We start from the raw sequence: 57,671 nt of genomic DNA on the forward strand, positions 1-57,671 counted from the left end.
ACAGCCATCTGGCACAACCGCCGCACCAGAACACCGATCACCCGGTCACTGACCGCCTACGACCACTGACCAGCACATCGGACTTACTCATCTAGGGCTTGACAGACCGGTAGTAGCGCAGCGCGCCCTCGTGCAGGTTCAGCGGATCGGTGTAGATCGCCGTCCGCAGATCCACGAGCTGGGCCGGGTGGACCTTCTTGCCGATCCGGTCACGGCTCTTGATCACGGTGCGGGTGAAACCCTCGGTCAGTTCGGCGTCGATCCGGTCGGTGGTGACCAGCAGATTCGCGACGGCCACCGTCGGCACCGCCGTACCGTCCTGCGCCTCCTTGTACGCGTCCGCCGGCATCACCGCTGAGCGGTAGTAACGGGTGGCCACCCGCGCCGTGGCGTGCAGCTTGTCGACGAGGGCGTCGTCCAGCGGCACCAGCTTGATGTCGAAGCGTTCCGACAACTGCTGTACGGAGGCGGTGGGCAGCCCGCCCGACCAGAAGAAGGCGTCGAGGTCGCCCGACTCCAGACGGCCGGGCATCGTGTCGATGCCCGCCGAGACCGCCGTGACGTCCTTCTTGGGATGCAGCCCGGCGGCGGACAGCAGCCCGTCGGCTATCAGCCGCACGCCCGAGCCCTCCTGGCCCACGCCCACACGCTTGCCGCGCAGGTCTCTCGCGGAGTCGATGCCCGAGTCCTTCGCCGCGATCAGCTGTACGTAGTCGTCGTAGAGCCGTGCGCAGCCGCGCAGCCGGTCGGCGCCGGGACCGTTGTCCCGCCGGTACTTCGCGACGGCGTCGGCCGTGGCGATGGTGAAGTCGGCCTTACCCGTGGCCACACGTGCGATGTTCTCCTGCGAGCCCTCGCTCGTCAGCAGCCCTATGGACACGTTGGGCAGATCCTTGGCGAGATCCTCCTTGAGAAGGTCCCCGTAGCGCTGGTAGACCCCGCTCGTCACACCCGTACTGAACTTGACGGAGCCACTCGGCTCCCGCTCCCCGAACGGCACCAGCCACCACGACAGCAACCCGGCCACCACCAGGGCGGCCACGCCTCCTACGAAGGCGGTGCGACGGCTCATACGGGGCGGAAGGGGGAACATGCGGTGATCCTGCCAGCTCACTCGCCGTGATGGCCAGGCCTTGCCAGCCCCGTCCTGAGCGCCAGGGCCGGGTACGGGAATGGCCCGGAACGACGGTTCCGGGCCATCCACCCGGCCCTCAGGCCGGTCCCGCGACAAGGGCACTGCGCCCCGGTCCACGTCCTTCGCAGGTCCGAGGACCGGGTCGACCAGCGCCTCAGACCTCCCCAGGCCCGGCGCTGGGCGCAGCCCAGAGGCTGTACCCACGACTTCCGCGGCCAAACCACCCAGAACACAGCTGACTTGATCCGGCCGGGCAGCCAAGGGGTCGCCATCAGGCGCGGTCCTCCCTCGCCCGGCTGCGCGCGCAGTGGTTGTCGCATCTCTCGGAGGACTCCTTGATGTCCCGCACGGACGCCTCGCCGTCGTGCACGCGGCCGAGCAGCCGGCAGTAGCCGAACCGGTCCATCCCCGGTGTGAAGCCCACCAGGACCTCCGCCTTCGCGTCCGGGGCGGGCGCGAAGGCGTGCGGCGTGTGCGGCGGTACGGCGGTACGGCGACGAAGTCGCCCTTCTCCAGAGTCAGTACCTCCTCGCCGACCAGCACCTGGAGCGTGATCACGCTGCCGGGGGCGTCGGCCACGGCCTCGGCGGCGCCGCCACGGTGCACCCGCCCTTCGACTCCACTGGCCGGGCCACCTCGGGCACCCCCTTACCCTTGACGGGTGACCAGTAGCAGTGACCGGGCCGGAACAGTGGACGACGTGGGCGTTGACCGGACCTACGAGGTGCGCACCTACGGGTGCCAGATGAACGTCCACGACTCGGAGCGATTGTCCGGACTGCTGGAGGACGCGGGCTACGTGCGCGCTCCCGAAGGCGCCGACGGCGACGCCGACGTCGTGGTCTTCAACACCTGCGCCGTACGCGAGAACGCCGACAACAAGCTGTACGGCAACCTCGGCCGGCTCGCCCCGATGAAGACCCGGCGTCCCGGCATGCAGATCGCCGTCGGCGGCTGCCTCGCCCAGAAGGACCGCGACACCATCGTCAAGAAGGCGCCCTGGGTCGACGTCGTCTTCGGTACGCACAACATCGGCAAGCTCCCCGTCCTGCTGGAGCGCGCCCGCGTACAGGACGAGGCGCAGATCGAGATCGCCGAGTCGCTGGAGGCGTTTCCCTCCACGCTGCCCACGCGCCGCGAGTCCGCCTACGCCGCGTGGGTCTCCATCTCCGTCGGCTGCAACAACACCTGCACTTTCTGCATCGTCCCGGCGCTGCGCGGCAAGGAGAAGGACCGCCGCCCCGGCGACATCCTCGCCGAGGTCGAGGCGCTCGTCGCCGAAGGCGTCTCCGAGATCACGCTGCTCGGCCAGAACGTCAACGCGTACGGCTCCGACATCGGCGACCGCGAGGCCTTCTCCAAGCTCCTGCGGGCCTGCGGGAAGATCGAGGGCCTGGAGCGCGTCCGCTTCACCTCGCCGCACCCGCGCGACTTCACGGACGACGTCATCGCCGCGATGGCCGAGACGCCCAATGTCATGCCGCAGCTCCACATGCCGCTCCAGTCCGGCTCGGACACCGTCCTGAAGGCGATGCGCCGCTCGTACCGGCAGGAGCGTTTCCTCGGGATCATCGACAAGGTGCGCGCGGCCATCCCGCACGCCGCCATCTCCACCGACATCATCGTGGGCTTCCCCGGCGAGACCGAGGAGGACTTCCAGCAGACGCTGCACACGGTGCGCGAGGCCCGCTTCGCGAACGCCTTCACCTTCCAGTACTCCAAGCGCCCCGGAACGCCCGCCGCCGACATGGACGGGCAGATTCCCAAGGAGGTCGTGCAGGAGCGCTACCTGCGCCTCGTCGCACTCCAGGAGGAGATCTCCTGGGACGAGAACAAGACGCAGGTCGGCCGCACCCTTGAGGTCATGGTCGCCGAAGGCGAGGGACGCAAGGACGGTGCCACCCACCGGCTCTCGGGCCGCGCGCCCGACAACCGGCTTGTGCACTTCACCGCGCCCGACCAGGAGGTGCGGCCCGGCGACGTGGTGACCGTCGACATCACGTACGCGGCTCCGCACCATCTGCTCGCCGAGGGGCCGACGACTCGGGTACGCCGTACCCGCGCCGGTGACGCGTGGGAGAGGCGCAACGCGGCCCCGCCCGAGCCCACCGGCGTGCTGCTCGGCCTGCCCTCGATCGGCGCCCCGCCGCCCCTGCCGGCGGCGACGGGCGGCTGCTCGGCGATGTGACGGCGCCGGCCGGTCGTTCCTCAGCCGTGACCTAGTCTGCGCAGCATGCTCGTATCCGCGGCCGTGTGCCCCTGCCCGCCCCTGCTCGTCCCCGCCGTGGCCGCCGGCGCCGCACCGGAACTCGACGCCGCGCGGGACGCCTGCGCCGACGCGCTGGGCGTGCTCGCCGCCGCCCGGCCCGCCCGGCTGATCGTCGTCGGGCCGTCGGCGGGTCCACAGGACCTGGAGCCGTACCCGCAGGGTGCGCACGGCTCGTTCCGGGGCTACGGGGTGGATGTCGGCGTCACGCTCGGCGGGACGCCGGCGGGGCCCGGAGACCGCGGTGGACGATCCGGCGACGAACTGCCGGCCTCGCTCGCCGTCGCCGCCTGGCTGCTCGCTCACGTCGCCTGGTCCGCCTCACCGATCCAAGGCCTCGGCGTCCGGGAACCGCTCGCCCGCGAGCGGTGTATCGAAACCGGCAGGGACCTCACGGCGCCGGACGAGCGGGTGGCACTTCTGGTGATGGGCGATGCCAGCGCGTGCCGCACCCTCAAGGCGCCCGGCTATCTCGACGAGCGCGCCGCCGCGTTCGACGCCGAGGTCGCACGGGCGCTGGCCACGGCGGACGTCACGGCGCTCGCCGCGCTGGACGAGACGCTGGCCACCGACCTGAAGGCGGCAGGCCGCTCCTGCTGGCAGGTCCTCGCGGGGGCGGCCGAGGGGACGAGCCTGAACGGCAGCCTGCTCTACGAGGACGCTCCGTACGGCGTGGGCTACCTCGTGGCGACCTGGTCGTAGGGGGCCGCCCTCCACGCTTCAGTGACGGCGACGGCCGCGAAGCCCTTCTCAGAGCTTCGCGGCCGTAGCCGTCACTGACGGGACTCGTCGCTCGCCCGGCAGCCGCAGTCGCGCGGCTGCCGCGGTTCAGCCGTGCCTCAGGAGGCCGGGGGCGGGGGAGACGAGGAGGGCGGGGTGCCGGTGTCGCCGGTGTCGCCGCCCTTGTGGGACATCCGCTCCAGAGCGCCCTTGGCCTTTCCGGTCCCGGACTCGATCTTGTCGCTGTACTTGCCCTTGGTCTTCTGGTCGACCGTCTTCGCGGCCTTGTCCAGACCCTCGCCGATCTTTCCCCCGTGCTGCTGCGCGAGGTCGGAGACCTTGTCCCTGGCAGGGGACAGCTTCGCCTTCAATGAGTCCTTGAAGCTCATGGGGCACCTTCCCTCGGCCCGTTGGGGCCATCGGCTCTCTGCCGGTTACTTGCGGGCGCCTTCGCCGGCTTCGTTGTCGGCCGCCTCGTCGACGGTCTGCTGCTTCGGGATGTCAACGCTCTCCGCGACGGTCGTACCGCCGTCGGCGTTGCTTCCGCCTCCCGCCGCAGCAACCGCATCCCGGTCGTTGTCAGGTGCCGCCTCGGCCGCCCCTGAGGTGCCGTCCGCGGTGGCTCCGGCCGCCGCTGAAGCCGACCGGGCCTCCTCGGCCGTCCGCTTGGACTTCCGACGAAGCCGTGCAAAAACGCCCATTTCTGCTCCATATCGTACTCGTGTGGGCGAAATTCCGCGTCGCCCGGAGCGTCCCGCTGCGTCGCCCGGCGGCACCGGCCCGAAAACCGGCAGGCGGAATCTCGCAACGGCCAACGACCCCGGACGAGGGCCGTCACGTAACTCGTTCGGGAAGCGGCCACAGGGTTTGCGAGACTGGGGCCGTGAGAAGCGCAGCGCCAGCACCCAGGGTCATCGCCGTCGTCGGCCCCACCGCGGCCGGCAAGTCCGACCTGGGCGTCCATCTCGCCCGGCAACTCGACGGTGAGGTCGTCAACGCCGACTCCATGCAGCTCTACCGAGGGATGGACATCGGAACCGCCAAGCTGACGACGGACGAGCGTCGCGGCGTCCCGCACCACCTCCTCGACATCTGGGACGTCACCGAGGCGGCCAATGTCGCCGAGTACCAGCGGCTGGCCAGGATCGAGATCGACCGGCTCCTCGCCGAAGGCCGTACACCCGTCCTCGTCGGCGGCTCCGGCCTCTACGTACGGGGCGCCATCGACGCCCTCGACTTCCCCGGCACCGACCCCGAGGTGCGCGCCCGCCTGGAGGACGAACTGAAGCTGCGTGGCTCCGGCGCCCTGCATGCCCGGCTGGCCGCCGCCGATCCGCCGGCCGGCCGCGCGATCCTCCCCAGCAACGGGCGCCGCATCGTCCGGGCGCTTGAGGTGTTCGAGATCACCGGGAAGCCGTTCACCGCCAGTCTGCCGGGGCATGACGCGGTGTACGAGACCGTGCAGATCGGCGTCGACGTGGAACGCCCCGAACTCGACGAGCGCATCGCGCTGCGCGTGGACCGTATGTGGGAGGCCGGCCTCGTGGACGAGGTACGCGAGTTGGAGGCGCGCGGCCTGCGCGAGGGCCGCACGGCCTCACGTGCGCTCGGTTACCAGCAGGTGCTGTCGGCCCTCGCGGGGGACTGCACCGAGGACCAGGCGCGCGGCGAGACCGTACGCGCCACCAAACGCTTCGCGCGCCGCCAGGACTCGTGGTTCCGCCGCGACCCGCGCGTGCACTGGCTGAGCGGCGCGGCCGACGACCGGGAGGAACTCCCGCACCTCGCGCTGATGTTGGTCGAACGAGCGGTCACAGCCTGATCACGTGATGGCATCGGGACGCTCAGGCCGTCAATCCGGTGCCCGGGGCCATGCCATCATCGAGCATCGATCGACCAGTGGAGTCCGAGTTGGGAGGGCGCGTGGCGATGGAGGCCGGCCCTCGCAACACGGATCAGGGGACACAGGATCCTCAGGATGAAGCCCCGCGGTTGAGTCCTGACGGACCCGACGAAGACGCGGCGACGCCCGAGGTGGAGGTCGAGCTGCGTCCGCAGCGGCGCCTGCGGATCTGGCAGCTCGCCCCCATCGTGATGCTCGCCGCCGTCGGCTCACTGATGTTCGCCTTCCCTCTCGCCTTCGGCACGGGCGACGGCGGCGCCGTCGTCGCCATGCTCGGCCTGCTGATCAGCTGCTGCGCCGCCGGCTGGGGCATGATGGCCGCCCGCCGCGTCGGCCACGCCTGGCCCGGTCTGCCGGCCCGTGGGTCGGGTGAGCGCCCGGACTGGCGGGTTCTCGCGCTGTACGTGGCCGGGGGCGCCGCCCTCGTCGCCCTCGCCGTCTGGCGGGTCGCCCGCCTCCGCTGACCGGGGCGGGCCGGGCCGCGCGCCTCCGTACGGAGGCCGCTCCGCGCCCCCCATGGCCTTCCGTGTTCGCGCTGTCGGTCCCACCTCGTACGATTGACGCGTGAGTACCTACCGGCCCGCCGCGCAGCCGCCTCCGATCCCGTTCCTCAAGGGCCACGGGACCGAGAACGACTTCGTGATCGTTCCCGACCCGGACAACGCCCTCGTTCTGTCCGCCCCCGCCGTCGCGAAGCTATGCGACCGCCGGGCCGGCATCGGTGGCGACGGGCTGCTGCGTGTCGTACGGTCCGCCGCGCATCCCGAGGCGCGGTCGATGGCAGACCGGGCCGAGTGGTTCATGGACTACCGGAACGCCGACGGATCCGTCGCCGAGATGTGCGGCAACGGGGCCCGGGTCTTCGCGCGGTATCTCCAGCGTGCCGGGCTCGTGGAGGCGGGTGACCTGGCCGTCGCCACCCGTGGCGGCGTGAAGAAGGCGCACATCGCCAAGGACTCCGAATCGGCTCCCGGAGCGATCACGATCCAGATGGGACGCGCCGTCCTTACCGAAGACGACGTCACCGTCGTTGTGGGGGACCGCGATTGGCCCGCGCGGAACGTCAACATGGGCAATCCGCACGCCGTCGCCTTCGTGGACGATCTCGACCACGCGGGGAATCTGTTCACCGCTCCGCCCGTCAGCCCCGCCTCGGTCTATCCGGACGGTGTGAACGTCGAGTTCGTCGTCGATCGCGGCCCGCGCCATGTCGCCATGCGGGTCCACGAACGCGGCTCCGGCGAGACGCGGTCCTGCGGTACGGGCGCGTGCGCCGTCGCCGTCGCGGCGGCCCGCAGGGACGGCGACGACCCCGCCGTGACCGGCGAGCCCGTCACGTACACCGTGGACCTGCCCGGCGGACGGCTTGTCATCACCGAACGTCCCGACGGTGAGATCGAGATGACGGGCCCGGCCGTCATCGTCGCCGAGGGACTGCTCGACGCGGAGTGGGCGGCGCTGCTCGCCACCCGCTGACGTCCCGCGCGCGCCGAATTCCGCAATCGCCGAAGTCCGCCCGCTGCGAGCGGCCGACACGCTCCGAAGTCCTCCGAAACCGCCCACAGGTTCCCTCGAATGGGTGATCCGCTTCACGCTGGGGGAGAGGTGGCCGGAGGCACGTGGTGGGGTCGGTAGCATCAAGCACCGGCCGGGAGGGCGCTCCTGCCCTTCCCACCGCCGGTCGACGCTGCCGGAGGTGCCCCATGAGCGCAGAGGCCACCAGCCCTGGTGCCCGGAGCCGCAGGCGCGGCCGTACCAGTATCGACCTCCGACGGCTGGGCAGGGCCGCGTTGCAGGGACCCGCGTCCAGGGACCGGCTGCCGGACGCGATCAGCCATGTCGCCGACGCCCACCGCGCGCACCACCCCGACGCCGACCTGCTCGTACTGGGCAAGGCGTATGTGCTGGCGGAGATTTCGCACCGCGGACAGTTCCGCAAGAGCGGCGAGCCGTACATCACGCATCCGCTCGCCGTCACTCTGATCCTCGCCGAACTCGGCGCCGAGACCACGACGTTGACGGCCTCGCTCCTCCACGACACCGTCGAGGACACCGACGTGACGCTCGATCAGGTCCGCGCGGAGTTCGGCGACGAGGTCTGCTATCTGGTCGACGGCGTGACGAAGCTGGAGAAGGTGGACTACGGCGCCGCCGCCGAGCCCGAGACCTTCCGCAAGATGCTGGTCGCCACCGGCAACGATGTCCGGGTGATGTCGATCAAGCTCGCCGACCGGCTGCACAACATGCGCACGCTCGGTGTGATGCGGCCGGAGAAGCAGGCCCGTATCGCCAAGGTCACCCACGACGTCCTCATCCCGCTCGCCGAACGGCTCGGCGTGCAGGCGCTCAAGACCGAGCTGGAGGACCTGGTCTTCGCGATCCTCCAGCCGGAGGAGTACGAGCGCACCCGCGCCGTCATCGCCGACAAAGGCGCCACGGGGCCAGGCCTGGACACCATCGCCGTGGACGTACGGCGGACGCTCCGCGAGGCCGACATCACCGCCGAAGTCGGCATCAGGCCACGGCACTTCGTCTCCGTGCACCGCGCCCGCCTGAAACGCGGCGAGATGCGCGGCACGGACTTCGGCCGCCTGCTCGTCCTCGTCGCGGAGGACGCCGACTGCTACGCCGTACTGGGGGAGTTGCACACCTGCTTCACACCGGTGATCTCCGAGTTCAAGGACTTCATCGCCGCCCCCAAGTACAACCTGTACCAGTCGCTGCACACGGCGGTCGCCGGCCCCGACGGGGCGGTCGTCGAAGTCCTCATCCGTACGCACCAGATGCACAAGGTCGCCGAGGCGGGTGTGGTCGCGCTGGGCAACCCGTACGCGCCCGTCGAGGGGGCCGAGCCGGCCGAGGGTGAGCGGGCCGACCCGACCAGGCCCGGCTGGCTCTCCCGCCTCCTGGAGTGGCAGGAGGCGGCCACGGACCCGGACACGTTCTGGACGACACTGCGCGCCGATCTCGCCCAGGACCGGGAGATCAGCGTCTTCCTCGCGGACGGCGGCATGTTGGGGCTGCCCGCCGGGGCGACGTGTGTGGACGCGGCGTACGCGCAGTACGGCGACGGGGCGCACGGTTGCATCGGAGCGCGCGTCAACGGCCGTCTGGCGACGCTGAGTACGGTCCTGACGGACGGCGACACGGTGCAACTCCTGCTGGCCCACGGCTCCGTGCCGGAGACCGTGACCGAGACCGACAGCGGGAGCGAGACCGGCCAGACGCACGACGCCGCTCCCGGGCCCTCCCCCGAGTGGCTGGACCACGCCCGTACGCCCGCCGCGCGGATCGCGATCGCGGGCTGGCTCGCCGCGAATCCGGAGAGCCTGAAGGTGCCCGCTGCCGCGCCTCGACCACCCGGCGCAGTCACGGCGGGACGGCGCGGCGTGGCCAATGTGGTCGTGGACGTGCCCGAGGCGACGGTGCGGCTCGCCGGCTGCTGCACGCCCGTACCGCCCGACGCCGTGACCGGCTTCACGGTCCGCGGCGGCGCCGTCACGGTGCACCGCGCGGAGTGCCCGGCCGTCGGCAGGATGACCGCGCTCGGCCGCTCGCCCGTCGCGGTGAGCTGGGGCGACGAGGCGGAGTGCCGGGTCACGCTGTACGCGGAGTCCTTCGGCCGGCCGCGGCTCCTCGCCGATCTCACCGAGGTCATCGCGACGGCGGGTGCGGCGATCGTGTCGGCCAACGTGGAGCCGCCGAGCGAGCAGCGGGTACGGCACACGTACACCCTTCAACTGCCCGACGCGGCAGGGCTGCCCGGCCTGATGCGTGCGATGCGGGACGTGCCGGGAGTGTTCGACGTACGTCGCGCGCAACACGAGACGGCCCCCTGAACAGACGCGTCGAAACGTCACGCCCCCCGTTCACGCCGGGTCCCCCCTTTCGGGTGGGCGTGAAGCGCGCCGCCCTCATACGTATGCCGCGCGCTGGTAGCGGTGGTCCATGCTGCTCACCTCCCGCCGGCTGCGCGCCGCCCTGCTGGCCACCGCCTCGGCCACCCTCGTCGCCGCGACGCTCCCCGCCCCCGCCCCAGGGCCGCTCGGTATCGGCGACCCGCTCTTCCCGCACCTGGGCAACCCCGGATACGACGTCCTCGCCTACGACATCGGCTTCACCTACCACGGCAAGAACACCAAGCCGCTCGACGCGGTCACCAGGATCGACGCCCGCGCGACCCGGCGCATGGACCGGATCAACCTCGACTTCACCCATGGAGTGGTCCGCTCCGTCGAGGTCGACGGCGCCCGCGCCGACTTCGCGACCGCCGGTGAAGACCTCGTGATCACGCCACGCGAGAGGGTCGAGGCCGGCTCACGCGTACGCGTCACCGTCACCCACACCAGCGACCCGAGAGGCGGGAAGGGCGGCTGGGTACGGACCACGGACGGCCTCGCGATGGCCAACCAGGCCGACGCCGCGCACCGCGTGTTCCCGAGCAACGACCACCCCGCCGACAAGGCCGCGTTCACCTTCCGGGTCACCGCGCCGAGCAAGCTGACGGTCGTCGCCAACGGACTGCGGGTGGCGAAGACCCGCCACGGCGCCACGACCAGCTGGACGTACCGCACGCGTCACCCCATGGCCACCGAACTGGCGCAGGTCTCCATCGGCGACTCGGCCGTGGTGCACCGGACGGGGCCGCACGGGCTGCCCGTACGCGACGTGGTCCCGGCGGCCGACCGCAAGAAGCTGGAGCCGTGGCTGGCGAAGACGCCGGGACAGCTGGAGTGGATGGAGCGGCAGGTCGGGCGGTATCCGTTCGAGACGTACGGCGTCCTGATCGCCGGCGCCGACACCGGCTTCGAACTGGAGACGCAGACGCTGTCGCTCTTCGAGCGGTCGCTGTTCACCCGGCCCGAGTACCCCGAGTGGTACGTCGATTCCGTCATGGTCCACGAGCTGGCGCACCAGTGGTTCGGCGACAGCGTCTCACCGCGCGCGTGGTCCGACCTGTGGCTCAACGAGGGGCATGCGAGCTGGTACGAGGCCATGTACGCGCAGGAGCACGCGGACAAGCCGCTGGAGAAGCGGATGCGTGAGGCGTACCGGCTGTCCGACGGCTGGCGCGCGGCGGGCGGCCCGCCGGCCGCGCCGGAGCCGCCTTCGCCCGGCGAGCAGATCAGCCTCTTCCGACCGATTGTGTACGACGGCAGCGCCCTGGTGCTCTACGCGCTGCGCCAGGAGATCGGCGAGGGGGAGTTCCGGCGGCTGGAGCGCGACTGGGTGCGCGACCACCGGGACGGGACGGCGAGCACGGCGGACTTCACACGGCTGGCGTCGGACATCGCGGGGCGTGACCTGTCCGACTTCTTCCGGGCGTGGCTGTACGGGCGCAAGACACCGGCCATGCCGGGTCACCCGGACTGGAAGTCCGAGGCGCCGAAGTAGGCGCGGGAAACCCGAATGACGGTCCCGGCCGTGACGTGCCACCATCAAGGGGTCGGCGGCGCTGCCGGGACCGGGACTCCGGGGCCGGGACAGCGGGCCCGTGACGCCGGGAATCAATCCGGGCCGTCACGCGTTGTGACCGATGTGGGTGGGCAGGATGTCCACCACCCGAATTTCCTCTTCGACGTAAGGATCCAATGACCTCCTCTTCTTCCCCTTCCCAGGACGAGCAGATCTTCGCGGACACCCGCACGGAAAGCCTTCGGGCCGATGCCCTGATGGAAGAGGACGTCGCCTGGAGCCAAGAGATCGACGGACAGCGGGACGGCGATCAGTTCGACCGCTCCGACCGCGCGGCGCTACGGCGCGTGGCGGGCCTCTCCACCGAGCTCGAAGACGTCACCGAGGTCGAGTACCGGCAGCTGCGCCTGGAGCGCGTGGTGCTCGTCGGCGTCTGGGTCTCGGGGACGGTGCGGGAAGCCGAGAATTCGCTCGCCGAGCTGGCGGCGCTGGCCGAGACGGCCGGCGCGCTGGTGCTGGACGGTGTCATTCAGCGCCGTGACAAGCCCGACCCGGCCACCTACATCGGCTCGGGTAAGGCACGTGAGCTGTACGACCTGGTGCTGGAGACCGGAGCGGACACCGTCGTGTGTGACGGTGAGCTCAGCCCCGGTCAGCTGATCCATCTTGAGGACGTCGTCAAGGTCAAGGTCGTGGACCGTACGGCCCTGATCCTCGACATCTTCGCCCAGCACGCCAAGTCCCGTGAGGGCAAGGCACAGGTCGCGCTGGCCCAGATGCAGTACATGCTGCCGAGGCTGCGCGGCTGGGGTCAGTCGCTGTCCCGGCAGATGGGTGGCGGCGGCGGTGGCGGAATGGCCACCCGTGGTCCCGGTGAGACCAAGATCGAGACGGACCGGCGCCGGATCCGCGAGAAGATGGCGAAGATGCGCCGGGAGATCGCGGAGATGAAGACCGGCCGCGAGATCAAGCGGCAGGAGCGCAGGCGCAACAAGGTGCCGTCGGTCGCGATCGCCGGGTATACGAACGCGGGGAAGTCCTCGCTGCTCAACCGCCTCACCGGCGCGGGCGTCCTGGTGGAGAACGCGCTGTTCGCCACCCTGGATCCGACCGTGCGCCGGGCCGAGACCCCGAGCGGCAGGATCTACACGCTGGCCGACACCGTCGGCTTCGTCCGGCATCTGCCGCACCACCTCGTGGAGGCGTTCCGCTCGACGATGGAGGAGGTCGGTGACTCCGATCTGATCCTGCATGTGGTCGACGGCTCGCATCCCGAGCCGGAGGAGCAACTGGCCGCCGTGCGTGAGGTGATCCGCGACGTGGGCGCGCTGGACGTCCGCGAGATCGTGGTGATCAACAAGGCGGACGCGGCGGACCCGGTGGTCCTGCAGCGGCTGCTGCGGACGCAGCGGCACGCCATCGCCGTGTCGGCACGTACGGGCGCCGGTATGGCCGAGCTGCTGGCGCTCGTCGACACCGAGCTGCCCAGGCCCGAGATCACGGTCGAGGCCCTGGTGCCGTACACGGACGGTGGTCTGGTCTCGCGGGTGCACGCCGAGGGCGAGGTGCTGTCCGAGGAGCACACCCCGGAGGGCACGCTGCTGAAGGCGCAGGTCCATGAGGAACTGGCCGCGGCGCTCGCCGTGTACGTGCCGGTTCCCGCGATCGGCTGACGGCGGCACCGCGCACCGCGCCACGTTCCCGCACAGGTACGGCGGAAGGCCCGCCCTCTCATCACGAGGGGGCGGGCCTTCCGCCGTACCGGCCTAACGCCAGCCGCGTCGCGGGCGTCTACCGGCCCGCGAACTTGTCGCTCATCATCGTGTACAGCTGCTCGGCGCCCTCACCGAGCCGGGGGCCGGCCAGCCAGCCCGAAGTGACCGGGCCGATGGAGGTGTTGGAGACCAGCACCGAGTCGCCACCGGGTCCGGCCGCGATCCAGCCGCCGCCGGAGGAGCCACCGGTCATGGAGCAGCCGATGCGCCACATCGTGGGCGTACCGGGGGCGATCGAGAGCCTGCCGGCGTTGTCGACGCACTTGTGCATGATCAGCCCGTCGTACGGCGGGGCCGCGGGATAACCCCACGCGCCCAGGCTGCCGATGCTGCTCGCCTCGGGCGCGTCGAAGTCGACGTCCAGGGCCGCGCCGACGGTCTCCTCCAGCGACTTGCCGCCGTTCTCCGGGGTGACGTGCATGACCGAGTAGTCGTACGCCGCTCCGTCGCCGCCGGTCGGGCCGCCGTCGCTGATCCACTCGTTGGAGGTCGCGACCCAGTCGGCCCAGTACTGCCCGTACGGGGCGATCTCCTGCGGCTGCGCGTTCTGCAGCGCGTCGGCGGACTTGCCCATGTTGTTGTAGGCGGGGACGAACATGATGTTCCGGTACCAGCCGCCGCCCGCGCCCGCGTGCACGCAGTGGCCCGCGGTCCACACCAGGTTGGACTTGCCCGGGTTCTTCGGGTCCTTCACGACGGTGGCCGAGCAGACCATCGAACCCTCGGGCGCGTCGAAGAAGACCTTGCCGACCGGCGCCGCGTTGTCGGTGTACGGCGTCTTCTCCGGCTCCGCCCGGACCGGCTGGGGCTCGGGGTCGGTGACGTCCTGGTCACCGGAGATGTCACCGGCGGCGAGCGTCTTCGTCGGCGACTTCGCCGTCTTCATCCGCTCGGGCTTCCACAGGTCCTCGATGACCGGGTTGACGAAGTCCGAGGCGTTGCGCAGCCACTTGTCCTTGTCCCAGTTCTTCCACTCACCGTCCTTCCACTTCTCCGGGTCGACACCGTGCTCCTTGAGCCGGTCGGCCAGATCCGCGGGAATCTCCGCACCTGCCTCGTCGGCGGCGGGAGTTGAGGCGGCGGCCTTGTCGGCCGCCTTGTCCTCGCCGGTACCGCCGCAGGCCGTGGCCGTCAGCGCGAGGGCCGCGGCGAGGCTGGTGGCAGCCAGCAGCGGACGTATGGATCGCATAAAAACCGTTCCCCCTGAAAGTACTTGACTCACTTGCCATGAACGTGTCACGCAAAAAGGTGGTCCTCAGGCGGACCACCTTGCGGTGTCCTCACCCTATGCGGCCCGTTGCCGGGCTCGCCGCTCAGGGCGTACCGGTGTGCGGTCCGACATGCCCGACATGCCCGGGACGCGGCGGACCGCACACCGAGTCCTACCGGCCGGCGTACTTCTCGCTGACCGCCTCGTAGATTCCCTTGGCCTCGTCACCGAGCCGCGGGCCGGCCAGCCAGCCGGCCGTCACCGGGCCGATCGAGGTGTTCGACACCAGGGCGGGCTTACCGTCCTGGCCGTTCGCGATCCAGCCGCCTCCGGACGAACCGCCGGTCATGGTGCACCCGATACGGTGCATCGTCGGGTCCTGGGCGTTGATGGACAGCCGGCCCGGCTTGCCGGCGCACTGGTAGAGCTTCTGGCCGTCGAACGGAGGCGCCGCGGGATAGCCGGTCGCCGTCATCGAGTCGATCTCCGGCGTGGCCGGCGCGTTGAAGTCGACCGGCAGCGCCGCGCCGACGGTCTCCTCCAGCGACTTGCCGTCACTGCCCTTCTCCGGCGTCACATGGATCACCGCGAAGTCGAACGGGGCACCCAGGCCGCCGGTCGCCGCTCCCTGCGAGATCCACTCCTCGGAGGTCTGCGCCCACTCGCCCCACCAGATGCCGTGCGGGGCGATCCGCTCCTTGGAGGCGGTCTCCAGCTCCGAGATCGGCAGGCCGCTGTTGTTGTACGAGGGGACGAAGGCGATGTTCCGGTACCAGCCGCCGCTCTTGCCCGCGTGCACGCAGTGGCCCGCCGTCCACACCATGTTGGACTTACCGGGGTTGGCGGGGTCGGTCACCACGGTCGCCGAACAGACCATCGAGCCCTCGGGTCCGTCGAAGAAGAGCTTGCCCGCCTCGGGCACGTCCCCGTCGTACGGCGCGTTCACCGCCGTCGCCTCCACCGGCTCCGGAGTCGGGTCGGTGACACCCGCGTCGCCGGAGATGTCCTCCTCCACCACCGGCTTGTCGGGCTCCTCGGCGTCCCTCATCCGGTCCGGGTCCCAGAGGTCCTCGATGATCGGGTTGACGTAGTCCCGTGCCTCACGGAGCCACTTGTCCTTGTCCCAGTTCTTCCATTCGCCGTCCTTCCACTTGTCCAGGTCGATCCCGCGCTCCTTGAGGCGGTCCTGGAGATCGGCCGGAATGGTGACCTTGTCGCCGGACGACTCGCCGGACGAACCATTGGGCTTGTCGGCCGAGTTCGTCTCCTCGGTGGGTCCGCAGGCGGTGGCCGTCAGAGCCAGGACAGCCGCGAACGAGGCGACCGCGACCGCGGAGGAGCTTCTACGCCGCGCGCTCCTCCCACGGCGAGTGGTGAACGGTGGGCGAATGGCTCGCATGTCGGGATCCCCCTGGGACTTCGGAACTGTTCTGAACTGACGGATCAACCGGGTTGAACCGGACGGATCGGCCCGGTCGCGGAGACCGGAGCCGGAAGTCGGCCCCCACTATGCCGGTGCCGTTGGGGACGGCGGACGGCAGGGCCGTGGTTCCGGCCGTCGAAGGATCTTCCGATCGGCCGTGCTCCGGGGCGCCTCCCGTCGTTGGTATCTACGGGGGACTCGGCGTCGGCGTTCACCACACGCACCGCGGCGCTCGACCCGCCGCGTCGACGTGTGACGTAACCGTTCCCGCGGGAGGACCGACAGCCGTGACCGTAACCGAACTTCCTCCATCGGCACCGCTCGTCGTCCCCGTCGGCGACGCCTCCCTCCGGTCCGGGGACCCGCGCCGTGACGACCACCGGAAAGACCACCGGTCAGTGACCGCACGCGCTCTCTGACCCGGCCCCCACACAAGGAAGTCCTCCCGTGAACTCCACGCCCACACCCGACGCACCCGAGATCGTCGGCCGCTCCACCGCTCAGGCCCCCGGACCTGGTGACCCGTACGACCCGGTGACGGCCGCGCCCGTAACGATCGGCGCGGCCACGGTGCCCCGCCAACTGCCCGCGGGCGCAGGGGCGGAGGCCGACTCCCGCACCTCGGACGCACGCGCCACGGACCCGGCCGCCTCCCCGACGGTGGCCGAGGACCTGGACCATCTCGACGACCCCGACCCGCGACGGGCCGCCGACGCCGCGACCGTGGAGAACCTGCTGCGGTGCTGGGTCAGAGAGAGCAACGCCCCCCGGCCGGACGGACACACCCTCAGGATCCCGCTCGACGCGAGCGGCACCGCCCTGCTCGTCCCCGTGCGCTACTGGTCGGCCACCGGCTGGCACCGCTTCGGCCTGCCCCTCCTGGAGAGCGCGGGACCTGACTCCGCCCCCGCCGACGCCGTCACCGTCGCCGCGCTCCTCGGCCGCGAGTCGGGTCAGAGCCAGGGCGCCGAACTGGTCGCCAGAGTCGCCGACTCGGCCCGCCGCACGGCCGACTTCCTCACCGACCGACGCAGAGCCCCCGGCACGACCGGCACCGACCTCTTCCTCACCGCCGAACAGTCCCTCCTGCTCGGCCACCCGCTCCATCCCACGCCCAAGAGCCGCGAAGGGCTCTCCGACACCGAACACCGCAACTTCTCACCCGAACTGCGCGGCTCCTTCCCCCTCCACTGGATGGCCGTCGACCGATCCGTCCTCGCCACCGACTCCGCCTGGACCGAACAGGGCCGCGCCGTGCACGCGGAGCAGCTCACCGCCCGTCTCGCCGGAGACCTGGCACTCCCCGACCACACCGTCCCGCTGCCTCTGCACCCGTGGCAGGCACGCGAGTTGACGCACCGCCCCGCCGTACGCGCGCTGCTCGACGCCGGCCTGCTCCACGACCTCGGGCCGTACGGTGCCCCCTGGCACCCCACCTCCTCCGTCCGGACGGTGCACCGGACCGGCGCACCCGCCATGCTCAAACTGTCCCTCGGCGTACGCATCACCAACTCCCGCCGGGAGAACCTCCGTAAGGAACTCCACCGCGGCGTCGAGGTCCATCGGCTGCTGCGCGGCGGCCTCGCCCAGCAGTGGCGCGCCGAGCACCCCGGCTTCGACATCGTGCGTGACCCCGCCTGGCTCGCCGTCGACGCTCCCGACGGCGAACCGGTCGCCGGACTCGACGTGATGCTGCGCCACAACCCGTTCCGCCCCGACAACGACGCCGTCTGCGTAGCCGGGCTCGTCACCCCGCGCCCCTGGCCCGGCCGCCCCGGCGTGCGTTCCCGGCTCGCCGACATCGTGACGGGCCTCGTCACCCGCACGGGCCGACCCACCGGCGCGGTCGCCGCGGAGTGGTTCCTGCGCTATCTGGACCATGTCGTACGCCCGGTGCTCTGGCTCGACGCCACAGCGGGTGTCGCCCTGGAGGCCCATCAGCAGAACACTCTGGTGGTCCTCGACCCCGACGGCTGGCCCATCGGCGGACGCTACCGCGACAACCAGGGCTACTACTTCCGTGAATCCCACCGCGACGTCCTCGACCGACGCCTTCCCGGCATCGGCAAGGTGAGCGAGACATTCGTCCCCGACGACATCACGGATGAACGCTTCGCCTACTACCTCGGCATCAACAACGTCTTCGGCCTGATCGGGGCATTCGGCTCCCAGCGACTCGCCGACGAACGCCTCTTGATCGCCGCCTTCCGCCAGTTCCTCACCCGGCACGCAGCACTCGGCTCACCCCTGCCCGGCCAACTCCTGGAGGCGACCACCCTGCGCTGCAAGGCCAACCTGCTCACGCGACTGCACGGCCTGGACGAACTCGTCGGCCCCGTCGACACCCAGTCCGTCTACGTCTCCATCGTCAACCCCCTCCGTCATTGATCCACGTGCGCCCCCGACCGAACTGCCGAGAGGAGACCATCGCCACCGTGCCTCCCACCGACGCGAGCACCAACGTGAGCGCGGGCACCGGCACCGGTCCTGGCACCGGCACCGGCACCGGCACCGGTCCAGGGCCGCGCCCGGCGGCCGGGGGCGCCGAGGACACCCTCGACCTGCGGCTGACCGAGGACCTCGTCGCGCTGTTCGGAGCCGGTGAGCCGGTGGCGACCGACACACCGCCGCCGGGCGGCGCCGGCGAGTCCGCCCTCCTCGACTGCCCCGCCAGGTGGGGAGCAGCAGGCACGTCGGCCGGTGTCTTCCAACTCGTGCCCGTACGGCTGGAGCGCGATCTGACCCTCATCAGCCGCTGGATGAACGACCCGGCCGTCGCCGCTTTCTGGGAACTCGCGGGACCCGAAGCCGTCACCGCCGACCATCTGCGCACCCAGCTGCGCGGCGACGGACGCAGCGTTCCGTGCCTGGGTGTGCTCGACGGTGTCCCGATGAGTTACTGGGAGCTTTACCGCGCCGATCTCGATCCTCTTGCCCGTCATTACCCCGCCCGTCCCCATGACACCGGACTCCATCTCCTCATCGGCGGCGTGGCCGACCGCGGACGCGGTGTCGGCACCACGCTCCTCAGAGCCGTCTCCGAACTCGTCCTCGATCACCGGCCGCACTGCGGCCGTGTCATCGCCGAACCCGATCTGCGCAACACCCCCTCCGTCGCCGCCTTCCTCAGCGCCGGCTTCCGCTTCTCCGCGGAACTCGACCTCCCCCGCAAACGAGCCGCCCTCATGATCCGCGAACGAGCCCTGCGAGACCTGCTGTGAACGACCCGCTGCTTTCCATACACCGCACGATCCCTATCGGTTCCGTCCCGAGGAGTCCCCGTGCCGACATCACCGACCACACGCGCCTCCGCCACCACCGGAAGCGGCCCCACCACCAGTAGCCCCGAAGCCGGCGACCCCGAAGCCCGCGACCCCGGCACCGACACCCCCGGCACCGACTCTCCCGGCGACCACGACACCGACGACCCCACCCGCCCCGTCCCTCTCTTCACCCCGCCCGAGCTGACCCCGCGACTCTGGGCCGGAGCCGCCACCCGCCTCCTCGCGAAACTCCTCGGCGAATTCGCGTACGAGGAGATCATCGAGCCCGTCGCAGGGGCCGGTGCCAACGGCGACGCGCCCGATCGCTACACGCTCGCGCTCGACGACGGCACGTCCCTCACCTTCACCGCCCGACGCGGCGCGTACGGCGGCTGGCGCGTCGACCCGCACTCCGTCGAGCACGCCGGACGGCCCTTCCGCGACCCCCTCCGCTTCTTCGTACTCGCCCGACGCCTCCTCGCCATCGACGGCGCCACCCTCGGCCACCTCGTCCGCGAACTCAACGCCACCCTCGTCGCCGACGCCCGGATCGCCGGCAACGCGCTCACGGCCGCCCAGCTCGCCGACCTCGACTACGCGGACCTCGAAGGCCACCAGACCGGCCACCCCTGGCTCACGCTCAACAAGGGCCGCATAGGTTTCTCCGCCACCGACTCCACCCGCTGGGCACCCGAGTCCCGGACCCCCTCCCGACTCCCCTGGATAGCGGTCAGCACCGCCCTCGCCACCTACCGGGGCGTCCCGTCCCTGTCCTCTCCCGCGCAGCTCTACGGCTTCGAACTGGACGCCGCGACCCGCGAGGCCTTCGCCCTCGTGCTCCGCTCCCGCGGCCTCGACCCGGACACGTACCTCTATCTCCCCGTACACCCCTGGCAGTGGGACGAGGTGCTGCTGCCGCTCTACGCCGCCGAGATCGCCGACGGTGCGATCGTCCCGCTCCCCACCGACGGCGACGTCAGACTGCCGCAGCAGTCCATCCGTACGTTCCTCAACACCACCCGCCCGGACCGGCACACAGTGAAACTGCCGCTGTCGATCCTCAACACCCTTGTCTGGCGCGGCTTGCCCACCGAACGCACCCTCGCCGCTCCGGCCGTCACCGCCTGGATGCGCGGGCTGTACGAGTCGGACCCCTTCCTCCGCGACGAATGCGGAGTGATTCTGCTCGGAGAAGTGGCGTCGGTGACGGTGACCCACCCGCTCTACGACCACCTTCCCGAGGTCCCTTACCAGTACAAGGAACTTCTCGGCGCGATCTGGCGTGAGCCCCTCCCCGCCCGGCTCGCCACCTGCGAGCGCGCGCGGACCCTCGCCTCCCTCCTGCACACCGATCCTCAGGGCCGCGCCTTCACCGCCGAACTGGTCGAACGGTCCGGGCTCCCCGCCGATGTCTGGCTCCGCAGACTCTTCGCCGCGCTCCTGCCGCCCCTGCTGCGCTTCCTCTACCGCTACGGCACCGTCTTCTCACCGCACGGGGAGAACGCCGTCGTCGTCTTCGACGACAGGGACGTCCCCGTCCGCCTCGCGATCAAGGATTTCGTGGACGACGTGAACATCAGCGCCGAGCCGCTGCCGGAGCACGAGGCGATGCCTCAGGAGGTCAGGGACACCCTCCTTACCGAAGAGCCGTCCTTCCTCACCCAGTTCATCCACTCCGGACTCTTCGTCGGCGTCTTCCGCTTCCTCGCACCGCTGTGCCAGGAGCAACTGGACGTACCGGAGCGGACGTTCTGGTCACTCGTACGGGCCGAAATCCTGCGCCACCACGCCCGGTTCCCCGAACTGCGGGACCGCTTCGAGACATTCGACCTGCTCACGCCCCGTATCGCACGGCTCTGTCTCAACCGCAACCGGCTGCATCTCGACGGATATCGCGACCGCGCCGACCGCCCGCATGCCGCCGTGCACGGGACGGTGCCAAATCCGCTCGCCCTCCCGGCGAGCGGTGCGAACGGTACGTGATCGCCGTTGTCAGTGGTGAGCCTTAGGGTGGTCGGGCTATGACGAAGCCATCTCTCTCCGAGCTCCTCCATGCCGCCGTCACCGCTGTCGGCGGTGTGGAACGCCCAGGCCAGGTCACCATGGCCGAGGCCGTCGCGGAGGTCATCGACGACAATTCCCATCTGCTCGTGCAGGCCGGCACCGGCACCGGAAAGTCACTCGGCTATCTGGTGCCCGCGCTGGCGCACGGCGAGCGTGTCGTGGTGGCCACCGCGACGCTGGCCCTCCAGCGGCAGCTCGTGGAGCGTGACCTTCCGCGTACGGTCGACGCGCTGAGCCCCCTGCTGGGGCGGCGGCCCGAGTACGCCATGCTCAAGGGCCGCTCGAACTACCTCTGTCTGCACCGCCTCAACGAGGGCGTGCCGCAGGAAGAGGAGGACGGCCTCTTCGACCAGTTCGAGGCGGCGGCTCCCACGAGCAAGCTCGGTCAGGACCTGCTCAGGATGCGGGACTGGGCGGACGAGACGGAGACCGGCGACCGGGACAATCTCACGCCGGGTGTCTCCGACCGGGCATGGGCGCAGATCTCGGTGTCGTCCCGTGAGTGCCTGGGCGCGACGAAGTGCGCCTACGGCGCCGAGTGCTTCGCCGAGATGGCGCGCGAGCGGGCCAAGCTCGCCGATGTCGTGATCACCAACCACGCGCTCCTGGCCATCGACGCGATCGAGGGCGCCCCCGTCGTCCCGCAGCACGAGGTCCTGATCGTCGACGAGGCCCACGAGCTGGTGTCGCGGGTCACCGGCGTGGCCACCGGCGAGCTCACGCCCGGCCAGGTCAACCGCGCGGTGCGCCGCGCGGCCAAGCTGGTCAACGAGAAGGCGGCCGACGCCCTCCAGACGGCCGCCGAGACATTCGAGCGGCTGATGGAGCTGGCGCTTCCCGGCCGGCTCGAAGAGGTCCCGGAAGACCTCGGCTACGCGCTGATGGCCCTGCGTGACGCGTCGCGCACGGTGATCTCGGCGATCGGCACCACCCGCGACAAGTCCGTGCAGGACGAGGACGCCGTCCGTAAGCAGGCTCTCGCGTCCGTCGAATCCATCCACAGCGTCGCCGAGCGGATCGCCAACGGCAGCGAGTGGGACGTGGTCTGGTACGAACGGCACGACCGGTTCGGCGCGTCGCTGCGGGTCGCTCCGCTCTCGGTGTCGGGCCTGCTGCGCGAGAAGCTCTTCAACGAGCGCTCGGTGGTCCTGACGTCGGCGACGCTCAAGCTCGGCGGCGACTTCAACGGTGTCGGCGCATCGCTGGGGCTGGCACCTGAGGGGACGGAGGGGGAGGACGTCCCGCAGTGGAAGGGCATCGATGTCGGTTCGCCCTTCGACTATCCCAAGCAGGGCATTCTCTATGTCGCGCGGCATCTCTCCCCTCCCGGCCGGGAGGGTTCGCGCGGCGACATGATGGACGAACTTGCGGAGCTGGTCGAGGCGGCGGGCGGCCGTACGCTCGGACTGTTCTCCTCCATGCGGGCCGCCCAGGCGGCTGCCGAGGAACTGCGCGGCAGACTCGACACGCCGATCCTGCTTCAAGGGGAGGAAACCCTCGGCGAGTTGATCAAGGCGTTCGCGGCCGATCCCGCGACGTGTCTGTTCGGGACGCTCTCGCTCTGGCAGGGCGTGGATGTGCCCGGACCGAGTTCACAACTGGTGGTGATGGACCGGATTCCGTTCCCGCGTCCCGACGATCCGCTGATGAGCGCGCGCCAGAAGGCGGTGGAGCAGGCCGGTGGCAACGGCTTCATGGCCGTGGCGGCCACCCATGCCGCCCTGCTGATGGCTCAGGGCGCCGGCCGGCTGGTGCGGGCCTCGGGGGACAAGGGTGTCGTGGCCGTACTGGACCCTCGGCTGGCGAACGCGCGGTACGGCAGCTATCTGCGGGCCTCGATGCCCGATTTCTGGTACACGACGGACCGCAACCAGGCCCGTCGCTCGCTGGCCGCGATCGACGCACGGGCCAAGGCGGACGGCCGGTAGCGGGCCCGCAGCCCACCGATGGGGACGTGCGGGCGGGCGGGCTCGTGGCGGACATGGTGAGGCCCCGGGACCGGCGCAGTAGGTCCCGGGGCCGGCCTGAGCCGGCGAGCCCTCACACCCGCCGCAGGACCGCCACGACCTTGCCGAGGATCGTCGCGTCGTCACCGGGAATCGGCTGGTACGACGCGTTGTGCGGGAGCAGCCACACATGGCCGTCCTCGCGCCTGAAGCGCTTGACGGTGGCTTCGCCGTCCAGCATGGCGGCCACGATGTCCCCGTTCTCGGCCACGGGCTGGCGGCGGACCGTCACCCAGTCGCCGTCGCAGATCGCCGCTTCGATCATCGAGTCTCCGACGACCTTGAGGACGAACAGCTCGCCGTCACCGACCAGTTGGCGGGGAAGCGGGAACACGTCCTCGACGGACTCCTCGGCGAGGATCGGTCCGCCCGCCGCGATGCGGCCGACCAACGGCACATACGACGCCGCGGGCTTGCCGGTCGTGTCCGTCTGCTGGGTGCTCGGCTGGTCGGAGCCCCGGACCTCGTACGCCCTCGGGCGATGCGGATCCCGGCGGAGGAATCCCTTGCGCTCCAGAGCCATCAACTGATGGGCGACGGAGGACGTGCTGGACAGACCGACGGCCTGGCCGATCTCGCGCATCGACGGCGGATATCCGCGCCGCTGCACGGAGTCGCGGATGACTTCGATGACCCGTCGCTGCCGGTCCGTGAGACCGGAACTGTCCGCCCGGATTCCGGGAGGTCGGCCGGGCAACGAACGAGTGGGCTTTACGCCCTCCGGATTCGTGGCTGCGTCATTCATGGGATGCACCGGCTCAAGTCGGCTCTGGGAGCGGTCCTGGGTGGTAATGGTGGCGCTGTCTGCGGTGGTGGTCACGTCGGCCCCTCTCGAAATGTTCTCCCTAGCTGGACAACGGTAGTTGCTTTCGAAAGGTTGCGCCAAACACACGTTCGAGTGAAAATCCCCGGAAGCGCTGACGTGGCAATTTCCGGGGTGTATGTGGCGCGTATTCGGCGCCCTCCGCGCGGGTTGTCCACGGCTCACCCGCCGGCCGTCCACGGCCCATTGCGGTAATCCTCACCGGTGCCGCTGCTGCTGCCGCGGCAGACGCCGACGCCGCCCAGTGTCTCATCGGGCGGCCCGGAATCGCGGTACGTTCCGGCCTCCCGTACTCTCGTGCCGGGCCGGCTCCCGCCCCTGCGCCGGGCGGTCTCGTCCCCGGTGGCCCACGGCCTCGAACCTGGCGCCGTACGGCCTTCGATCCGGTGCTCGCCGCGACACGCGCGACCGCTCCGAAGCGTGCGCGAGCCCCACATGTAGTGGTTGGATTGGCTCAGTCGCCCAGAAGTAGTGGTCCCGAGTCTTTCCTGACGGAGGCCATCGCCTATGCTGGAGACTGCTTCGCACGGCCCGTCCAGGGCTCGTCGAGGCTTCTCAGTCGTGCTGTGAAGGAGGGTCGGAAGCCATGCACTGCCCCTTCTGCAGGCACCCCGACAGCCGTGTCGTCGACAGTCGCACCACCGACGACGGGACGTCCATCCGACGCCGTCGTCAGTGCCCCGACTGCTCCCGCCGTTTCACGACGGTGGAGACCGCCTCGCTGATGGTGATCAAGCGCAGCGGAGTCACGGAGCCTTTCAGCCGCACCAAGGTCATCTCCGGTGTGCGCAAGGCGTGTCAGGGGCGACCGGTCACCGAGGACGCTCTCGCCCAACTCGGCCAGCGGGTCGAGGAGGCGCTGCGCGCCACCGGCAGCGCCGAACTGACCACCCATGATGTCGGGCTGGCCATACTCGGCCCCTTGCAGGAACTCGACCTCGTCGCGTATCTGCGCTTCGCATCCGTATACAGGGCGTTCGACTCGCCCGAAGACTTCGAGGCCGCCGTGGCGGAGCTGCGCACGCGACCTCCTACCGAGGGAGGCGGGCCCGGCGCGACCCCGGGGGTCCGCGAGCCCGTCACCGCTGCCGACTGACCGGACACCGTCAGGGGCACCGGCTCACCGTCACCGACGTATCGCACGGTGACGGCCGATCGGTCATCGATCGGTTACCGACCTATCGCGACAGCTCAGCGACCGATCATTGGCGATCGGGCGCTGAAGCGGCGATGAGACCCGCCACGAGCGCCCCGTAAGGCGCCCGTGGCACCGGACACATCACTGTGCCATGGGAAGAACGTGGCACTTCAGGGCGTTTTCGCCTGTATATGGGAGGCGGCATGACAGAGACGGCGAGCGGTCCGACGGCACGAGGTTCCCGGAGCAAGGGAACCAAGGCCGGCAAGGGCCTGCGTATCGAGCGAATCCACACCACCCCCGGCGTGCATCCGTACGACGAGGTGGTCTGGGAGCGCCGGGACGTCGTCATGACCAACTGGCGCGACGGCTCGGTCAACTTCGAGCAGCGTGGCGTCGAGTTCCCCGGCTTCTGGTCGGTGAACGCGGTCAACATCGTCACCAGCAAGTACTTCCGCGGGGCTGTCGGTACGCCGCAGCGGGAGACGAGCCTCAAGCAGCTCATCGACCGGATCGTGAAGACGTACCGGAAGTCCGGTGAGGACAACGCGTACTTCACCTCGCCGGCGGACGCGGAGATCTTCGAGCACGAGCTGGCGTACGCCCTCCTGCACCAGATCTTCAGCTTCAACTCGCCGGTGTGGTTCAACGTGGGTACCCCTCAGCCCCAGCAGGTCTCGGCCTGCTTCATCCTGGCCGTCGACGACTCCATGGAGTCGATCCTCGACTGGTACAAGGAAGAGGGCATGATCTTCAAGGGCGGCTCCGGCGCCGGCCTGAACCTCTCGCGGATCCGTTCTTCCAAGGAGCTTCTCTCCTCCGGCGGCAACGCCTCGGGTCCCGTCTCCTTCATGCGCGGTGCGGACGCCTCCGCCGGGACGATCAAGTCCGGCGGTGCCACGCGCCGTGCGGCCAAGATGGTCATCCTCGATGTCGACCACCCCGACATCGAGAACTTCATCGAGACCAAGGTGAAGGAGGAGGAGAAGATCCGCGCCCTTCGTGACGCGGGCTTCGACATGGACCTGGGCGGCGACGACATCACGTCCGTCCAGTACCAGAACGCCAACAACTCGGTCCGTGTGAACGACGAGTTCATGAAGGCCGTCGAAGAGGGCGGCAAGTTCGGCCTGCGCGCCCGGATGACCGGCGACGTCATCGAGGAGGTCGAGGCGAAGTCCCTCTTCCGCAAGATGGCCGAAGCCGCGTGGGCCTGCGCCGACCCCGGCATTCAGTACGACGACACGATCAACCAGTGGCACACCTGCCCGGAATCCGGCCGGATCAACGGCTCGAACCCGTGCAGCGAGTACATGCACCTGGACAACACGTCGTGCAATCTGGCCTCGCTGAACCTCATGAAGTTCCTCAAGGACGACGGCAAGGGAAGCCAGTCGTTCGAGATCGACCGTTTCTCCAAGGTCGTCGAACTGGTCATCACGGCGATGGACATCTCCATCTGCTTCGCCGACTTCCCGACCCAGAAGATCGGCGAGAACACCCGCGCCTTCCGTCAGTTGGGCATCGGATACGCCAACCTCGGCGCCCTGCTGATGGCGACGGGCCACGCGTACGACAGTGACGGCGGGCGTGCGCTCGCCGGTGCCATCACCTCGCTGATGACGGGCACCTCGTACAAGCGCTCCGCCGAACTTGCGGCGGTCGTCGGCCCGTACGACGGCTACGCCCGCAACGCCGAGCCGCACCAGCGCGTCATGAAGCAGCACGCGGACGCCAACAGCGCGGCCGTGCACGTCGACGACCTGGACAGCCCGATCTGGGCCGCGGCCACGGAGGCCTGGCAGGACGTCATCCGTCTCGGCGCGAAGAACGGCTTCCGCAACGCGCAGGCCTCGGTCATCGCGCCCACCGGCACCATCGGTCTCGCGATGTCCTGCGACACCACCGGCCTCGAACCGGACCTCGCGCTGGTCAAGTTCAAGAAGCTGGTCGGCGGCGGTTCGATGCAGATCGTCAACGGCACGGTGCCGCAGGCCCTGCGCCGCCTGGGCTACCAGGAGGAGCAGATTGAGGCGGTCGTCGCCCACATCGCCGAGAACGGCAACGTGATCGACGCGCCCGGCCTGAAGACCGAGCACTACCCGGTCTTCGACTGCGCGATGGGCGAGCGTTCCATCTCCGCGATGGGCCACGTCCGGATGATGGCGGCGATCCAGCCGTGGATCTCCGGCGCGCTCTCCAAGACGGTGAACCTGCCGGAGACGGCGACCGTCGAGGACGTCGAAGAGGTCTACTTCCAGGCCTGGAAGCTCGGCGTCAAGGCGCTGGCGATCTACCGCGACAACTGCAAGGTCGGCCAGCCGCTCTCCGCGAAGAAGAAGGAGCAGGTCGCGGAGAAGGCCGAGGACACCATCCGCCAGGCGGTGGAGAAGGTGGTCGAGTACCGCCCGGTCCGGATGCGCCTGCCCAAGGGCCGTCCCGGCATCACCACGTCCTTCACGGTGGGCGGCGCCGAGGGCTACATGACGGCGAACTCCTACCCGGACGACGGCCTCGGCGAGGTCTTCCTGAAGATGTCCAAGCAGGGGTCGACTCTCGCGGGCATGATGGATGCCTTCTCCATCGCGGTGTCGGTGGGACTTCAGTACGGCGTCCCGCTGGAGACGTACGTCTCGAAGTTCACCAACATGCGCTTCGAGCCGGCCGGCATGACGGACGACCCCGACGTGCGCCTCGCCCAGTCGATCGTGGACTACATCTTCCGGCGGCTGGCGCTCGACTTCCTGCCGTTCGAGACGCGTTCGGCCCTCGGGATCCACTCGGCGGACGAGCGTCAGCGTCACCTGGAGACCGGCTCCTACGAGCCGTCCATGGACGACGAGGGAATGGACGTCGACACCCTGGCCCAGTCGGCTCCACGCCAGGTGGAGCCGCTGAAGTCGGTGGGCCCGACCGTGACATCGAGCGTCACGTCGAGCGCGGCGGAGGCACCGGCTCCCAAGCAGGCGCACACCTCGGCCGAGCTGGTGGAGATGCAACTCGGCATCAGCGCCGACGCGCCGCTCTGCTTCTCGTGCGGTACGAAGATGCAGCGGGCCGGGTCCTGCTACATCTGCGAGGGCTGCGGGTCGACGAGCGGCTGCAGCTGAGATCAGCGGCTGTCCCCGTCCGGCCGGGAGATCCGGCCGGACGGGGACGGTGCCGTCAGGCTCCGCCCATCCGCTCGGTGAACTCCTGCGGGTCGGCGTCGAAGCCGCGGAGCGCCGGGCGGAAGTCCCACGTCCCCGCCTCGTCCTTGGTGAACTCGGCGATCGTCGCCGCCGTCGCCCCCGCGACCTCCGTGAAATCGCTCGCCGTCAGCTCGGCGAGGCCTTCCAGGACACGGACGCCGACACCCGATATGTCGCCGAACGTTCGGCGGCCCTCGCGCTGCTGGATGACGACCCCCACCACCACACGCACGAAGTCCGAGCCCAGCCTGTCGAGCTCCAGAGTCATCACCTCGTCGGAGCCGAAGCCCTGGCCCGTCCGGCTCTGCCTCTCCAGGATGATCGTCCCGTCGGGTGAGCGGCTGTCGAAGTGCACCAGATACGTCGGCCGGTCGCTCGGCGCGTCCGAGGTGTACGTCGCGGCCACTATGTCCAGATCGTGCGGCGCCCGGCCCAGCGGACTCGGATCCCATTTGAGGCTGACCTCAACCTTTTCGACGCCCCTCTTGAGACTGCTGCTCACCGGTCATCCCCTCCGTACGCCAATACCTCTGCGCACAAGGCTAGTCCGCGAGACCGACAACACACCCCCTGTACCGGCCAGTTGACGCCACTTGGCCATGACTCGCCACAAACAGCGCCGCACGGGCCTTCCGGCCCGGACCGGGCCTCCCGGAGCGTGACCTGGGCCACGTACGGCCCCGTACGATGGCGCGGTGCTGGTCAAGTGGATTCGCTGCACGGTGACGGACCGACGTGGTTTCGAACGGGGGCAGCGGAAATGGGCGGGGCTGCTCGGTGAGCCGGGATTCCGGGGGCAGGGCGGGGGGTGGAGCAGGGGGCGGCCGGGGGTGGCGCACATCTTCGCGTTCTGGGAGAGCCGGGCCTTCTACGACTCCTTCATGGCGCGCTCACACGACCGGCTGGCCGCCGCGCAGTCGGGCACGTTCAGGGACGTCCAGGCCAAGCTTTTCGACTACCGCTTCGATGTGAAGACGGGCTTCGAGCCGAGGTTCACCGACGCCGACGTGCTGCGGGTCGCGCACTGCAAGGTGCACGAGGACCGCGTCGAGCACTTCGCGCTGATGCAGGAGAAGGTGTGGAATCCGGCGATGGCCGGCTCGCCGGGGATGGTGCGCGGAGTGTTCGGGGACGCCCCCGGCAACGAGTTCCTGGTGCTCTCCATGTGGCAGTCGGCGGCCGAACACGGCAAGTACCGGATCGAGCGTGTGGAACGGCTCTCGCTGCGCGCGCAGACCGCCGCGGACGTGGCGGCGCTGGCGGGCGACGTCGTGCAGCTCGAACCCGGCTGGACGGTGTGACGCCGGGGGCCGCCGCCCGGTCCGGAGCCACGCGATCTAGGGTCGACCCATGGTGAGACCGCGACGCATCGTCCTAGTCCGGCACGGCGAGTCGGAGGGCAATGCCGACGACACGGTGTACGAACGTGAGCCCGACCATGCCCTGGGACTGACCGAGACCGGCTGGCGCCAGGCCGAGGAGACGGGCGCACGGCTGCGCGAGGTGTTCGGCCGCGAGCGGGTGAGCGTGTACGTGTCGCCGTACCGCCGCACCCACGAGACCTTCCGCGCCTACGGCCTCGACCCGGACCTGGTGCGGGTACGCGAGGAGCCCCGCCTGCGCGAGCAGGACTGGGGAAACTGGCAGGACCACGAGGACGTACGTCTCCAGAAGGGCTACCGCGACGCCTACGGGCACTTCTTCTACCGCTTCGCCCAGGGCGAGTCCGGCGCCGACGTGTACGACCGGGTCGGTGCCTTCCTGGAGAGTCTCCACCGGAGCTTCGAGGCGCCCGACCATCCCGCGAACGTGCTGCTGGTCACGCACGGCCTGACCATGCGACTCTTCTGCATGCGCTGGTTCCACTGGTCCGTCGCCGAGTTCGAGTCGCTGTCCAACCCCGGCAACGGGGAGTCCCGGACCCTGCTGCTCGGCGAGGACGGGCGGTACACGCTGGACCGGCCGTTCGAGCGCTGGCGGACCCCGGAGCCGTATGGCATCACCGGTTAGAGTGAAGGGGCGATGACCGTTGACACCACACTTCCTCCGTCCGACTCGCCCGACCCGTCCGCCCCACGCTTCCGGCGCGCCCTGGCCAGCCTGCGCGGGCTGTCCGTAGGGGACGCGCTCGGCTCCCAGTTCTTCGTCCCCGTGAACTATCCGCTGCTGAAGCGGCGCGAGGCACCGCCCGGCCCATGGCAGTGGACGGACGACGCCGAGATGGCCACCTCCGTCCTGGCCGTCCTCGCCGTCCACGGACGCGTCGACCAGGACGCGCTCGCCCACTCCTTCGCGACGCACCACGATTTCGACCGCGGTTACGGTCCCGCCGTGAACCGCATGCTCCGGCTGGTCCGGGAGGGCGGCGACTGGCGGGAGCTGGCCGCCGCACTCTTCAACGGGCAGGGCTCGTGGGGCAACGGCGCCGCCATGCGTATCGCGCCGCTCGGCGCCTGGTACGCCGACGACCCCGAACAGGCCACGCACCAGGCCGAGATCTCCGCGTACACGACGCATCAGCACCGCGAGGCCGTGGCTGGTGCGATGGCGGTGGCCGCCGCGACCGCGATCGCCGCCGGCGCGGCGGGACCACCCGCCCCGAAGGACCTGCTCGACGGTGTCATCGCGCTGGTGCCCCGCAGCGCCGTAGGAGCCGGGCTGCGCCGGGCGCGGGACATGCTCGACTACGACGACGCCGGTACGGTCGCCGCCGTGCTCGGCCGTGGACGGCGTACGACGGCGCATGACACCGTTCCGTTCGCGCTCTGGTCGGCGGCCCGTTCGCTCGGCGACTTCGAGCAGGCCTTCTGGACCACCGCGCAGGTGGGCGGCGACGTCGACACGAACTGCGCCATCGTCGGGGGAGTGGTGGCCGCGGTGAGCACCGGCGCACCGCCGGCGCGGTGGGTGGAGCAGACGGAGGCGTTGCCCGACTGGCTGCCGGCCGGACCTCGGTGAAGCGGTCAAAGGCGTCGCCTTCTTAGGAGGAGCGCCCTCCCCGACTGTCACGGTCCCGCCACAGACTCGCTCCGCCGGAAGCGCTCCCGCCGCATGACGCTAGCCTCGGCCCATGCCGCCTCGTTGATCATCGACGGGCGTGCGTTTACGTGAGCCCGGAATCCAGCGCCGACCTGTTGCCGTGCGCATGGCACCGGGCGGTGAGGGGGGCTCGTGTCAGACACGCCGTCGAATCCGAGTGGCATACCGGAACAGGCACCGGGCGGAAAGCCGGCCGCCGCCGGGGAGCAGGACATCCAGGACGCGGTGCCGAGCGCACGTGCCGTACCCCCGCGGGCGGGGACTCCGGCGCACGCGAGTACTCCGGTGCGGGCCGGAGCGGCGCGGACACCCACCGCGCCCCGCCGGCCCGCACCGACGCACACCGGACGCCCGCCGAAGGCGCAGCACGCGGCCAACTGGCAGCAGTGGCAGCCCACCCCGCACGATCCTCCCGTCTGGATCGGCGAGATCAGCTCCGACGAGCCCGCGCGCATCAGCGTCGCCACCCTGTGGTGCGTCGCTGTCACCGGCCTGCTCAGTGCCCTGCTGCTCGGCGACGGGCTCGGGCTCAACCTGCTGATCGTGACCGTGCCCACCGCCTTCGGCGCGTACTTCGCCGCGCGGGGCGCCGGACGGCGGCTGCGCCCGTGGACCCTGGTCTGGGCCGTCGGCGGCGTCGCGCTGCTCTCCGTCCCCGCCCTGCGCGACGCCGGCTGGCCCACGTTCCTCGCCGTGACGTCCGCGCTGGCGCTCGGTTCGCTCGCGCTGCACGGCTGCCGCACCTGGCTCGGCGTCATCCTCGGGCCGTTCGGACTGTTCGGCTCGCTCGGCACCGGTCTGTTCTGGGGCTTCCAGGGTGTGCGCGAGCGTGCCGACGGCTCGCGCGGCCGGTGGGCACCCGTCCTCCGTACGGCGGCGGTCGCGGTCGTACTGCTGATCGTGTTCGGCGCCCTCTTCGCGAGCGCTGACGCCGCCTTCGCCGATCTGCTCGGCGGGCTGACACCCGATGTCTCGGTCGCCGACGGACCGTGGCGCACACTGCTCTTCGCGCTTGGCGTCGTCGGGGCACTCGCCGCGGCACACACGGCGGCGGCGCCGCTGCACTGGGACCGGATCACCGTACGGCCCGCCGCCCCGCGCGGCCGGGTCGAGTGGGCGCTGCCGCTGATCGTGCTCAACCTGCTCTTCGCCGTGTTCATCGGCGTCCAGCTGACCGTGCTGTTCGGCGGCTACGACAAGGTCCTGAGCGAGACCGGCCTGACCTACTCCGAATACGCCACACAGGGTTTCTGGCAGCTGCTCGGCGCCACCCTCCTCACCCTGCTCGTGATCGGTCTCGCGCGGCGCTGGGCACCGCGCGACGGCGCGCGGGACCGCACACTCGTCAGCGCGGTGCTCGGCGTGCTGTGCGTCCTCACGCTGGTCGTCGTCGCCTCCGCGCTGCGCCGCATGGACCTGTACGTGGACGCGTACGGGCTCACCCGGCTGCGTGTCTCGGTGGCGGCGATGGAGCTGTGGCTCGGTCTGGTGATCGTCCTGATCATGGCCGCGGGCGCGTTCGGCGGGCGCTGGCTGCCGCGCGCCGTGGCCGTCAGCGGTGCGGCCGGCGTTCTGATCTTCGGCCTCATCTCGCCGGACGCGCTCGTCGCCGAACGGAACGTCGAGCGCTACCGGACCTCCGACAAGATCGACGTCAACTACTTCCAGCAGCTCTCCGCCGACGCCGTACCGGCACTCGACACGCTTCCCGAGCCGTTGCGCTCCTGTGCGCTGGAGGGCATCGAGAGGGAACTGGGCGACTCGGACGAGCCGTGGTACGCCACGAGTTGGGGCGAGTCGAGGGCGAGGGACATCCTCGACGAGCGGCCGATCGATCCTCAGTGGGAGGAGTGCTCGTCGATGAACACGCGGAACGACTCGGGCGGCGAGCGCGACCCGTACGACGAGGGACGCACCGGCGACGGCTACTGACCGGGGCCCGCCCGGCGGCCACCCGGCCCCGCCCGTACGCTGCCACCTCCTACAGACGGGACGCCCTCCCCCGCGGGACGTCCCGTACGGATCTACGCCGCCGGCCCGCCGGCGCTCGCCCTGCCGCTGAGCGCCTCCAGGTCGCTCTTGCGTACGCGTACCACCAGCGTCGCCGTCAGCAGTGCCAGGACCACCATGCCCACGGCGGCCGTGAACGCGGTCGAGATGCCCTGTGTCAGCACCTCGTGACCCCAGCGGCCCGGCAACTCGTGGGGGGTGGCGAACTGCGACTTCTCGGCCGGTGACGCCTCCGCCATGAACGAGGGCAGCTGCTTCTCGGCCTCGTCGCGGCTCGCCGTGCCGAAGACCGTGACCAGGATGGACAGTCCCAGCGAACCGCCCACCTGCTGGCTCGCGTTGAGCAGCCCCGACGCCGCGCCCGCCTCGTGCTGCGCGACCCCCGAGACCGCGGTCAGCGTGAGCGTCACGAAGTTGAGCCCCATGCCGAAGCCGAAGATCACCATCGGACCGAGCACACCGCTCGGATACGAGCTGTCCGAGCCGATCAGCGTCAGCCACAGGAGACCCACCCCCGTGATGGTGGAGCCGGCGACCATGAACGGTTTCGGGCCGAGCACCGGCAGCAGCCGCTGCGAGAGCCTCGCTCCGAGGCCGATCGCGAGGGTCACGGGCAGGAACGCGAGGCCGGACTCGATCGGGCTGTAGCCGAGCACGTTCTGCACGAACAGCACGATGAAGAAGAACATCCCGAACATGGCCGCGGCCAGGCTCAGCACGATGATGTAGGTGCCCGATCTGTTCCGGTCGGCGAACATCCTGAGCGGAGTGATCGGTTCCTTCGCCCGCGACTCGACGACGCCGAAGGCGGCGAGCAGGATGACGGCCGCCGCGAACGATCCGATGGTGAGCGAGTCGCGCCAGCCCGCTTCGGATGCCCGGATGAATCCGTAGACGAGCGAGGCCATGCCCAGGGTGGAGGTCGCGGCGCCGGAGAGGTCGAAGCGGCCCGGATGGCGCTTGGACTCACCGATGTACATCGGTGCCAGGACGGCTATCAGCACGCCGATCGGCACGTTGACGAAGAACACCCGGCGCCAGTCGAGCCATTCGGTGAGCATGCCGCCGGCCAGCAGGCCGATCGCGCCGCCGCCCGCCGAGACGGCGGCGAAGACTCCGAACGCCCTGTTCCGTGCCGGTCCCTCGGGGAATGTCGTGGTGATGAGGGCGAGTGAGGTGGGTGAGGCGATCGCGCCACCGACCCCCTGGAGTGCCCGTGCGGCGAGGAGCACCAGGGCTCTTGGGCGAAACCGCCCAGAAGGGAGGCGAAGGTGAAGAGCAGGATGCCGGCCATGAAGACGCGGCGGCGGCCGAGGATGTCGCCCGCGCGGCCCCCGAGCAGCAGCAGGCCGCCGAAGGCGAGCGTGTACGCGCTCAGGACCCAGGAGAGGTCCCGTCCAGGACGCGTCGTCGAAACCGGCGGTGTCCCAGCTGGTAGGCCCACCCTTTCCGTGCCGATCGCTTCGGAAGTGCTACGCTCCCTCCATGTCGATCGGTACCGATCGGTACCGATCGATGTGCAGGTGTGTGGAGGGCATGGGCGTGGGCGGAGTGGCAGCGAGACGGCCGTCGTCGCCGGCGGCGAGTGGTGGGCCCTGCCCGACGGATCTCCGCGGGCTCGTGACGCCTGGCACGGCACCGCGCCGCTCTGTCTCAATCGCCCAAGTGCACCGGGTACGCGCGCGATCCTCCATCGTGCGATGCACCGCACCAGACGCCGCGGGCTGATCCACGAAGATCCGCCGGACAGGGCCTGGGTCGACGGCGGCCAGGCCCAGTTCTTGCCGAGGGGCGCGGCGGATGCGCTCACTTGCCGAGACAACCGCCTAAGCGCTGCCGCTCTGCGGCATTCGAACACGACGAAAGCACCCCAAACGCGAAGGAGTTCCGCACATGGGCCTCAAGAAGTCCGACGACCCCGAACTCTCCCACCGACTCAGCAGACGCAACGTGCTCGGCGTAACCGCGGGTGCCGGCGCTGCGGCCCTGCTCGGCCTGCCGGCCGGCCCCGCAGCCGCCGCCCCAAGGGCCCAGACACCAAGGACACCGGTGGTCAAAGGTTTCACAAGCCGCTTCGCCGAGGTCAACGGCACACGGCTGCACTACGTCACCGGTGGCCAGGGTGACCCTCTGGTGCTGCTCCCCGGGTGGCCGCGCACCTGGTATCAGTTCCACAAGATCATGCCGCCGCTGGCGCGGCGCTACCAGGTAATTGCCCCGGACTTGCGCGGCATGGGCGACTCCGACAAGCCCGCGGGCGGGTACGACAAGAAGACCATGGCCCGAGACATCTACGAGCTGCTTCGCGCCCTCGGACACAGCCAGGCCTATATCGCCGGCGAGGACATCGGGTCGCAGGTGGCCTTCAGCTTCGCCGCCAACCACCCCGAAGCGACCCGGAAGGTCGCTCTGTGGGAGACCGGGCATCCCACCGAGGTATTCAACGAAATACGCATGCTGCCCCAGCCGGGCCAACCGGCACCGTGGTGGTTCGCGTTCAACGTGCTCGACCAGTTGCCCGAGCAGCTCCTTGAGGGGCGGTTCCGGTTGATCGTCGACTGGCTGATCGACTTTCAGGGCGGGGACCCCAAGGCCTTCAGCGAGAAGGCCCGAGCCATTTACGCCGCCGCGTACGACACGCCGGACGCGATCCGCGGGGGGAACGGCTGGTACCAGGCCTTTCAGCAGGACATAGCCGATCTGAAGGACTACCCGGTACTGACCATGCCCCTGCTCGGAATCGGTGGCAAGTACTACGAACTCCTTCTCGCACAGATGGAGGGATTGGCGGCAGACGCGCGCTACGTCGAGTTGAAGGGGGCGGGGCACTATCTCGCTGAGGAACGCCCCGATGACATCGTGCGGGAACTCACCGCCTTCTTCGCGTAACCCCAGGCCTTGACGGGCGGGAGTAATTGCCCCTCAAGGTGGCTGACCTGCCCGCGAAACAGGGGGCCGGCCTTCGGGCCGGGCCCCTGCCGACAGGGATCCGCCCGCGGGACTTCCAAGCAGGCCGCACGCGGACCGCGAACACCGCCCTTGCGCATCCTCAACCTTCCCTTTTGGCTATATTGTGGCGCTTTCTGCTGTGGCTTGTTTTTTTGCGGGCCTTACTAATCAGATCTTTTTCCTCCCGGGTGAGGAATGACATTAGTTCAGCGTTCTTCATCCACCCGTTGAGCAGGGCGTGCGAGCCCTCCGGACGCGGCGGCCCGCTGCAGTGGGTGGCGGATCTTCTCTTGGCGGCTGTACTGGATTGGATTCACAAAATTCGACTCAGATAGGCGCTCGCTACTTCCCGTTCGCTCTTCGAACGGTCTGCGGATCGCAAAGGTCCAAGGGTCGGCCGATGCTGACCGCGTATACCGTCCGGGTCCGGCGGATGTTTCAACGTGAAAAAGCCGTCCGCCGCGAGAAGGGGCGTATCGCCCTACAACGCCCGAAAGGCTAAAGGGTCAGCTCAGGTGGAGATGGCATCAGTGTCACTGAGTGATATAAAGTCCTCTAGTGACATCAGAAGTCGGGTGTCATGTCCGCGAAGCGGCGCAGTGGAGAGGGGTGGGCGAGCAGCGGTGGTCAGAACGCAACCGAAGGGGGTCTGTCCACGCGCACCCTCCGGAGGCGCTGCCTCGCAGCGAGAGCCGCGCCGGGCCGATCATCAAGCAGGGCTCTCATCGACGAGAGGCTCGCGATGAAAATGATCAGGCGCACCCGATACCTCCGCATGGCGCAGCTAATGGCCCGCGAGCGGGTGAGATGCGAGAAATGCATCATCATCACTGATGATCTGGGGCGCCCGACCGGTGATCTTCAGGCGCGTATGCACACGCTGTGGCGGCTGCGGCTGCGGCTGCCAGAGGAGCACATGTGCAGGTCGTTCCTCACCGGTGACGACCCCACCGAGTGCGACAACGCCTGGGCTCCCGCCCGGCACACCCTGCTCCGGCCCGGCCCGAGGAACCATCGCCCCCGTTACCGACGCCATCGGCCCGACCCGAAAGACGAAATGCACCCGACGCTTCCACAGCGGATGTACCTGCTCTGTTACACCGTGGACAAAGCAAAGTTCGAGGCCGTCAATCTCCAGGGGCGCGGCCAGCTGGTGCGCACCGCGGCGCTGGCCGAGCTGACCTTTGACGGGCTGCTCGGCGTCCAGGGAAAGAAGGTCGTTCGGCGCCCCGACAAGACACCGAGCGATGAGTTCCTCGCCGGGGTGTGGCGTGACGTACCCGCGGAGAAGCCGAAGAACTGGCTTCAGTACGTGCACAACAAGGCCGCCACGGCGGAGGAACCCGTGCGCGACCAGCTCGCCGAAGCGGGCGTCATCACCCTGCGTGCCAAGCGGAGTCTGCTGTCGCCGATCGCTTCCCATCAAGTGACCGTCAACGATCCGCAGCAGGTCCTCGCCCTGCGGGAGACGGCACGCAACGCCGTGCTGGCCGGCACCGATCCGGCAGCCGTCCCGGCGGACGAGCTGGCCATGACCGTGCTCCCCGTCGAATGCGAAATGGTCAGCGTCTTCACCTGGAAAGAGATGAGCGAGCACAAGCGCACGCTCGAGGCGCTCGCCGAACGCTTCGACGAACTCGCCCCCGGACTGCGCAAGGCCCTGCGCGACTCCTTCCTGGTGGTCAGGGGTGTCGGCGGAGGCTGGGGCAAATAGGCCACCGGAACCGGGCGCTGTCGTGTCCCACAGCGGCGGACAGCGCCCGACCGGGCAATTCAACGTCAGTCACGGCCGCCGCATCGCCCTGAGCACCCGGGAAGGGGTGTGGTCCGAACCGCTCCGCGCAGGATCGCCTCGACCACGCCTCGCGCGGTCGGCTCCTCCAGGCGCGCACCCCGTTAGAGGACGGCCCCTCGGTGTAGCGCTCCAGCGCCTTGCGGAACAGCTGCTCCTTGTTGCCGAAAGCCGCGTACAGACTCGGCTTGGTGATGCCCATGGCAACGGCGCGGCCTTCGGAGCTGTCCGGTTGGTGAGGTCGATGACGAAGCCTTGGTAGAGGCTCTGGTCGAGGGCGACCATTCAGCGGGTGGAGCCGTTCGTGGTTGTGAAGCGTTTCGTCCTCGGTGATGTTCGTGCCCTGGAGCCAGGTGGACAGTCGGATGCCGTTGATGGTCTTGTCGCTGGTGAGGTCGGCCGGTCTGGCTGTCGCGGCCAGCAGGCTGTCACCCGGGTCCCGGCGGCATCCAACCCTGAGTAGGAGCCCCGGTCGGGCCAGTTGACGGGGATGACGCTGTTCGCGCTTGTCGCTCCGAGGAAGCGACGTCGGGAAAGTGCAGGCGGGTCGAACATGGGCGGACTCCTACTCGCGAGGGACATCGGACAGCACGAGGCTTGGCTGGCGGCAGCACGCCGACGGTTCGCTGGGGGCGCGGCGAGCCCGGAGTCGGTTCCTATTCGAAGAACTTGAGGCTGTGGCCGACGGTGGTGTTGGCGGCGGGGACGTCGACGTTCAGTAGGGGGTCCCCGCCCGCCATCATGGTCGCGGCGTGCGAGCCGAACAGGCACCCGTTGCTCTTGTACCAGTCCCATACGTACGTCGGATCGCCACCGGCGCGCAGCCGCAGGTCGGTGATGCAGTACTGGTTGCTCCAGCTGCCGTTGGCGGAGTACACGATGTGCAACCGCCCGCCGGGGTCGACGACGGGCTGCGGTGCCTCGTTGATGTACGGGTTTCCGACGACTCGTTCCCACGGCTCGCGCGGCTGCGAGATGACGTGACGTGCGCCCGTGGTCGTGGTGGGACCGCTCATCCGGGCGATGTAGAGGTTCTGCTCGACGTTGGTGTCGCCGCACCAGCCGGACCAGCCGGACCAGACGAACCAGCGCCGGCCGCCGAAGGTGAACGGCGCCCCGTCGATGGCCGACGGTGGCCACTTCCTCCTGGAGAGCCACCTCGACGAGGTCGCCGCCGCCACCATCGGATTCTGCCCGCGCGTACTCGGATCACCGCGTTCGTGAGCAGCGCGTTGAACTTCGCGGTCCTCTCCTGCTCCAGGGGTGCCTGGACCTCTGCGGGTCAGTCGCCTGATGATGAGGGTGATGCGTGCCCGGTTCAGGTGGGCCGCCGCTGTGTTCCCTCGGCGGGAACAGGTCAGGGGCGGCCCCTGCGAACAGAGGCCGCCCCACCCTTCTTCAGGCGACTTTCGTCAGGAGGAAGGCTTGGCGACCGAGACGACCGACCAGCGCTCCGCGCTCTGAGCCGTGTCGCCGCAGTCCACCACCTTGAGCCTGGCGTCGTCTCCGGCGGCCCTGTCGCCGTCCACCGCCAGACACAGGTTGCTGGAGGCGTGGCGGAACCGTAGGGCCCCCGGACGCGGCTCCGTCCACCAGCGCTGGTGGCCCGAGCCCGTATCGTCGCAGTGGCTTGTCCGTTGGCCAGTTCTCGGGACGTGGGGCCGTGGGTCTTCTTCACCCCGGCCTTTGGCTGCGCTGTGACCTTGGGTGTGGCCGCCTTCTCGGTGATGTTCCCGGCTGCGGGCTTCTCCCCCGCGGCCTTCGTTCCCGCCGCAAGGGACGGCTTGGACGCTCGGCGAGGGGGACTCGGCCTTGTAGACCGGGGGCGGGTCGTCGGACGTGCCGGGATCGAACGTCGTCAGGCGCTCCAGCGCGGTCTCGTCCGCGTCCTCCAGGGAGGTGGACGAGCCGTTCGCGCCACGTACTTGGCGCAGCAGGACCCGGGGGGCACCTCCAGCACTCTGAACGCGGTGCCGGGGGCGAAGACGACCTCGTCACCGCCTTCCTGAAGCTGCCGGACCCGGCGGCCGGTGATCGACCAGATGGCGAAGGCGACGCCCGCGATCCGGTTCTTCCCGGAGGGGGCGAGCGGCAGCCCGCTCGACGGCGCCGGTCGCACAGCAGATTGCCGGGCCCCAGGTCGCCATGGCCGATCGGGCCGCCGGGGCCACGCGGAAGGGCCCCGCGGTACGACGGCAACCGCCCGAGCCCGGACGTCAGGCATTCGGCGTACGGCACGAGACGCTGTTCGCCGGCCCGCAGTGCGGGCATCTGTGCCAGCGTGCTGATCGCCCAACTCGCGGCCCTCGGCATGGACGTCACCATCGGCGCGCGCGAACAGACCGCATGAACCGCGCCGACGCGTATCACCGCACGTGATTTTCAAGAGAGTAGTAGGTTCCAGACCGACGGTGAGAGGAAGAAATCCGGACCAAATGGCTGCCATGCAGGCGCGGTTGGATGCCAGCCGCGATCGGCTACCGGAAGTCCCGAAAACGTCCGGCAGCGGCGGCAGGCGTACGGGTACGCCGGAGAATCGATCGATGGCTTCACCGACGCGGCCGACAGACTCGTCAGGCGCCGCGGGCAGGCAGCAGACCAACGGCCTTCAGCCGCTTGTCCGATGCTCGGGCTGCCCATGCGACCACCAGCAGGCCCACGGCCAGCAGCGGATAGCCCATGGCTATCTTGGCGTAGCCCAGCGAGTCGACTTCGTCGGCCTCGTAAAGGTACTGCTGGACGACGAACCGGGCTCCGAAGATGAAGGCCAGCACCAAGGTGGCGATGTTGTAGTAGAGCCGCGAACGCCTGTCCGCGCGCCAGACGGTACCCCTGCCGGTAGCCGCGTTCCAGATCAGGCCGGCCAGGGGCCACCTCGCCAGAACGGAAGCTACGAAGAGGACCGCGCCGGCCAGGCTCGCCCAGATGCCGATGAGAAAGTAGTCCTTGGCGGAACCGGTGTACCAGGTGATGCCGGCGGCGATCGCCACGCCGAAGAGCCCGCCGAGCGCCGGCTGGAGGGATTCCTTGCGCAGCAGCCGGTTCGCGGCGATGGCCACCGCAACGACGACGGCGACAATGATCGCCGTCTTCAGCCCGCCGACGTTGTTGGCTACCACGAATGCCACTACGGGCAGTGCTGAATAGACCAGGCCCTTGGTGCCGCCCGCCTGCTCAAGGGCGGTCGGTTTCCTGCGCTGATCTGTCGTCCGATTCATCTGCACAGCGGTCGCCGTCTCCTGGTGGGTGGTGGTTTGCATGGTGATCAACTCTCTGGGGTTCACCTGGGGCCGAATGACGATCTCATGGCGTCGCCGAATGACATTATGTCGGTGAGTGACATCTTGAGCTACCCATCATTATGTGATCCAGGTCATACTGTTGCGTGCCTCGGGTCATCGGTGCACGGGACGCCGGGAAGGTGCGGCGGGGACTTCGGGGGCGCGCCCTCGGAGCCGGGGCTTCCGTGTACCCACGTCCACGTCGCCCGCTCGGCAAGCCTCTCGCCCTCCGTGCTCATCGCCGGAGATGGCAAGGAGTGCTGCCATACGCCATGTAGTTGCCTTCGATGTCACTTAATGACATTGTCATTGAGTGACATCCTCAGGGCGTCGACCGGTGTCAGCCACTGTGCGCGGCTCCAGGGATCTTGTCGCCCCGTCACGCTCAGGCCCGCCGCAGGAAGGACCCCATGGCACTGCCGAGGACCGTGACCGTTGAGGAACTCTTCGCCCCACCCGTGCGTGCGAGTGCCTCCCTCTCACCGGACGGCACCAGGATCGCCTACCTGGCCCCCTGGGAGAACCGGATGAACCTGTGGATCGAGGGCGTCGACGCGCCCGGGGACGCGCGGCGGGTCACCGCCGAGGACCGCGGCCTGCTCAGCTACTACTGGACGGACGATCCGCGGTGGTTGCTCTACACCCGGGACCAGGGAGGCGACGAGAACTGTCACCTGTACCGCGTCGACCTCGACGCCCCTGACGTCGCGGCGATCAACCTCACCCCCTTCCCCGGCGCGCGCATCGCGGATCTGGCGCTGCCCGCCGCGCGGCCGGGAAAGGCGGTCTTTTCCGCGAACACCCGGACGCCCGCCGAGTTCGACCTCTTCGAACTGGACATCGCGACCGGTGACCTCCGTACCCTGGCGACGAGTCCCGGCGGCGCCACCACCGGCCTTCTCCACGGCGGCAACGGGGACCCCTTCGTCACCGAGATGACCGAGGAGGGGGACCTTCGGCTCTCGCGCTGGAACGAGGCGACGAAGACCCTGAGCCAGGTCGCGCTGTTCGACGGCGCGGACTATCCGGTAGGCGTGTATCCGATGGAGGCCACCGCCGACGGCACCGGCGTGCTGGTCGGTTCGTACCGGGGCACCGACCAACTCCGCCTCGTACGGCTGGACCCGGCCACGGGCGAGGAGACGGAAGTCGACTCCCACCCGGTCCACGATCTGGACACGCGGGCCGGCGCCTTCCCCCGTCTGCCGTCGCCGCTCATCCGCAGTCGGCGCACCGGTGAGCTCATCGGAGTCCGATATCTCGGAGAACGACAGGTGATCCACGCGCTGGATCGGCATTTCGCCGAGGTCCTGAAGAATCTGGAGAAGCTGTCCGACGGCGACTTGGGCGACATCTCGTCCGACGAGAGCGAGCGGCGGTGGGTCGTCACCTTCGTCCACGACCGCGATCCCGGAGTCACCTACTTGTACGACCACGCCACGGGCGAGAGCCGCCTGCTCTTCCGGCCCAGGGGGCACCTCGATCCCGGGCAGTCGGCGCCGATGACACCAGTGACGATTCCTTCCCGGGACGGTCTCGTGCTCCCCTCCTACCTGACTCTGCCGGTCGGGATCGAGCCGCGTCGGCTGCCGCTGGTCCTGCTCGTGCACGGAGGCCCCTGGACGCGGGACAGCTGGGGTTACAGTCCCGTCGTCCAGCTCTTCGCCAACCGTGGATACGCCGTGCTGCAGGTGAACTTCCGCGGCTCCACCGGGTACGGCAAGGCGTTCACGCAGGCCGGCATCGGGGAACTGGCCGGCAAGATGCACGACGACCTCATCGACGGTGTGAACTGGGCCTTCGAGAGGGGGTACGCGGACCCGGGCAGGGTGGCGATCATGGGCGCCTCCTACGGGGGCTACGCGGCACTGGTCGGCGTCACCTTCACACCCGACGTCTTCGCCGCCGCGGTCGACATCGTCGGCATCTCCGACCTCGAAAACTTCCTGCGCAACCAGCCTGCCTTCGTCCGGCCTGCCCTCGCCTCCAACTGGTACCGCTACGTCGGCGACCCCGCGGACCCGCGACAGGCAGCCGACATGCGCGCCCGTTCACCCATCAGCCGGGTGGACCAGGTCCGCGCACCACTGCTCATCGGCCAGGGCGCCAACGACGCCCGAGTGGTACAAGGCGAGTCCGACAACATGGTCGACGCTCTCCGCGAGCGTGGGATCCCGGTCGAGTACATGCTCATGGCGGACGAAGGCCACGCCATCGAGAACCCGGAGAACCTGATCGCCCTGTCCAGCGCGGTGGAGTGCTTCTTCCGCAAGCACATCGGAGACGGCCGGAACGAGACGTAACCCCCGTCCGGCCGCGGAGAGCGGTGACCACGCCGCGAGTAGCGTGAGGGACTGGTCAACCCCGGTTGAACGCCGCGCCGACCGGGACGACCACACCATTCTGGATTATGAAGTACACAATCTGGCAGCCCGTCCCGGGGAACCGGCCGCTCCGCCCTCCTGGAAGATGTGGGAGACAGCCGTGCCTCGCCCCTTCCCGAGACGTCGGCCGCGCTCTGTCCGGGGGCATACCCGGCGGCGGTCGGCTGGTGGCTGGGCAGCGCCGGAACGGCCCCCCACGTGGCACGCGCGCTCGCGGTCGCGGACCGCGACGGGCTGCGGCAGCCGGGCCGGGAGTTGGTGCAGTTGCTCACCGGGGCGTCCGGCACCGACCCGGCGCGTACGCTCGGCTGGCTCGCGGCGATGACACGCCTCGGCGTCCTGAGCGAGAACACGGACGGTTCGCTGCGGTATGCCCATCCCCGGCTGCGCGACGCCGTACTCGGGGACTGGCCGGCGGAGCTCCGGGAAGCAGTCAGTCGCTCCTTCAGGAGTACACGTCCGGCAACACCTCGGCGGGGATCCAGCGGCTCCACGAAGCACTGCTCATGGCAGCCGAGCCTCATGACCGGGCGGGGACGGCCATCGCGCTGGGCACCGCACTGACGGGACGGGGTGGAGCGCGTGAGGCCATGAGCCTGTTGTGTGAAGCGGAGCGGGAACTCACCGGGCATCCGGTGGCGGCCCAAAGCGTCCGGACCGCAGCCATTCTGCTCGCCGATCAGGATCAGAACGTGCGCGCGGCGGGATATCGCAGGCTCCTGGACGGCTCCGCAGACGCGACAGGAGCAGTCGATGTCGCCGGGCGGGCTCTGCTGGTCCGGCACGCGGCCATGGCCGGAGAGCTCTCCGCCGCCGGCGCGACGGCGCGACTGCGGGTCATGCTGAACGAGCCCGCGGACGAACTTCTGGAGCCCTTCCTCCTGGGAACCGCCGCCACGGTCACCCTATGGGCGGACGGTCCGCGGGAGGCGGAAAGTCTGGCCGAACGCGGGGTGAGGCAACTGTCCCCGACACTTCTGCACCCGGCCGCGCAGATGCTGCGCGGCGTGCGAGCCGAGGTCGCCGCGCTGCGCGGAGACCACGAACTGCTGCTCACGGAACACGCGGCGACGGCTGCCACCACTCGACGGCCAGGTCCCACCAGCGCCAACTCCCACGCACTGCACGCACTCACCGAGATGGGCAGCTTCAAGGACGCGTGGCGCCTCGTTCGGAGCGTCGACCTGCACGAAGCGACGGACTCCTGGGCACTGAGTCGCTTTCTCTACGCCTGTGGGAGCCTGCGCGCCGCCGAGGGCGATGTGACGGGAGCCTTACATGACTTCCTCGACTCCGGACACCGGCTCTCGGCGTATGCGGTGGTCAACCCCGTGGTGGTCCCGTGGCGCTCGGCCGCCTCCGCATCCCGACCGGCGAGAGGCCTCGGCATCCCCCGTCGCAAGGTGGAGGGTCGTTCTCATACGGTGCGTATTCGGACGATCCGACAACGCGGCGAAGTGCCGTAGCTGTCGTCGTGCGCCCGCCGGGGATCACGGGACAGCCCTTGGGTGTCGACTCAGACAGTGACCGGGTCTCCTACCGCTCCGCCGGTAGCCCTGCGGACCGCATGTGCGATGCGGGCAGAGGTGTCCGCGAACTGGCGAGGATCGGCGCCTTCCAGGAGGCTCGCGCCCACATCCTCATTGATGACCCGCAGTGTGGCGGAGGCCGCCGCGGCGTGCAGGCGTACCTCAATGTCCTGGGCCGGAAGCTGGAGTCGTCGCGCGATGATCTCCGCCATCTCCCGTTCCACCTGGTCGCAGGCCATCAGCCAGGCTGTACGGATGGCCGGCTCGCTGTCGGCGAGCCGGATCATCTTCATCGCGAGTACGCTGTCAGCCACCGCCACCGGATCGGCCTCTCGGCCGATCTTCCTCGATTCCGCGAGGAAGTGGTCCTCGAGCGAGAGCTCCGGAGACCAGCTGCGCAGAGTGGACATCTCCAGCTCGACCCCCTCCATCACAATGGGTTCGGCACAGCTCTCCTTGCTGCGGAAGTGGCGCCAGATCGTGCGGGTCGACAGACCGACGGCATCGGCGATCTGGTTGCCGCTGGTCGCGTCCACGCCTTGATCCCAGAACAGACGTGATGCCTCTCGGGAGATCTCCAATCGGATGCGGTGCCGCCGACGCTCACTCATCCCACCCACGCTGCGTTTGGTCGATGCCTCGTCGGCCATCTCGCCGCTCCTTACTCCACGCCTCCCTAGAGTGCCATAGTGACATTTAGTGACGTTGAATGCCAGCGCGATAGGCGGAGCATCTGGCCGCGCTGCCCGGCGTCACGGTTCTCGATCTCGACCTTGCCGCGGCGTTGGCGGTGGCGCGGCAGAAAGCGCCGGCCGCGGCACCCAGCCGGCACGCGGCGCAACCGACCCCGGACCGCCCCCGACGGAGCGATCATCGCGACCACGGATCCCGTCGGTGGGCAGGGGAGCCGAGTCCGCGTTCTGGAACTCACGGCCTGACGGGGCGTCGGGCAGCGCCAGGAACTTCATGACGGCGTCGTTGGTCGGGTTCATGTGTCTCGCTCAACCACTAGGAGAACAGCGCCCGCAGTACCACGAGATTCCCGAGCAAGGGCATGTTCTCGCAGGTCAGATCGGTAGGTTTGAGAGGGGAGCGCGTCCTCCCACAGAGCAGGACGTCCTGTGACGCACGCCACGGCGCCTGGCAGGGGCAGTCTTTCGTGTCCGCAGGGTGCAGCGGCTCACCGCTCCGTCACTCTGCCTCCCTTCACGCTTCGCGCGACCTGCCAGGAAATCCGGCGCTCTGGGCATCCCGTAGGGAGCATCGTTGTCTTCCTCGTTCCCACCTTCAAGATCGCGGCGTCGGCGTTCTGCACCTCGTCGGCCATTACCGAGGCCAGGGCGAGGGCCTTGCGCTGGGCCGGGGTGCGCCGCGACCCACTCGGCCTCGGCGAGGTCGGCGATCTCGGCACTGGCGGAGACGCCGGGAACGATGCTGGCGTCCAGACGGAACAGGTCACGGCTCTCCCCAGCATAATCGGACTTCACCCCGCTTAAATTTCCGGAGGTAGGTTGAACCTGTGAATGTGCCTGTGGTCCCCTTCGGGAAGCCGCGCGGTGAACGCGCCGACGCGATACGAAATCGGGAGCGCCTGCTGCGAACCGTGCGCGACATGATCGCGGAGGGCGGAGTGGACTCGGTCACGATGGACGGACTCGCGGAGCGTGCCGGACTCGGCAAGGGCACCGTCTTCCGCCGCTTCGGCACCAGAGCCGGTATCTTCCGGGCGCTCCTGGAGGACGACGAGATCCGGTTCCAGGAGCAAGTGCTGTCCGGACCTCCGCCACTGGGGCCCGGCGCCGAACCCGTTGAGCGCCTCGTCGCCTACGGCCGCGCCCGCATCGACTTTCTCCTCGACCGCCACGCCATCGCGCGGGCCTCCTTCCACCGCAACCGGCCCGAGCCGGTCGGCAACCCGTCGGTGTCCCAGCTCCACATCCGCGTGCTGCTCCGTCAGGCAGCGGCGATACCGGGACTGGACGGCGTGACGATCCAGCTCACCGCCGCGTTGGAGGGGCCCCTCCTGCTGTATTTCTCACAGCCGGAGATCGGCGACAACGCTGCGGCGGAGATCAGCGTGTTTCTCGGCGACGCCTGGCAGACGCTGATCGAACGCCTGGTGCGCTGACCGGCGCCCCGGGACGCGGGCGAGCTGGCCGGCCCGGGCCTCGTGCTCCGGCAGGAGGCCCCCGGCCAGGCCCTTGGTGGCGAGGGCGTGCTTTACCGTGGCGGTCACGCCCTCGGGCAGGGCGGTGATGTCGCGGGCGACGCGGTCCACGACATCGCCGGGCCCGTCGGCGGGGGCGGCACTCTCGCCGAAGCCGACGTCACGTGCTGGGCAAACAATGGGCTGTCCCGTGATCCATAGAGGACCACGGGACACCCTGAGAGACGTCAGGGCGCCGGGGCACGCTCGCTCCGCGTTCCCCGCCGCAGTCGACGGGGACGCTTTCAACAGGTCGGCAGACCGTCAACCGCCGACCGAGGACGGAGAAGGCTCACTCCTTGATCACCAGTTCCAATGCGGGGGCTCCAAGGGCGGACGCGAAATGTTGCTGCATCTCCACGATGCGTGGAAGGGGTCGCCAGTACACGGACAGTTCCACGATGTTGTTGTCCGCGTCGAATCGTGCGTAGTCAATGCCGTCCAGGGCGGTCTCGCCGACCCGCAGCCCGAAGGACGCCGCCAGCTGGGTCTCGCCGACGAGGATCTGGTGCACGGTGAAATCGTCAGCGAGCGAGGAGAGCTTCTCAAGGAGCGCTGTGGCTTTTTCGCGACCCGAAATGGCCTCTTCGAGGATGGGGCTGTTCAGAACCACATTCTCAGCCAGTCGACGGGAAATCTTGGTGACGTCCGCGTGGTGCATTCCGTCGAGGAACTCCTCGAATGAGGCTCGCCGAAGGTCAGGGCTTGGCATTTCTTCTCCTAGTGCCGAAATTTGGCGAATGGTGGCGGCGACCGACATGCACCGGGGGCGGACGGGGCGACGGCGCCGTGCTCAGGTGCGGCGATCCCGCTCACGCTCGTCGACCGCGGTGTGAGGCGAGGCCGGCGCGTGATCGGGGGCGGTCCAGCTCGCGAGCAGGCGCAAGGCCTGCTGAGAGGCTGTCCCGGTCTGTGCGGTGTATATGCAGAAGGTCTGGCCGGCGTCGACGGGCAATGTCAGCGCTTCGTGATGAAGGGTCATCTCGCCCACCACAGGGTGCAGGAACCGCTCGTCGGCGTGGCTGCACTGGCGTACCTGGTGGGCGGCCCACCAGCGGTTGAACTCAGGTACCTTCACGCAGAATTCACCGATGAGTTCGTTGAGGAGCCGGTCGTCGGGGTGCTGCCCCGACGACAGCCGGAGAGCGCCCACGAAGCCCTCCGCGACAGCCTCCCAGTCCCTGTACAGCGTGCGCGCGGCCGGGTCGAGCAGGGTGAAGCGGGCTATGTTGCGTTCGCGACTGGGCAGGGCGTCGAAGTCGGCCAACAGCGCACGCGCAAGGTGATTCGAGGCGAGTACGTCCCGCCGGTGGTTGACAACCAATGCCGGGGAGACGTCGTTGAGGACGTCCAGCATGTGGTGGACCTCGGGCCGTACACGCGCCACGGACGAAGGACGACCCCCGCCGGAGACAGGTGGCCGGGCAAGTTTCCTCAAGTGGCCCTGCTCGACGGGATCGAGCCGTAAGGCGCGAGCGACCGCGTTCAAGACCGAGTCCGATACATGCCGGTTGCGGCCCTGTTCCAGGCGCGCGTAGTAGTCGGTGCTCACCCCGGCCAGAAGTGCGACCTCCTCCCGGCGGAGTCCTGGTACTCGACGCGGACCGCTGCCTGGACTCAAGCCCGCGTCCGCAGGGCGAAGCCTCGCCCTGCGGGACTGGAGGAATTCTCCGAGTTCGACGTTCTGGCCCATGCCCCCAGTGTGGCGCGCGTACGGCACCGCGAGGACGCTGAGGGGGGATCAGCTGGACCTAGGCTGTGGTCTGGACGCCACTCCCTCCAGGCGTCATGGTGGTGAGGGTCCTGATGTGGTGCCGAGAACGTCCCTGGTGCGTATGAGGTCTTTCAAAGTACGCGGACAGCTTTTCATGCCCCTGTGCCCTGTGTCCCAGTGCGGTATCGGAGTTGTCCTCGCCGGATCCTCGTAACGGCGCAGGGAACGGACGCTCACCCCGGCCTACGACGCCGATTGGCATGCCCGGCTGATCCCTGTGATCCCGCGGCAAATTTCCTCTCTCCTCTGACACCACGTCAGGTTATATGTCATCAAACCGTGGCGGGTTGAAATCCGTGCCGCGGACCATAAAGGAGCTCCGAAGTGACGTCCCTTTTCGGCAATTACCAGCTCGGCGACCTGACGCTGCCCAACCGGATGGTGATGGCCCCGATGACACGGGTCCGCGCCACCGCCGACGGTCTGGCCACACCGTCGATGGCGACGTACTACGCCCAGCGGGCCACCGCCGGCCTCATCGTGTCCGAGGGCGTCCAGCCGACTCCGGTCGGCCAGGCTGCCCCGGGTACGCCGGGGCTCCACACCGACGAGCAGGTCACCGCGTGGCGGCCGGTGACCGCCGCCGTGCACGCCAACGGCGGGCGGATCTTCGCCCAGCTCATGCACGGCGGACGCGTCTCACACCCCGACACCACAGGCATGACGCCGGTCGGACCCTCGGCCGTCCCCGCCGTCGGGGAGGTGTTCACGCCGACCGGGCTCCAAGCCGCGCCGACGCCGCGCGCCCTGGAAACGGCCGAAGTGCCCGAACACGCCCTGTCCTACGCCCGGTCCGCCCGCCGCGCCCTCGACGCCGGCTTCGACGGAGTGGAACTGCACGGCGCCAACGGCTACCTCATCTCGCAGTTCCTCTCCTCCAACGCCAACCTGCGCACCGACCGCTACGGCGGCCCGGTCGCCAACCGGATCCGCTTCGCCGTCGAGGCGGTGTCCGCGACGGTCGAAGCCGTCGGCGCGCACCGGACCGGCATCCGTCTCTCCCCGGCCGGGGCGTTCTGGGGTGTCGAGGAGGCCGACGTTCCCGAGCTCTATACCGCGCTGCTGACCGAGCTCGCGCCCCTCGGGCTCGCCTACGTCCACATCGAGGCCACTGCCGACGAGGAAATCCTGGTCGGCCTGCGCCGCACCTGGCCGGGCACCCTGCTCATGAATCCGGTGGTCCCGATGGGGGCGAAGCAGACAGGACGGGAGGACGCCGATCACTGGCTGGGACTGGGAGCGGACCTCATCAGCTTCGGCCGCGGCTTCCTCGCCAACCCCGACCTGGTCGAGCGACTGCGCACGGGACTCCCGATCGCTCCGGTGGACGCGGCCACGTACTACCAGGGCGGCGACGCCGGCTATCTGACCTACCCGGCCTACCAGCACACGGCCTGAGCCGGCCTTCCTGAGGTGGGAGGGCGTGGATGCCGCTGCAACTGCTCCTTGTAGGGGGTGACCAGGCAGCAGAAGGGTGTGCGTACCCCCGGCATCCAGTTCCGCTACGGCATATCGACGGGCAGAGTTCACCCGTGCGGGAACCTTTCTGTGGCGACCGGGCGGGAAGCCGTGCACTCGCCCTCCACGCTGCGGCATCCACTCGCGGGCGGCGACGGCTGGCAAGGTCGACACCCCGGCCAGGTCCCAGGACGATACAGCTACTGCGTGTACGGGGGACCCGCTGGGCGCGCTCTCCTAGAGAAGGCCGCCGCGGTGCGGAGGGTGAGGACGCTGCGCGCGGAGCTCGGGGTGACGCAGGGAACGGTGCAGCGCGTCTCGACGCAGCTCGGTTACGGGGTCGAGTCGGCGCGGATTCGGGTGAAGCAGGCCGACATCGACGACGGCGTCACGCTGGGCGTGAGCACGGTCGAGGGGCAGCGGGTGCGGGAGCAGGACAACCGTGAGTTGCGTCGTGCGAACGAGGTGCTCAAGCGGGCCGCGTCTTTCTGCGGGGGCGGAGCTCGACTGGCACGGCCGGAAGTAGCCGCGTTCACCGGCGCGAACAAGGACGACGTCGACGTCGTGGACGGTCGCCGGCTCGGAGTCGGGTCCTTCGGGTCTCGCGCTCGGGCTACTACCGGTGGCGCGCCGGCGCGAAGACCCGTCAAGGCTGGAGATCTTCCAGCGGCTCGCCTACTGCAACGCACGTCAGGCGCCACAGCGCTCTCAAGTGCTACTCGCCAGCCGAGTTCGAACAACAACAGCAGAGAGAACGCAAACCCACACTCGCAGCATGATCCCTCATGTCCACGCTCCGGGGGGCGCCTCACCCGCGTGGCGCCGTATGTCAGCAGACAGGGGCCGGCGCTGGAGCACTGGCTCCGCTGCCGCCCTCGACGAGTGCCGATCAGCGGTGACCGGGTCTCCTACGGCTCCTCCGGTGGCTCTGCGAACAGCCCGCGCGACACGGTCGGGGGCGTCGGCGAACTCCTTGGGATCAACACCCTCCAGAAGAGCCGCGCCGATGTCCTCGTTGATGACTCGCAGAGCAGCCGAGGCCGCCGCGGCGTGCAGGCGTACTTCGATGTCGTCTGCCGGGAGCCGCAGCCGGAGCGCGATGATCTCGACCATCTCGCGCTCCACCTGGTCGCAGGCCATCAGCCAGGCGGTGCGAATGCCTGGTTCTATGTCGGCCAACCGAATCATCTTCACCGCGAGCAAGTCGTCGGCCCGCTCGACGGGAATGGCTTCACGCTCATACCTGACGCCTTCCGCGGCGACATGCTCTTCAAGGGAAAGGCGCCGCGGCCAACTCCGCAACATGGCCATCTCCCAAGCCACGCCCCGCGTCACGATGGGCTCCACACAGCTCGCCTTGCCGTGGAAGTAGCGCCAGATGGTACGTACCGACAGACCGACGGCTTCGGCGATCTGTTCACCGCTGGTCGCGTCCACGCCCTGTTCCCAGAACAAGCGGGACGCTTCCCGTGAGATCTCCAGCCGCACACGATGACGCCGTTTGTCACTCATCCCGCCCCCGCCTGGCTTGGCCGATGCCACACCCGCCCCTCCGTTCCCTGTTCACCATTATGCAGTAAATGCCATAATGGCAGTAAGTGACGCCAGTGTCGCCTCGGGGGGCAGATGAAAGATCACCCGCGTCCTGGCGCGGGCACCGCATCGGCCCCCAGGCCGCCGCTCATGGCGAAGTTCACCGAGCCGCCCGTCACTCCTGAAAAGTCGACGACGGCTGATGTCAAGAAAGGAAGCCCTTGGCCTCCGGCGCCCGCCGGCGGTCGGCCTCGCGTTTCAGGATGGGTGCCATCACTCGCTCTTCTTGCCTCTTGACGTGTCCGGTCGGCCTCGGCTGGGCCGACGGGAGCGGCGCGCGCGAAGCCACGGGAAAACGTGTGGCCAACTGCGGAAGGCGCCGCTTTTCGACGCGGAACGGACTGAACGGGGGCACCGCCACCACCGTGGGGATGCCACGGCGTCTTCGCCCTGTGTGGTGCCGCTTTTCCTCCGGGTCCCGGAAAACAAGCACCTGCCCCCAAAGAAAACCAACGGGGAGGGCGGGGGGCGAGGGTCGGGTGGTAAGTGCGGTCTGTCGTGCGGCCGGAGCGGCTCATTCGGCGCCGGACCGTCCGCGTGGCGATGCGGATGGGAAGCGTTTTCGGGCGTGTTTTCGGCTGCCGTCGGCGTCGGTCGACCGGGTTGGCGCCGACAGTAGGGTCGACGCCGTGCTGTCACGCGGTCATATTGTCACTAAGTGACAAAAGGGGCAAGCCTGCTTGAGGTTCTCATGACGTCGGCAGCTGTCGCCGACTCGACTCCATCGCCACCCACAACGCATCAGCCGCCCGCCCGGTTCAAAACGCCTGCCGGACAGCATGGCCGCGGCGGCGGGGCGGCCTCATCGTGCCGATCGCCGTCTGCACCTCGCGATCGTGCGTCACGACAGCCAGATTCTCAACGAGTTCCGCCCTTCTCCCGCCGACGTCTCCCTGCCGGTAGACCCGGTCCACTCTCCGCTCCGCTGGTGGGGCGGGCCGAGGAGACCGCCGAGCTCGCGGCCGTCCTGGCGACCGCCGCCGCAGGGCGTACCACGTGGGCGGTGCTCTCTGGCGAGTCGGGCTCCGGCAAGACCCGGCTGCTGGACGAGGCGGTGGTCCGCTCGCGCGCCTCGGGATTCACCGTGGCCCGCGTCGACGGTGGTCAGGTGCCCGTACAGAACGGGGGAGGCCCACGGCCCTCCCCGGCCGCGACTCCTCAAAGCTCTGCGACAGGGAGCCCCTGAGAACGCGGTGCGGGGAGGTGCAGAGACAGTGCTCGAAAGGCTCGACTCGGCGCCGCCGGAACTCCACTCGCTGCTGACGCGGCTTGTCGATGCTGTCCCAGACGGCCACATCGCTGTGCCGCTCGCTGTGTGAACCGCCGACGACCTTCACGCGGGGTGAGCTGCTCTAACTCCCGCCCGATCGGCGCACTGGACCGCTGGCCAGGGTGCCCACAGCCGTGCGCGGCAGGGCCCTTTTCCGGCTGGCTGAACTGCCCGATCCAGTAAGGGTGTTGCTTCGGAGCGCCGCCGTGGATGGCGAGTGGCTCGACATCGGAGTTCTCGCCGAGATCCAGGACGAGCCGCCGAACGAACCACTTCTTCTGGTCGACGCGGCGGTCACCGCGCGGCTGCTGACGTGGGAGGAGGCGGGCCCGACGTCCAGGCAGTTTCTGCGCGCCACTCTCGCGCACCATCTGGCCGCGCGAGGCGGCGTGGACCCGGCTCGCCTGGCCCGGCATCATCGTGGCGGCCAGGTGATCGCGCTCGGAGGCGTTCGCCGGTCCCAGAAGAGCCAGCCGGCCAGTGCGGTGTAGTACGCCCACGGCGCGGTCTGCCATCCGCTGCCCCAACGCGTCGCGGCGTTCGTGTTGTTGGCCCGGTGCCGGGCAGCGAGCGTACGGATGGAGGCGTTCGCGGCCGAAAGCGTCCGCGGGCCGTACGTATCGGCGACCAGGGCCGTGGCGCCGACGACTGCGGCGACGGCGGGCAGCCCGACGGCCCGTTCGTCGGTTCCCTGATGACGCTCGGGTCGGCGCCGCCGACAAGGGCGCGGCCGAGCGTGGACGGGTTGTCGTCCTCACCGTGCTGACGGCTTCTGCGGGCCCGGCGGTGTTCACAGCCTGCCCGAGGACGAGTGTGCCAACGAGTGCGAGCGGAGCCACGCCGGCGTGGTCGAACGACCCTCTCGATGCACATCCAGCCCATTCGAATACGTATCCGTCTCTCATGCGGGAGATATCCTGGGTGGATGGATGTGGTGAGCGACGCGATCTCTGTGGTGCACCTCGGGCACCCCTGGTCCCACCGGGTGCGGACGAGTGGGAGCTGGTGTGCGCGGCTGGAGCCGTACGACGGTGCGGGCTTCTACGTCGTACTGAAGGGCACCTGCTGGCTGCTGACCGACGGCGGCGCCCGGGTGACTCTCGGCGTGGGTGACGCGGTGCTGCTGCCTCATGGTGCGGGCCATGTGATCGCCGATTCCCCTGTCGACGCGGCGGTCGCGGAGGAGAAAGCGGTGCCGTTCGAGCAGTGGCTCGGGGGGACGGGGCCGGGAGCCCGGCCTGATCGCAACGAGACGGAGATACTCTGCGGCACGTACTGGCTCGACTGCAGCCGCATGCACCCCCTCATGGCAGAGTTGCCCGAGGTCGTCCACCTCCCCAGCCGAGTGGGCAGCCACCTCGAACTCCGCGCCGCCATCGACCTGCTCGCCGGTGAGCTGGACGAGATCCGGCCCGGCTCCTGTGTGGCGCTCCCGAACCTGCTCGACCTCCTCCTCGTCTACATGATCCGCTCCTGGATGGCCGACGCCACCAGCGGTGCCTGGCCCGGCGCACTGGGCGACCCGGTGACGGCCGCCGCCCTGCGGGCGATGCACTCCCACCCGGCCGCGCCGTGGAGCAACGACAGCCTGGCCGCGGAGGCGGGCGTCTCCCGCCCCACCCTGGCGCGCCGGTTCACCACCCTGGTCGGCCGCCCTCCGATGACGTACCTCACCTGGTGGCGCGTGATCCTCGCCGCCACCATGCTCCGCGATACCCCAGAAACCCTGGCCACCATCGCCGGCCGAGTCGGCTACGGCAGTCCGTATGCACTCTCACACGCCTTCGAAAGGGAGTTCGGTATTACGCCGGGGCGGTATCGGGTGCAGGCCGCACATCGGTCCGCTCCCACCGCAGGTGACCGGGATCAGCCTCGAGAGGCTGCGGAAGCGGGCCACGCGGGACCAGGTCGACCGGGGCCACGGGTGGGGGCAGGGGCAGGGGCGAGCTGAGCCCCCGGGACCGACGATCTGACGAATGATCGACTCGGGCCCGTGACGGGAACGTGGGGCGCGTTCAGGAGGGCGGCCAGTTGCGCAGGACGGCGTCTGTCATCTCCTGGAGTTCGTCGCGGCCGACACCGCTCGCGGCCTGTACGGCGATGCCGTAGGCGAAGGTGGTGACGAAGCGGGCCAGGAGTCCCGGGTCGGTCTCTGGAGGCAGGTCGCCGTCGTCGACGGCTCGCTGGAACCGCTCCCGTATGCGGGAGTAGTCGTCGTTGCGCCAGGCTACGAGGAGGTCACGGACGTCCCGGCCTGCGTTGCTGGCGGTCAGGGCGCCCTGGACGCCCAGGCATCCGTGGGGGTGGGCCGGGAGAGTGGTGGTGCGAATGGTGCCGGCCAGGATCGCGGTGGCGGTGCCGAGGGCGGTCGGCTCCTGCAGGGCCCGGACCAGGTAGGCGCTCGGGCCTTCGGTGTAGCGGTCGAGGGCCTTGCGGAACAGCTCCTCCTTGTTGCCGAAGGCCGCGTACATGCTGGTGTTGGAGATGCCCATCGCGTCCGTCAGGGTGGTCAGGCTCGCCCCCTCGTAGCCGTGCTCCCAGAAGACCAGCATGGCGCGCTCGAGAGCTTCGTCGGCGTCGAATCCTCGCGGCCGACCGATGGGGCCGCTCCGTTTCGTCTCCACCCCCGCAGCCTACCTCGCAGCGATCGCTGCAGAAGTGCTAGCGTCGACTTCTGTAGCGATCGCCGCAGAAGTTCGGGGAGGTTGTTCGCGTGGAACTACTTGAGGGCAAGACCGCTCTCGTCACCGGGGGCAGCGCCGGAATCGGCCTGGCCAGTGCCGTACAGCTGGCGGTCGAGGGCGCGCACGTGTTCATCACCGGCCGGCGCAAGACCGAACTCGACGCGGCCGTCGAAGTGATCGGTTCAGCGGTCACCGGGGTGAGCGGCGACATATCGAACCTCGCCGACCTGGACCGGCTCTACGAGACGATCCGCAGCCGGGGGCGGGGCCCGGACGTCCTGTTCGCGAACGCCTCCACCGCCTCGCTCGTGCCGCTTGAGCAGGTCACCGAGGAGCACTTCGACACCCTCTTCGGTATCAACGTCCGGGGCAGGCTGTTCACCGTTCAGAAGGCTCTGCCACTGCTCAACGACGGGCGCCTCGGTCATTTTGAACGGCTCCACGAACGCGGACGTCGGCGACCAGGCGCTCGGCGTCTACGCGGCGACCAAGGCCGCCACCCGTTCGTTCTCCCGGACCTGGTCCAACGAACTCAAGGGGCGCGGCATCCGGGTCAACACCGTCACGCCCGGCCCGACCGACACCCCTGCCGTGTCGGCGCCCACCCCCACCCCTGAGCGCTTCAAGGAGCAACTGGCCGCGCGTGTGCCTCTAGGCCGGCTCGGGCGCCCCGAGGAGATCGCTGCCGCCGTGACCTTCCTCGCCTCCGAACAGAGCGGCTTCATCACCGGTTCGAGCCTGTACGTCGACGGCGGCCTGAACCAGATCTGAGAGGCGGAGCCACCCATGACGACGATCGGGATCATCGGCGCGGGCGAGATCGGCAGCCAGATCGCCCGCGCGGCAATGGGGCACGGCTACAAGGTCGTCATCGCGAACTCGCGGGGGCCCGAGACCCTGAAGAGCCTTTTCGCCGAACTCGGCCCGTCAGCACGTGCCGCACGCGGCGCGGATGCCGCGGAAGCCGTCGAGCTCGCGAGGCGGCTGTACGACCAGTTCGGTTTCGGCACCGTGGACAACAGCCCGCTGAACGATTCCTGGCGCACCGCCCCGGGCCCGCGCGTTCTACCTGCGCTACATCAAGGCGCTCAATGCCCATGAGTTCGACGGCATGGACGAGTTCATCAACGACCGGACCACCCTGAACGGTGAGTCGGCCACCCGCACGACCTCCTCGCGGTCCAGAAGCACGACGTGGACGCGGTTCCGGACTTCCACTGGGAGCTCAAGGAACTGCTCTTCGACGATGACCGGCTGGCCGCGCGTCTGGTCAACACCGGTACCCCGGTGAAGGAGTGGCTCGGAGTGCCCCCGTCGGCGCCTCGTTCGAGATCACCGAGTACGCCATCTACCAAGTCCGCGACGGGCGG

At 69.4% G+C, this 57,671-nt stretch carries 44 protein-coding genes and 7 pseudogenes (1 of these 51 running past the window's edge); 34 read left to right on the plus strand and 17 right to left on the minus strand.

The genetic code is table 11. The features are described 5' to 3' along the window. Positions 1-91: 91 nt before the first annotated feature. Positions 92-1,093 carry a TAXI family TRAP transporter solute-binding subunit gene (locus tag ACIBLA_RS28250; RefSeq protein ID WP_399200270.1) on the minus strand — a complete coding sequence of 334 codons (1,002 nt, stop codon included), beginning with the start codon at positions 1,091-1,093 and terminating at the stop codon, positions 92-94. Positions 1,094-1,406: 313 nt separating this feature from the next. Then, on the minus strand, positions 1,407-1,559 hold the full coding sequence (locus ACIBLA_RS28255; protein ID WP_399200272.1) for a hypothetical protein: 153 nt from the start codon (positions 1,557-1,559) through the stop codon (positions 1,407-1,409). A gap of 237 nt (positions 1,560-1,796) precedes the next feature. On the opposite strand from ACIBLA_RS28255, the gene miaB reads away from it, so the two are divergent. Next, positions 1,797-3,323 (plus strand): tRNA (N6-isopentenyl adenosine(37)-C2)-methylthiotransferase MiaB, encoded by a 1,527-nt coding sequence (gene miaB / locus ACIBLA_RS28260; RefSeq protein WP_363243638.1) that lies wholly within the window; start codon positions 1,797-1,799, stop codon positions 3,321-3,323. Between the two features lie 45 nt (positions 3,324-3,368). Beyond that, positions 3,369-4,103, plus strand: coding sequence for a class III extradiol dioxygenase subunit B-like domain-containing protein (locus ACIBLA_RS28265; protein WP_399200273.1), 735 nt, complete (start codon positions 3,369-3,371; stop codon positions 4,101-4,103). A gap of 137 nt (positions 4,104-4,240) precedes the next feature. On the opposite strand, the gene ACIBLA_RS28270 is transcribed toward ACIBLA_RS28265, so the two are convergent. Both ACIBLA_RS28270 and ACIBLA_RS28275 read right to left on the minus strand, forming a co-directional pair. Then, positions 4,241-4,510, minus strand: a complete 270-nt coding sequence (locus ACIBLA_RS28270; RefSeq protein WP_363243636.1) for an antitoxin — start codon at positions 4,508-4,510, stop codon at positions 4,241-4,243. Between the two features lie 45 nt (positions 4,511-4,555). Next, complete coding sequence (locus tag ACIBLA_RS28275; protein WP_363243635.1) at positions 4,556-4,822, minus strand: hypothetical protein; 267 nt, start codon at positions 4,820-4,822, stop codon at positions 4,556-4,558. A 182-nt stretch (positions 4,823-5,004) separates the two neighbouring features. Here ACIBLA_RS28275 and miaA point away from each other — a divergent pair, with 182 nt between their 5' ends. From miaA to hflX, 6 genes are all read left to right on the plus strand, one after another. Then, positions 5,005-5,943 (plus strand): tRNA (adenosine(37)-N6)-dimethylallyltransferase MiaA, encoded by a 939-nt coding sequence (gene miaA, locus ACIBLA_RS28280; protein ID WP_399200274.1) that lies wholly within the window; start codon positions 5,005-5,007, stop codon positions 5,941-5,943. A gap of 107 nt (positions 5,944-6,050) precedes the next feature. Next, positions 6,051-6,488, plus strand: a complete 438-nt coding sequence (locus ACIBLA_RS28285; RefSeq protein ID WP_363243633.1) for a hypothetical protein — start codon at positions 6,051-6,053, stop codon at positions 6,486-6,488. A gap of 100 nt (positions 6,489-6,588) precedes the next feature. Next, positions 6,589-7,500 (plus strand): diaminopimelate epimerase, encoded by a 912-nt coding sequence (dapF, locus tag ACIBLA_RS28290; RefSeq protein WP_399200275.1) that lies wholly within the window; start codon positions 6,589-6,591, stop codon positions 7,498-7,500. Positions 7,501-7,727: 227 nt separating this feature from the next. Further along, positions 7,728-9,863 carry a RelA/SpoT family protein gene (locus ACIBLA_RS28295; RefSeq protein ID WP_399200276.1) on the plus strand — a complete coding sequence of 712 codons (2,136 nt, stop codon included), beginning with the start codon at positions 7,728-7,730 and terminating at the stop codon, positions 9,861-9,863. A gap of 109 nt (positions 9,864-9,972) precedes the next feature. Further along, positions 9,973-11,418 (plus strand): M1 family metallopeptidase, encoded by a 1,446-nt coding sequence (locus tag ACIBLA_RS28300; RefSeq protein ID WP_363243630.1) that lies wholly within the window; start codon positions 9,973-9,975, stop codon positions 11,416-11,418. A gap of 197 nt (positions 11,419-11,615) precedes the next feature. Beyond that, entirely contained in the window at positions 11,616-13,112 is a 1,497-nt protein-coding gene (hflX, locus tag ACIBLA_RS28305; protein WP_399200278.1) for a GTPase HflX, read from the plus strand. A gap of 118 nt (positions 13,113-13,230) precedes the next feature. Here hflX and ACIBLA_RS28310 read toward each other — a convergent pair whose 3' ends face one another. After that, complete coding sequence (locus tag ACIBLA_RS28310; protein ID WP_399200279.1) at positions 13,231-14,403, minus strand: trypsin-like serine peptidase; 1,173 nt, start codon at positions 14,401-14,403, stop codon at positions 13,231-13,233. A gap of 193 nt (positions 14,404-14,596) precedes the next feature. Beyond that, a complete protein-coding gene (locus ACIBLA_RS28315; RefSeq protein ID WP_399200280.1) occupies positions 14,597-15,823 on the minus strand; it encodes a trypsin-like serine peptidase in 1,227 nt (408 codons plus the stop codon). 471 nt (positions 15,824-16,294) lie between these two features. Here ACIBLA_RS28315 and ACIBLA_RS28320 point away from each other — a divergent pair, with 471 nt between their 5' ends. The 4 genes from ACIBLA_RS28320 to ACIBLA_RS28335 all read left to right on the plus strand — a co-directional run bounded on the left by ACIBLA_RS28320 (position 16,295) and on the right by ACIBLA_RS28335 (position 23,102). Then, positions 16,295-18,235 (plus strand): IucA/IucC family protein, encoded by a 1,941-nt coding sequence (locus tag ACIBLA_RS28320; RefSeq protein ID WP_399200281.1) that lies wholly within the window; start codon positions 16,295-16,297, stop codon positions 18,233-18,235. A gap of 47 nt (positions 18,236-18,282) precedes the next feature. Beyond that, positions 18,283-19,068 (plus strand): GNAT family N-acetyltransferase, encoded by a 786-nt coding sequence (locus ACIBLA_RS28325; protein ID WP_399200282.1) that lies wholly within the window; start codon positions 18,283-18,285, stop codon positions 19,066-19,068. 243 nt (positions 19,069-19,311) lie between these two features. Then, on the plus strand, positions 19,312-21,093 hold the full coding sequence (locus ACIBLA_RS28330) for an IucA/IucC family protein (RefSeq protein ID WP_399200317.1): 1,782 nt from the start codon (positions 19,312-19,314) through the stop codon (positions 21,091-21,093). A gap of 38 nt (positions 21,094-21,131) precedes the next feature. Further along, on the plus strand, positions 21,132-23,102 hold the full coding sequence (locus ACIBLA_RS28335; protein WP_363243624.1) for an ATP-dependent DNA helicase: 1,971 nt from the start codon (positions 21,132-21,134) through the stop codon (positions 23,100-23,102). A 112-nt stretch (positions 23,103-23,214) separates the two neighbouring features. Here the strand turns inward: ACIBLA_RS28335 and lexA are convergent, their stop codons facing one another. Then, positions 23,215-24,000: a transcriptional repressor LexA gene (gene lexA / locus ACIBLA_RS28340; protein ID WP_363243623.1), complete on the minus strand. Its 786-nt coding sequence runs from the start codon at positions 23,998-24,000 to the stop codon at positions 23,215-23,217. A 589-nt stretch (positions 24,001-24,589) separates the two neighbouring features. Between lexA and nrdR the strand changes: the two genes are divergently transcribed. Next, positions 24,590-25,099 (plus strand): transcriptional regulator NrdR, encoded by a 510-nt coding sequence (nrdR, locus tag ACIBLA_RS28345; RefSeq protein ID WP_363243622.1) that lies wholly within the window; start codon positions 24,590-24,592, stop codon positions 25,097-25,099. Between the two features lie 245 nt (positions 25,100-25,344). Next, entirely contained in the window at positions 25,345-28,251 is a 2,907-nt protein-coding gene (locus ACIBLA_RS28350) for a vitamin B12-dependent ribonucleotide reductase (RefSeq protein ID WP_363243621.1), read from the plus strand. A 55-nt stretch (positions 28,252-28,306) separates the two neighbouring features. Here ACIBLA_RS28350 and ACIBLA_RS28355 read toward each other — a convergent pair whose 3' ends face one another. Beyond that, a complete protein-coding gene (locus tag ACIBLA_RS28355; RefSeq protein ID WP_363243620.1) occupies positions 28,307-28,834 on the minus strand; it encodes a TerD family protein in 528 nt (175 codons plus the stop codon). 193 nt (positions 28,835-29,027) lie between these two features. Here ACIBLA_RS28355 and ACIBLA_RS28360 point away from each other — a divergent pair, with 193 nt between their 5' ends. From ACIBLA_RS28360 to ACIBLA_RS28375, 4 genes are all read left to right on the plus strand, one after another. Next, entirely contained in the window at positions 29,028-29,633 is a 606-nt protein-coding gene (locus ACIBLA_RS28360) for a YdbC family protein (protein WP_363243619.1), read from the plus strand. Positions 29,634-29,682: 49 nt separating this feature from the next. Next, a complete protein-coding gene (locus ACIBLA_RS28365; protein ID WP_363243618.1) occupies positions 29,683-30,342 on the plus strand; it encodes a histidine phosphatase family protein in 660 nt (219 codons plus the stop codon). A 12-nt stretch (positions 30,343-30,354) separates the two neighbouring features. Then, positions 30,355-31,290 carry an ADP-ribosylglycohydrolase family protein gene (locus ACIBLA_RS28370; RefSeq protein ID WP_399200283.1) on the plus strand — a complete coding sequence of 312 codons (936 nt, stop codon included), beginning with the start codon at positions 30,355-30,357 and terminating at the stop codon, positions 31,288-31,290. A 213-nt stretch (positions 31,291-31,503) separates the two neighbouring features. Then, entirely contained in the window at positions 31,504-33,303 is a 1,800-nt protein-coding gene (locus tag ACIBLA_RS28375) for a DUF4153 domain-containing protein (RefSeq protein WP_399200284.1), read from the plus strand. 92 nt (positions 33,304-33,395) lie between these two features. Here the strand turns inward: ACIBLA_RS28375 and ACIBLA_RS28380 are convergent. Then, positions 33,396-34,774 (minus strand): annotated as a pseudogene (locus ACIBLA_RS28380) (MFS transporter); the annotation flags it as partial. Positions 34,775-35,274: 500 nt separating this feature from the next. Here ACIBLA_RS28380 and ACIBLA_RS28385 point away from each other — a divergent pair. Beyond that, entirely contained in the window at positions 35,275-36,270 is a 996-nt protein-coding gene (locus ACIBLA_RS28385) for an alpha/beta hydrolase (RefSeq protein ID WP_363243615.1), read from the plus strand. Between the two features lie 835 nt (positions 36,271-37,105). Continuing rightward, positions 37,106-38,044, plus strand: a complete 939-nt coding sequence (locus tag ACIBLA_RS28390; RefSeq protein WP_399200286.1) for a GPP34 family phosphoprotein — start codon at positions 37,106-37,108, stop codon at positions 38,042-38,044. A gap of 74 nt (positions 38,045-38,118) precedes the next feature. On the opposite strand, the pseudogene ACIBLA_RS28395 reads toward ACIBLA_RS28390, so the two are convergent. From ACIBLA_RS28395 to ACIBLA_RS28405, 3 genes and pseudogenes are all read right to left on the minus strand, one after another. Next, positions 38,119-38,327, minus strand: a pseudogene (locus ACIBLA_RS28395) (TetR/AcrR family transcriptional regulator); the annotation flags it as partial. A 478-nt stretch (positions 38,328-38,805) separates the two neighbouring features. Then, positions 38,806-39,249 (minus strand): annotated as a pseudogene (locus ACIBLA_RS28400) (hydrolase); the annotation flags it as partial. A 1,446-nt stretch (positions 39,250-40,695) separates the two neighbouring features. Then, the gene (locus ACIBLA_RS28405; protein ID WP_399200287.1) at positions 40,696-41,382 is read right to left on the minus strand and encodes a DUF3159 domain-containing protein; all 687 of its coding nucleotides are present in this window, start codon (positions 41,380-41,382) and stop codon (positions 40,696-40,698) included. A 431-nt stretch (positions 41,383-41,813) separates the two neighbouring features. Between ACIBLA_RS28405 and ACIBLA_RS28410 the strand changes: the two genes are divergently transcribed. The 3 genes from ACIBLA_RS28410 to ACIBLA_RS28420 all read left to right on the plus strand — a co-directional run bounded on the left by ACIBLA_RS28410 (position 41,814) and on the right by ACIBLA_RS28420 (position 45,253). Then, positions 41,814-43,706: an alpha/beta fold hydrolase gene (locus tag ACIBLA_RS28410; RefSeq protein WP_399200288.1), complete on the plus strand. Its 1,893-nt coding sequence runs from the start codon at positions 41,814-41,816 to the stop codon at positions 43,704-43,706. A 168-nt stretch (positions 43,707-43,874) separates the two neighbouring features. Further along, positions 43,875-44,351 carry a hypothetical protein gene (locus ACIBLA_RS28415; protein ID WP_363243611.1) on the plus strand — a complete coding sequence of 159 codons (477 nt, stop codon included), beginning with the start codon at positions 43,875-43,877 and terminating at the stop codon, positions 44,349-44,351. Between the two features lie 26 nt (positions 44,352-44,377). Continuing rightward, entirely contained in the window at positions 44,378-45,253 is an 876-nt protein-coding gene (locus tag ACIBLA_RS28420) for a hypothetical protein (RefSeq protein WP_399200289.1), read from the plus strand. Between the two features lie 50 nt (positions 45,254-45,303). Here the strand turns inward: ACIBLA_RS28420 and ACIBLA_RS28425 are convergent, their stop codons facing one another. Next, the gene (locus tag ACIBLA_RS28425) at positions 45,304-45,966 is read right to left on the minus strand and encodes a TetR/AcrR family transcriptional regulator (protein WP_399200290.1); all 663 of its coding nucleotides are present in this window, start codon (positions 45,964-45,966) and stop codon (positions 45,304-45,306) included. Positions 45,967-46,040: 74 nt separating this feature from the next. On the opposite strand from ACIBLA_RS28425, the pseudogene ACIBLA_RS28430 reads away from it, so the two are divergent. Both ACIBLA_RS28430 and ACIBLA_RS28435 read left to right on the plus strand, forming a co-directional pair. Continuing rightward, positions 46,041-46,254 (plus strand): annotated as a pseudogene (locus tag ACIBLA_RS28430) (hypothetical protein); the annotation flags it as partial. 581 nt (positions 46,255-46,835) lie between these two features. Then, on the plus strand, positions 46,836-47,444 hold the full coding sequence (locus tag ACIBLA_RS28435) for a TetR/AcrR family transcriptional regulator (protein ID WP_363243607.1): 609 nt from the start codon (positions 46,836-46,838) through the stop codon (positions 47,442-47,444). 370 nt (positions 47,445-47,814) lie between these two features. Here ACIBLA_RS28435 and ACIBLA_RS28440 read toward each other — a convergent pair whose 3' ends face one another. Both ACIBLA_RS28440 and ACIBLA_RS28445 read right to left on the minus strand, forming a co-directional pair. Continuing rightward, entirely contained in the window at positions 47,815-48,282 is a 468-nt protein-coding gene (locus ACIBLA_RS28440) for a nuclear transport factor 2 family protein (RefSeq protein ID WP_363243606.1), read from the minus strand. Between the two features lie 33 nt (positions 48,283-48,315). Then, positions 48,316-49,215: a helix-turn-helix domain-containing protein gene (locus ACIBLA_RS28445; RefSeq protein WP_399200291.1), complete on the minus strand. Its 900-nt coding sequence runs from the start codon at positions 49,213-49,215 to the stop codon at positions 48,316-48,318. Between the two features lie 405 nt (positions 49,216-49,620). Here ACIBLA_RS28445 and ACIBLA_RS28450 point away from each other — a divergent pair, with 405 nt between their 5' ends. Then, complete coding sequence (locus tag ACIBLA_RS28450; RefSeq protein ID WP_363243604.1) at positions 49,621-50,694, plus strand: alkene reductase; 1,074 nt, start codon at positions 49,621-49,623, stop codon at positions 50,692-50,694. A gap of 267 nt (positions 50,695-50,961) precedes the next feature. Further along, positions 50,962-51,342: pseudogene (locus ACIBLA_RS28455) on the plus strand (hypothetical protein); the annotation flags it as partial. Between the two features lie 195 nt (positions 51,343-51,537). Here ACIBLA_RS28455 and ACIBLA_RS28460 read toward each other — a convergent pair. Next, the gene (locus ACIBLA_RS28460) at positions 51,538-52,266 is read right to left on the minus strand and encodes a helix-turn-helix domain-containing protein (protein WP_363243603.1); all 729 of its coding nucleotides are present in this window, start codon (positions 52,264-52,266) and stop codon (positions 51,538-51,540) included. A gap of 1,009 nt (positions 52,267-53,275) precedes the next feature. Here ACIBLA_RS28460 and ACIBLA_RS28465 point away from each other — a divergent pair. From ACIBLA_RS28465 to ACIBLA_RS28475, 3 genes are all read left to right on the plus strand, one after another. Then, on the plus strand, positions 53,276-53,533 hold the full coding sequence (locus tag ACIBLA_RS28465) for an AAA family ATPase (RefSeq protein ID WP_399200292.1): 258 nt from the start codon (positions 53,276-53,278) through the stop codon (positions 53,531-53,533). A gap of 290 nt (positions 53,534-53,823) precedes the next feature. Continuing rightward, complete coding sequence (locus ACIBLA_RS28470) at positions 53,824-54,108, plus strand: hypothetical protein (protein WP_363243601.1); 285 nt, start codon at positions 53,824-53,826, stop codon at positions 54,106-54,108. Positions 54,109-54,542: 434 nt separating this feature from the next. Then, the gene (locus ACIBLA_RS28475; protein ID WP_399200293.1) at positions 54,543-55,568 is read left to right on the plus strand and encodes a cupin domain-containing protein; all 1,026 of its coding nucleotides are present in this window, start codon (positions 54,543-54,545) and stop codon (positions 55,566-55,568) included. Positions 55,569-55,632: 64 nt separating this feature from the next. Here the strand turns inward: ACIBLA_RS28475 and ACIBLA_RS28480 are convergent, their stop codons facing one another. After that, a complete protein-coding gene (locus ACIBLA_RS28480; RefSeq protein ID WP_363243599.1) occupies positions 55,633-56,241 on the minus strand; it encodes a TetR/AcrR family transcriptional regulator in 609 nt (202 codons plus the stop codon). Positions 56,242-56,330: 89 nt separating this feature from the next. On the opposite strand from ACIBLA_RS28480, the pseudogene ACIBLA_RS28485 reads away from it, so the two are divergent. The 4 genes and pseudogenes from ACIBLA_RS28485 to ACIBLA_RS28500 all read left to right on the plus strand — a co-directional run. Beyond that, positions 56,331-57,072, plus strand: a pseudogene (locus tag ACIBLA_RS28485) (SDR family oxidoreductase). A gap of 15 nt (positions 57,073-57,087) precedes the next feature. Next, the gene (locus ACIBLA_RS28490) at positions 57,088-57,402 is read left to right on the plus strand and encodes an NAD(P)-binding domain-containing protein (protein ID WP_399200294.1); all 315 of its coding nucleotides are present in this window, start codon (positions 57,088-57,090) and stop codon (positions 57,400-57,402) included. A gap of 93 nt (positions 57,403-57,495) precedes the next feature. After that, a pseudogene (locus ACIBLA_RS28495) lies at positions 57,496-57,558 on the plus strand (hypothetical protein); the annotation flags it as partial. Between the two features lie 38 nt (positions 57,559-57,596). Beyond that, positions 57,597-57,671, plus strand: the 5' portion of a protein-coding gene (locus tag ACIBLA_RS28500; RefSeq protein ID WP_399200318.1) for a hypothetical protein. It continues 60 nt past the right edge of the window; only the first 75 of its 135 coding nucleotides appear in the window; the start codon lies at positions 57,597-57,599; the stop codon falls past the right edge of the window.

Source organism: Streptomyces sp. NPDC050433 (assembly GCF_044458565.1).
Lineage (GTDB): Bacteria > Actinomycetota > Actinomycetes > Streptomycetales > Streptomycetaceae > Streptomyces.

Coding starts and splice junctions, on each gene's coding strand:
- ACIBLA_RS28250 (WP_399200270.1), bottom strand. CDS start 1,093: ATGTTCCCCCTTCCGCCCCGTATGAGCCGTCGCACCGCCTTCGTAGGA.
- ACIBLA_RS28265 (WP_399200273.1), top strand. CDS start 3,369: ATGCTCGTATCCGCGGCCGTGTGCCCCTGCCCGCCCCTGCTCGTCCCC.
- ACIBLA_RS28270 (WP_363243636.1), bottom strand. CDS start 4,510: ATGAGCTTCAAGGACTCATTGAAGGCGAAGCTGTCCCCTGCCAGGGAC.
- ACIBLA_RS28275 (WP_363243635.1), bottom strand. CDS start 4,822: ATGGGCGTTTTTGCACGGCTTCGTCGGAAGTCCAAGCGGACGGCCGAG.
- ACIBLA_RS28285 (WP_363243633.1), top strand. CDS start 6,051: ATGGAGGCCGGCCCTCGCAACACGGATCAGGGGACACAGGATCCTCAG.
- ACIBLA_RS28295 (WP_399200276.1), top strand. CDS start 7,728: ATGAGCGCAGAGGCCACCAGCCCTGGTGCCCGGAGCCGCAGGCGCGGC.
- ACIBLA_RS28300 (WP_363243630.1), top strand. CDS start 9,973: ATGCTGCTCACCTCCCGCCGGCTGCGCGCCGCCCTGCTGGCCACCGCC.
- hflX (WP_399200278.1), top strand. CDS start 11,616: ATGACCTCCTCTTCTTCCCCTTCCCAGGACGAGCAGATCTTCGCGGAC.
- ACIBLA_RS28310 (WP_399200279.1), bottom strand. CDS start 14,403: ATGCGATCCATACGTCCGCTGCTGGCTGCCACCAGCCTCGCCGCGGCC.
- ACIBLA_RS28315 (WP_399200280.1), bottom strand. CDS start 15,823: ATGCGAGCCATTCGCCCACCGTTCACCACTCGCCGTGGGAGGAGCGCG.
- ACIBLA_RS28335 (WP_363243624.1), top strand. CDS start 21,132: ATGACGAAGCCATCTCTCTCCGAGCTCCTCCATGCCGCCGTCACCGCT.
- nrdR (WP_363243622.1), top strand. CDS start 24,590: ATGCACTGCCCCTTCTGCAGGCACCCCGACAGCCGTGTCGTCGACAGT.
- ACIBLA_RS28350 (WP_363243621.1), top strand. CDS start 25,345: ATGACAGAGACGGCGAGCGGTCCGACGGCACGAGGTTCCCGGAGCAAG.
- ACIBLA_RS28365 (WP_363243618.1), top strand. CDS start 29,683: ATGGTGAGACCGCGACGCATCGTCCTAGTCCGGCACGGCGAGTCGGAG.
- ACIBLA_RS28370 (WP_399200283.1), top strand. CDS start 30,355: ATGACCGTTGACACCACACTTCCTCCGTCCGACTCGCCCGACCCGTCC.
- ACIBLA_RS28385 (WP_363243615.1), top strand. CDS start 35,275: ATGGGCCTCAAGAAGTCCGACGACCCCGAACTCTCCCACCGACTCAGC.
- ACIBLA_RS28390 (WP_399200286.1), top strand. CDS start 37,106: ATGGCGCAGCTAATGGCCCGCGAGCGGGTGAGATGCGAGAAATGCATC.
- ACIBLA_RS28405 (WP_399200287.1), bottom strand. CDS start 41,382: ATGCAAACCACCACCCACCAGGAGACGGCGACCGCTGTGCAGATGAAT.
- ACIBLA_RS28410 (WP_399200288.1), top strand. CDS start 41,814: ATGGCACTGCCGAGGACCGTGACCGTTGAGGAACTCTTCGCCCCACCC.
- ACIBLA_RS28420 (WP_399200289.1), top strand. CDS start 44,378: ATGAGCCTGTTGTGTGAAGCGGAGCGGGAACTCACCGGGCATCCGGTG.
- ACIBLA_RS28425 (WP_399200290.1), bottom strand. CDS start 45,966: ATGGCCGACGAGGCATCGACCAAACGCAGCGTGGGTGGGATGAGTGAG.
- ACIBLA_RS28440 (WP_363243606.1), bottom strand. CDS start 48,282: ATGTCGGTCGCCGCCACCATTCGCCAAATTTCGGCACTAGGAGAAGAA.
- ACIBLA_RS28445 (WP_399200291.1), bottom strand. CDS start 49,215: ATGGGCCAGAACGTCGAACTCGGAGAATTCCTCCAGTCCCGCAGGGCG.
- ACIBLA_RS28460 (WP_363243603.1), bottom strand. CDS start 52,266: ATGAGTGACAAACGGCGTCATCGTGTGCGGCTGGAGATCTCACGGGAA.
- ACIBLA_RS28475 (WP_399200293.1), top strand. CDS start 54,543: ATGGATGTGGTGAGCGACGCGATCTCTGTGGTGCACCTCGGGCACCCC.
- ACIBLA_RS28490 (WP_399200294.1), top strand. CDS start 57,088: ATGACGACGATCGGGATCATCGGCGCGGGCGAGATCGGCAGCCAGATC.